General features: G+C 54.6%; 50 protein-coding genes and 1 pseudogene (1 of these 51 running past the window's edge). 34 read left to right on the top strand and 17 right to left on the bottom strand.

All coding sequences use genetic code 11. The features are described 5' to 3' along the window. Nucleotides 1-82: 82 nt before the first annotated feature. The gene (locus A6U95_RS16350; protein ID WP_065685219.1) at nt 83-586 is read right to left on the bottom strand and encodes a CS1 type fimbrial major subunit; all 504 of its coding nucleotides are present in this window, start codon (nt 584-586) and stop codon (nt 83-85) included. A gap of 349 nt (nt 587-935) precedes the next feature. Here A6U95_RS16350 and A6U95_RS29850 point away from each other — a divergent pair. The 11 genes and pseudogenes from A6U95_RS29850 to A6U95_RS16310 all read left to right on the top strand — a co-directional run. Then, nucleotides 936-1,151: pseudogene (locus tag A6U95_RS29850) on the top strand (IS1-like element transposase); the annotation flags it as partial. Between the two features lie 82 nt (nt 1,152-1,233). Next, the gene (locus A6U95_RS31520) at nt 1,234-1,503 is read left to right on the top strand and encodes a hypothetical protein (protein ID WP_241810673.1); all 270 of its coding nucleotides are present in this window, start codon (nt 1,234-1,236) and stop codon (nt 1,501-1,503) included. Continuing rightward, nucleotides 1,448-2,026: a fimbria/pilus outer membrane usher protein gene (locus A6U95_RS31515; RefSeq protein WP_241810672.1), complete on the top strand. Its 579-nt coding sequence runs from the start codon at nt 1,448-1,450 to the stop codon at nt 2,024-2,026. The genes A6U95_RS31520 and A6U95_RS31515 overlap by 56 nt, the downstream gene beginning before the upstream one ends. After that, the gene (locus A6U95_RS31510) at nt 1,986-2,627 is read left to right on the top strand and encodes a fimbria/pilus outer membrane usher protein (protein ID WP_343227209.1); all 642 of its coding nucleotides are present in this window, start codon (nt 1,986-1,988) and stop codon (nt 2,625-2,627) included. The genes A6U95_RS31515 and A6U95_RS31510 overlap by 41 nt, the downstream gene beginning before the upstream one ends. Nucleotides 2,628-2,820: 193 nt before the next feature. Beyond that, on the top strand, nt 2,821-3,696 hold the full coding sequence (gene ppk2 / locus A6U95_RS16340) for a polyphosphate kinase 2 (RefSeq protein ID WP_083196389.1): 876 nt from the start codon (nt 2,821-2,823) through the stop codon (nt 3,694-3,696). A gap of 551 nt (nt 3,697-4,247) precedes the next feature. After that, a complete protein-coding gene (locus A6U95_RS16335; RefSeq protein WP_065685218.1) occupies nt 4,248-5,492 on the top strand; it encodes an amino acid permease in 1,245 nt (414 codons plus the stop codon). An 88-nt stretch (nt 5,493-5,580) separates the two neighbouring features. Further along, nucleotides 5,581-6,159 (top strand): ATP-dependent Clp protease proteolytic subunit, encoded by a 579-nt coding sequence (locus A6U95_RS16330; protein ID WP_065685217.1) that lies wholly within the window; start codon nt 5,581-5,583, stop codon nt 6,157-6,159. 364 nt (nt 6,160-6,523) lie between these two features. Further along, nucleotides 6,524-7,486 carry an ABC transporter substrate-binding protein gene (locus tag A6U95_RS16325; protein ID WP_065685216.1) on the top strand — a complete coding sequence of 321 codons (963 nt, stop codon included), beginning with the start codon at nt 6,524-6,526 and terminating at the stop codon, nt 7,484-7,486. Between the two features lie 80 nt (nt 7,487-7,566). Next, on the top strand, nt 7,567-8,469 hold the full coding sequence (locus tag A6U95_RS16320; RefSeq protein WP_065685215.1) for an ABC transporter permease: 903 nt from the start codon (nt 7,567-7,569) through the stop codon (nt 8,467-8,469). Beyond that, on the top strand, nt 8,466-9,260 hold the full coding sequence (locus A6U95_RS16315) for an ABC transporter ATP-binding protein (RefSeq protein ID WP_024485284.1): 795 nt from the start codon (nt 8,466-8,468) through the stop codon (nt 9,258-9,260). Before A6U95_RS16320 ends, A6U95_RS16315 begins: the two co-directional genes overlap by 4 nt. Nucleotides 9,261-9,423: 163 nt before the next feature. Further along, entirely contained in the window at nt 9,424-11,022 is a 1,599-nt protein-coding gene (locus A6U95_RS16310; protein WP_065685214.1) for an ABC transporter substrate-binding protein, read from the top strand. Nucleotides 11,023-11,087: 65 nt separating this feature from the next. Here the strand turns inward: A6U95_RS16310 and A6U95_RS16305 are convergent, their stop codons facing one another. The 15 genes from A6U95_RS16305 to hydN form a co-directional block, all read right to left on the bottom strand. Next, a complete protein-coding gene (locus A6U95_RS16305; RefSeq protein WP_065685213.1) occupies nt 11,088-12,302 on the bottom strand; it encodes an O-antigen ligase family protein in 1,215 nt (404 codons plus the stop codon). Between the two features lie 19 nt (nt 12,303-12,321). Next, entirely contained in the window at nt 12,322-13,491 is a 1,170-nt protein-coding gene (gene rfaQ, locus A6U95_RS16300; RefSeq protein ID WP_065685212.1) for a putative lipopolysaccharide heptosyltransferase III, read from the bottom strand. Nucleotides 13,492-13,896: 405 nt separating this feature from the next. Continuing rightward, a complete protein-coding gene (fdhF, locus tag A6U95_RS16295; RefSeq protein ID WP_083196388.1) occupies nt 13,897-16,041 on the bottom strand; it encodes a formate dehydrogenase subunit alpha in 2,145 nt (714 codons plus the stop codon). A 202-nt stretch (nt 16,042-16,243) separates the two neighbouring features. Next, nucleotides 16,244-16,696, bottom strand: a complete 453-nt coding sequence (gene hycI / locus A6U95_RS16285) for a hydrogenase maturation peptidase HycI (RefSeq protein ID WP_065685210.1) — start codon at nt 16,694-16,696, stop codon at nt 16,244-16,246. Further along, nucleotides 16,693-17,109, bottom strand: coding sequence for a formate hydrogenlyase maturation HycH family protein (locus tag A6U95_RS16280; RefSeq protein WP_024529681.1), 417 nt, complete (start codon nt 17,107-17,109; stop codon nt 16,693-16,695). Before A6U95_RS16280 ends, hycI begins: the two co-directional genes overlap by 4 nt. Beyond that, nucleotides 17,099-17,884, bottom strand: a complete 786-nt coding sequence (locus tag A6U95_RS16275; RefSeq protein WP_065685209.1) for an NADH-quinone oxidoreductase subunit B family protein — start codon at nt 17,882-17,884, stop codon at nt 17,099-17,101. The genes A6U95_RS16280 and A6U95_RS16275 overlap by 11 nt, the downstream gene beginning before the upstream one ends. Nucleotide 17,885: 1 nt before the next feature. Then, on the bottom strand, nt 17,886-18,431 hold the full coding sequence (gene hyfH / locus A6U95_RS16270; RefSeq protein ID WP_065685208.1) for a hydrogenase 4 subunit H: 546 nt from the start codon (nt 18,429-18,431) through the stop codon (nt 17,886-17,888). A gap of 10 nt (nt 18,432-18,441) precedes the next feature. Further along, entirely contained in the window at nt 18,442-20,178 is a 1,737-nt protein-coding gene (locus A6U95_RS16265; RefSeq protein ID WP_065685207.1) for a hydrogenase large subunit, read from the bottom strand. Continuing rightward, nucleotides 20,175-21,758 (bottom strand): hydrogenase 4 subunit F, encoded by a 1,584-nt coding sequence (locus A6U95_RS16260; protein ID WP_065685415.1) that lies wholly within the window; start codon nt 21,756-21,758, stop codon nt 20,175-20,177. The genes A6U95_RS16265 and A6U95_RS16260 overlap by 4 nt, the downstream gene beginning before the upstream one ends. Before the next feature lie 4 nt (nt 21,759-21,762). Then, a complete protein-coding gene (gene hyfE, locus A6U95_RS16255; RefSeq protein ID WP_065685206.1) occupies nt 21,763-22,413 on the bottom strand; it encodes a hydrogenase 4 membrane subunit in 651 nt (216 codons plus the stop codon). A gap of 11 nt (nt 22,414-22,424) precedes the next feature. Then, nucleotides 22,425-23,882, bottom strand: a complete 1,458-nt coding sequence (locus tag A6U95_RS16250) for a hydrogenase 4 subunit D (protein ID WP_065685205.1) — start codon at nt 23,880-23,882, stop codon at nt 22,425-22,427. Nucleotides 23,883-23,899: 17 nt separating this feature from the next. Further along, on the bottom strand, nt 23,900-24,850 hold the full coding sequence (locus A6U95_RS16245) for a respiratory chain complex I subunit 1 family protein (RefSeq protein WP_065685204.1): 951 nt from the start codon (nt 24,848-24,850) through the stop codon (nt 23,900-23,902). An 11-nt stretch (nt 24,851-24,861) separates the two neighbouring features. Continuing rightward, nucleotides 24,862-26,877, bottom strand: coding sequence for a hydrogenase 4 subunit B (gene hyfB, locus A6U95_RS16240; protein WP_065685203.1), 2,016 nt, complete (start codon nt 26,875-26,877; stop codon nt 24,862-24,864). A gap of 2 nt (nt 26,878-26,879) precedes the next feature. Beyond that, a complete protein-coding gene (locus tag A6U95_RS16235; protein WP_065685202.1) occupies nt 26,880-27,500 on the bottom strand; it encodes a 4Fe-4S dicluster domain-containing protein in 621 nt (206 codons plus the stop codon). A 31-nt stretch (nt 27,501-27,531) separates the two neighbouring features. Further along, nucleotides 27,532-28,074: an electron transport protein HydN gene (gene hydN / locus A6U95_RS16230; RefSeq protein ID WP_065685201.1), complete on the bottom strand. Its 543-nt coding sequence runs from the start codon at nt 28,072-28,074 to the stop codon at nt 27,532-27,534. 524 nt (nt 28,075-28,598) lie between these two features. Here hydN and hypA point away from each other — a divergent pair. The 9 genes from hypA (at nt 28,599) to A6U95_RS16185 (ending at nt 39,076) form a co-directional block, all read left to right on the top strand. After that, the gene (hypA, locus tag A6U95_RS16225; protein WP_065685200.1) at nt 28,599-28,943 is read left to right on the top strand and encodes a hydrogenase maturation nickel metallochaperone HypA; all 345 of its coding nucleotides are present in this window, start codon (nt 28,599-28,601) and stop codon (nt 28,941-28,943) included. Between the two features lie 15 nt (nt 28,944-28,958). Continuing rightward, nucleotides 28,959-29,252, top strand: a complete 294-nt coding sequence (gene hybG / locus A6U95_RS16220; protein ID WP_065685199.1) for a hydrogenase maturation factor HybG — start codon at nt 28,959-28,961, stop codon at nt 29,250-29,252. A 139-nt stretch (nt 29,253-29,391) separates the two neighbouring features. Further along, nucleotides 29,392-31,458, top strand: a complete 2,067-nt coding sequence (gene flhA / locus A6U95_RS16215; RefSeq protein ID WP_065685198.1) for a formate hydrogenlyase transcriptional activator FlhA — start codon at nt 29,392-29,394, stop codon at nt 31,456-31,458. Nucleotides 31,459-32,315: 857 nt separating this feature from the next. Beyond that, nucleotides 32,316-32,936, top strand: coding sequence for a helix-turn-helix transcriptional regulator (locus tag A6U95_RS16210; RefSeq protein WP_158006217.1), 621 nt, complete (start codon nt 32,316-32,318; stop codon nt 32,934-32,936). Nucleotides 32,937-32,948: 12 nt separating this feature from the next. Further along, nucleotides 32,949-33,443 (top strand): winged helix-turn-helix domain-containing protein, encoded by a 495-nt coding sequence (locus A6U95_RS16205; RefSeq protein WP_065685196.1) that lies wholly within the window; start codon nt 32,949-32,951, stop codon nt 33,441-33,443. Nucleotides 33,444-33,532: 89 nt separating this feature from the next. Next, nucleotides 33,533-36,793: a hybrid sensor histidine kinase/response regulator gene (locus A6U95_RS16200; RefSeq protein WP_065685195.1), complete on the top strand. Its 3,261-nt coding sequence runs from the start codon at nt 33,533-33,535 to the stop codon at nt 36,791-36,793. 17 nt (nt 36,794-36,810) lie between these two features. Further along, nucleotides 36,811-37,461 (top strand): response regulator transcription factor, encoded by a 651-nt coding sequence (locus A6U95_RS16195; protein WP_065685194.1) that lies wholly within the window; start codon nt 36,811-36,813, stop codon nt 37,459-37,461. Between the two features lie 377 nt (nt 37,462-37,838). Then, a complete protein-coding gene (locus A6U95_RS16190; protein WP_065685193.1) occupies nt 37,839-38,588 on the top strand; it encodes a helix-turn-helix domain-containing protein in 750 nt (249 codons plus the stop codon). Further along, entirely contained in the window at nt 38,588-39,076 is a 489-nt protein-coding gene (locus A6U95_RS16185) for a hypothetical protein (protein ID WP_065685192.1), read from the top strand. The genes A6U95_RS16190 and A6U95_RS16185 overlap by 1 nt, the downstream gene beginning before the upstream one ends. Before the next feature lie 50 nt (nt 39,077-39,126). Here A6U95_RS16185 and A6U95_RS16180 read toward each other — a convergent pair whose 3' ends face one another. Then, nucleotides 39,127-39,645, bottom strand: coding sequence for an Hcp family type VI secretion system effector (locus tag A6U95_RS16180; RefSeq protein ID WP_021178406.1), 519 nt, complete (start codon nt 39,643-39,645; stop codon nt 39,127-39,129). A gap of 760 nt (nt 39,646-40,405) precedes the next feature. Between A6U95_RS16180 and tssB the strand changes: the two genes are divergently transcribed. The 14 genes in view from tssB to tssM are tightly spaced (at most 31 nt apart) and all read left to right on the top strand, a layout consistent with a single transcriptional unit that may run on beyond the window. Next, the gene (tssB, locus tag A6U95_RS16175) at nt 40,406-40,903 is read left to right on the top strand and encodes a type VI secretion system contractile sheath small subunit (RefSeq protein ID WP_024529701.1); all 498 of its coding nucleotides are present in this window, start codon (nt 40,406-40,408) and stop codon (nt 40,901-40,903) included. Between the two features lie 27 nt (nt 40,904-40,930). After that, entirely contained in the window at nt 40,931-42,412 is a 1,482-nt protein-coding gene (gene tssC / locus A6U95_RS16170; protein WP_021804827.1) for a type VI secretion system contractile sheath large subunit, read from the top strand. Between the two features lie 6 nt (nt 42,413-42,418). Beyond that, on the top strand, nt 42,419-42,859 hold the full coding sequence (gene tssE, locus A6U95_RS16165; RefSeq protein WP_065685191.1) for a type VI secretion system baseplate subunit TssE: 441 nt from the start codon (nt 42,419-42,421) through the stop codon (nt 42,857-42,859). Next, a complete protein-coding gene (tssF, locus tag A6U95_RS16160; RefSeq protein WP_024529703.1) occupies nt 42,859-44,673 on the top strand; it encodes a type VI secretion system baseplate subunit TssF in 1,815 nt (604 codons plus the stop codon). The genes tssE and tssF overlap by 1 nt, the downstream gene beginning before the upstream one ends. Beyond that, entirely contained in the window at nt 44,637-45,689 is a 1,053-nt protein-coding gene (gene tssG, locus A6U95_RS16155; protein ID WP_024529704.1) for a type VI secretion system baseplate subunit TssG, read from the top strand. Before tssF ends, tssG begins: the two co-directional genes overlap by 37 nt. A gap of 25 nt (nt 45,690-45,714) precedes the next feature. Further along, entirely contained in the window at nt 45,715-47,019 is a 1,305-nt protein-coding gene (tagH, locus tag A6U95_RS16150) for a type VI secretion system-associated FHA domain protein TagH (protein ID WP_065685190.1), read from the top strand. Beyond that, nucleotides 47,016-47,522 (top strand): type VI secretion system lipoprotein TssJ, encoded by a 507-nt coding sequence (gene tssJ / locus A6U95_RS16145; RefSeq protein WP_065685189.1) that lies wholly within the window; start codon nt 47,016-47,018, stop codon nt 47,520-47,522. Before tagH ends, tssJ begins: the two co-directional genes overlap by 4 nt. Before the next feature lie 2 nt (nt 47,523-47,524). Beyond that, nucleotides 47,525-48,871: a type VI secretion system baseplate subunit TssK gene (tssK, locus tag A6U95_RS16140; RefSeq protein WP_024529707.1), complete on the top strand. Its 1,347-nt coding sequence runs from the start codon at nt 47,525-47,527 to the stop codon at nt 48,869-48,871. A 5-nt stretch (nt 48,872-48,876) separates the two neighbouring features. Then, nucleotides 48,877-49,638: a type IVB secretion system protein IcmH/DotU gene (gene icmH, locus A6U95_RS16135; RefSeq protein ID WP_161629438.1), complete on the top strand. Its 762-nt coding sequence runs from the start codon at nt 48,877-48,879 to the stop codon at nt 49,636-49,638. 9 nt (nt 49,639-49,647) lie between these two features. Continuing rightward, the gene (tssH, locus tag A6U95_RS16130) at nt 49,648-52,251 is read left to right on the top strand and encodes a type VI secretion system ATPase TssH (protein WP_065685188.1); all 2,604 of its coding nucleotides are present in this window, start codon (nt 49,648-49,650) and stop codon (nt 52,249-52,251) included. Continuing rightward, a complete protein-coding gene (locus A6U95_RS16125) occupies nt 52,248-53,030 on the top strand; it encodes a helix-turn-helix domain-containing protein (RefSeq protein ID WP_065685187.1) in 783 nt (260 codons plus the stop codon). Before tssH ends, A6U95_RS16125 begins: the two co-directional genes overlap by 4 nt. A gap of 2 nt (nt 53,031-53,032) precedes the next feature. Continuing rightward, nucleotides 53,033-53,698 (top strand): type VI secretion system-associated protein VasI, encoded by a 666-nt coding sequence (vasI, locus tag A6U95_RS16120; protein ID WP_065685186.1) that lies wholly within the window; start codon nt 53,033-53,035, stop codon nt 53,696-53,698. 5 nt (nt 53,699-53,703) lie between these two features. Then, entirely contained in the window at nt 53,704-55,098 is a 1,395-nt protein-coding gene (gene tssA, locus A6U95_RS16115) for a type VI secretion system protein TssA (RefSeq protein WP_024529710.1), read from the top strand. Between the two features lie 31 nt (nt 55,099-55,129). Beyond that, nucleotides 55,130-57,671, top strand: partial view of a type VI secretion system membrane subunit TssM gene (gene tssM, locus A6U95_RS16110; RefSeq protein ID WP_065685185.1) — the 5' portion only. The gene runs 992 nt beyond the window's last position; 2,542 of the gene's 3,534 nt are visible here — the first part of the coding sequence; it begins with the start codon at nt 55,130-55,132; the stop codon falls past the right edge of the window.

Raw genomic sequence — 57,671 nt, 5'->3', positions numbered from 1 at the left:
CTTCTGTATTATTGGTCTAATCCTCATCCAATTACGGGATAACTATCAGGCCAAATATAATCAGCTTTCCAGCAATTAAATCTTATGGCATTGGTTCGAACAGCATCACCAAATCGCCCTGATAGTCACCGTTGGTGCTAATGCCAGTAGCAACGTTGGTTGGTGCATCTGCAGTGATCTTCAGGGTATAGGTGTTATCAAAACCACCGGTTACCGGGGTGGTCTGAGTGAGTTCTGCAGCAGTTGCAGTGCTCAATTCTTTGCCGCCAAGAGTGACTTTTACGCCATCTAACTGCGCGCTATCTGCACGGGACACGGTTAAAGGTTGAACCATGGTCACATCCACTTTGTCAGTGGTACTGTAAATACGCACTGGCAGATCGTTAGAAGCGAAGGTCGTCTGGTAGCGATCGCTGGCGAACAGTTCTTCTGTGTCGTACCAGGTGCTACCATCCGGTTTGGAAACAAAGATCGCATCGTTAATGGTGGCAACGATTGAGATTTTTTTGTTGATACCAGGAGCGGCGTTAGCCATGCTGGATGCCAAAATGGCAGCAGCGACTACAGACAGAAGGATCTTTTTCATGTTTTTCCCTTATTAAATGATTTTGACGTCCTTATCATTAAGAAACGTCTCCTGCGTTTATTACTGAGCTTTATACAAATAACCCTTTAAAAAGGTTATTTGCAATGAGTTCAATCCATGATCAAAACATTCAGTAAGCATCAAAAAGATAAAGAATGAAAATTAAATTGATGACCAAGATATGTCTGTATTATCAATGTGTGGCACTATAAGATCATTCTGTTTTTTATGGAAGATAATATTTATTTATAGGCGATGCAGATTAGTTATACTTCCGTTCCAGTCAGGAATAATTTGGGGTCGTGACTCCGATTTAGTGCTGTTATATTCTTTTTCTTTTGGATGACTGATGGCAAAGATTGATGTGGTTTGTCCCCGTTGCTCTGAAACTCAGGGGGTTATCCGGAACGGCCATTCCAGCTCAGGAGCGCAGCTCTATCGCTGTAAGCAGTGCCTGAAAACCTTTCAGCTCCAGTATCGCTACAACGGTGCTAAACCGGATACCCATCAAACCATTGTTGATATGGCGATGAATGGCTCCGGATGCCGCGATACGGCAAGGGTATCAGGAGCTGCCTCAAGGCTGACGCCTGACGCAGCTGAGCCTGACACCTGAATCGGGTCGGGAAGAGGCTCTCCACCCGCTCATGACCTATGAGTACGATGAGCGGGGGCAACTGAGTGCCGCTATCAATGCGGCCGGGGAAGCCGAGCGCTATCAGTATCGTGATGATTATGTATTCAGCCTGCGGCAGTTGGCTGGCGGGGCTGAGTTTTACTGGGAGTGGCAAGGGGAAGGCAAACAAGCCCGTGCGATGCGCCACTGGAGCAACCTGCCGAACCTTGACCACGTTTTGTGGGATGAACAACCCGGGGCCGTCACCCACGTCAAGCGCCAAACTACAAGGGCAGGATGAACGCCAGCAGGGATCGTCATACCGGGTGCGCTATGCCAAGAGTCTGCTTGAGACCGGCACTTCTGTTGACCTGACTGCCTACCGTTACTCGACACGCAACTACAACAGTTTTGCGGATTTCAACAATATAGGTCACCGATTGCGTGACGGCCAGGTGCCGTGGGCGCTGGAGCGCCAGCGTTCGGCGTTCCAGATGCGTATCAGCCAGCAGTTGGAGCGATGGGGAGCGTTGTACTTGTCGGCATCACGTAATGATTACTGGAGCACAGACAAGGTCATAAATACGGTATCTGCGGGTTACAACGGCAGCTATCAAGGGGTGAGCGTCGGGCTGGCGTACAGCATTGACCGAGTCAAGGGAGACGGGGGCGAGTGGCCGGAGAACAGGCAGGTCGCCTTGAATATCCAGGTGCCGCTGAGTCTGTTCGGCCCACAATCCATGTTAAACCGTGCCTATGCCAGCTACCAGATGACTCACGACAATCAGGGGGCGGGTAAGTCAACAGACAGGCATCAATGGTAATGCGCTGGATGACCGCCTGTCCTACAGCGTGATGCAGGGCTGGTCGAATGGCGAAGACAGCAGTACCAGCACACTGAATGCGGGTTACCAGGGCAGCCGGGGGATGGTGAACGGTGGCTACAGCTACAGCAGCAGCAACCGATCGCTGAACCTGGGGGGCAATGGTGCCGTCCTTGTTCATCCGGAGGGCGTGACTCTGGGCCAGATGCTGGGGAGTTCGGTGGCGGTGGTGAGTGCACCAGGCGCGGCAGGGACTCAGGTGATGAACGGAGGCAACGTGCGAACGGACAGTCGAGGGTATGCGGTGGTGCCGTACCTGTCGAATTACCAGACCAACAATATCAGCCTGAACCCGTCGACACTGCCGGACGATGTGGACATGACGCAGTCAAGCCTGAATGTATACCCGACCAAGGGGGCCGTCGTGTTGGCAAACTTTGCAACACGGGTGGGATATCATGCGCTGGTGACGTTGCCTACACCACGCTGGATGAGAAACAGCTGGATTTCAGCATCAGCTGTTATGCACCGGCCAAGGTGGCCATCAAGGCAACTTCTCAACGCGGTGACAGCGCAGTTAGTCAGGTTGATGGGAAGCTAAGCACTTTCAGCAGCACAGGCGAAGAGGGTTCGCAGCATGAAGAAATAACAGCTAGGATATTGTATGGGATGAGACCACGTGTTTGCTCATCGACTCCTGACTCCTTATTCGCCCCGCATAGGCAGCCCCAAGCGCTGTGATGGGGGGCAACCGTCAGGCTAGCGTCATATAGATTATATTGTGGGGTAACCTCATGACTAACGAAAAGAAAAACAAAATCGTACCCGCAGCCAGTCTTTCAAAAGAAAAGAACCCCAAGCGCATATCAGGCAACAGTGTGCCACAAAGAAAAGGCACGGCAAAAATACCGGAAAAAAAATATCAGCAAGAGCTCAGGTTATTACACGAAGAACTTGTCCATTTACAAAGTTGGGTGATAGCCAAGGGGCTGAAAGTATGCATCGTGTTTGAGGGGCGCGATGGGGCTGGCAAGGGCGGCACGATAAAAGCACTGACCGAAAGGGTCAGTCCGCGAGTGTTCCGTGTTGTTGCCCTTCCTGCCCCAACCGAACGTGAAAAAACCCAAATGTACCTGCAACGCTACATGCCATACATGCCAGCAGCAGGAGAGGTCGTTATCTTCGATCGTAGTTGGTATAACCGAGCTGGCGTCGAGCGAGTTATGGGTTTTTGTACGCAAGAGCAGACGCATCAGTTTTTGGAGACGGTTCCGATGGTGGAACGATTAATGGTGGAGTCTGGCATCATTCTCATCAAATACTGGCTGGATGTAAGCCCAAAGGAACAAGAACGTCGATTGCGTGCACGTATTGATGATGGCCGCAAGACATGGAAACTTTCAGAGATAGATATCCGTTCTTTCGAACTCTGGGACGACTATTCCCGAGCCAGGGACGACATGTTCGCCGCCACAGACAGCCTTTGGGCTCCTTGGTTTGTGGCTAATTCAGAAGACAAAAAGCGGGTTAGACTAAATGTTATCCACCATTTTTTGCAGCATATTCCCTACAAGCGGTTGCCGAAAAAGAAGATTAAATTGCCTAAACGCAAAATCGGAAAATATCATTCACCAGACTATCCTTTGAAACATATTCCTGAGATTTTTTGAACAAAGGCGTCATTCTAATTCATGGTGATTTGCTGTTTAAAAACTCATGGCGTTTTTATCCATTGGGTAGCAAAAACTGACGGCGAAAACGATGAGCCTGTAAAATCAGAGGGCTGACGGGTAGTGATGGAATATGGCTGATATAATGGGGATTGTTATGAAATGATGCTGGTTATCCTACCCTCGGCAGGCGAACCATTCGCGACTTTCCCACACTTTTTTATGCCCTCTGATCACATCCTGCAAAAATCCTCGTACACACCATCCAGACAATAATCGTCCGAAGCACAAAGGTTGCTGGTGCGGATCGCGTCATCAAGCCGCAGATGCCGCTTGCCATCAGGCTGTTCGCTGGATCGCTGCAATAATAATCCCCCCTTAAAGAACGCAATTGGATCCCTCAAGTAATCGTGATTGGCACTCGTTTATAGGGCCGTACACTGTATAACCAAGTGATGTTGTTTCATATTTGTGAACAAAAAGTAACAACTAACCCTCTAGACGCTAACTTTTCCTGGTCATTAACGCTACCGGGTATCAAAGGATGATATATGTCTTGCGAAAACATTGGCATTTCCCCGGCATTAGCCGCAGGGGAACGGACTCTTGCACCCGTCAAATCACTGACTTTTCTTGAAGGGGTAGCAATGATAGTCGGCACTAATATCGGTGCAGGCGTGCTTTCTATCGCGTACGCTTCCAGTAAAGCGGGTTATTTACCTTTGCTATTCTGGCTGGTACTGGTTGGCTGTGTCACCACCATCTCTATGCTGTATGTCGCTGAATCCACCCTTCGTACCCGAGAACATCTGCAACTAAGCGGTTTGGCCCGGCGGTATGTCGGTGGTTTTGCTTCATGGGTCATGTTCGCTTCAGTATGTGTCAATAGTATCGGCGCGCTTACCGCTTACATGTCTGGTAGCGGCAAATTATTGCAATCCCTGCTCGGCATTTCACCTGCGCTCGGCAGCCTGCTGTTTTTTATCCCGGCGGCGTTGGTGCTGTATCTTGGCTTGAAGGCGATAGGCCGTGGCGAAAAGTTTATCAGTATTGGCATGGTTGCCATGCTGAGCGCTTTGGTTATCGCGACGCTATTGAAAGAGACCACCCAGATGCGCAACCTGCTTGACGGTGATTGGCTCTTCATGGTGCCCGTGTTCAGTGTGGTGGTGTTCTGTTTCTCTGCCCAATATATTGTGCCTGAGATGGCGCGTGGTTTTGCGGATAAGCCAGCACAGCTTCCCAAGGCTATTATTGTCGGGATGGTAACGACTTTTGTGCTGTTGGCGGTGGTGCCGATGTCGGTGATCGCGCTCAGTGGGTTGGGTAATATTTCTGACGTGGCGACGATCTCGTGGGGGCAGGCGCTTGGCCAATGGGCTTTCTTCTCGGCCAATATCTTTGCGCTATGTGCCATGCTGACATCCTACTGGGGGCTGGGTGGCAGCTTCGTGAGCAATATTTTCGATAAGTTCAGGTTAGGGGACGATGAACGGCCGTTGCGACGCTTCGGTGTGTTGATGGTGGTCGTTTTGCCACCGTTCGCGCTGGCCTACAGTGGTCTGGTTTCATTCGTCAATGCGTTGTATTTCGCCGGTGTATTCAGTGGAGTGATCTTGTCCATCATGCCGATACTGATTTTGCGCGGTGCCCGCAAGCATGGCGACCAGGTACCGCTTTGGCAGTGTAACTGGATCACGCATCCGCTGTTGCAGGTGAGTATTATACTGCTGTATCTGGGAAGTGCGGTCTATGCGATTGCGTCACTGTTTGGTTATTTGCCAGCTGGCTGGTGATTGTTGCAAGGCTAGTTGCGACGATTGCTGCTATGGTTATCTTTGCCATGTTCGGCCAGGATGAGAGATAAAACAGTCGAGGTACAAGATGGAAGAAAAATCGGAAATAAGCGCTCCTCAGCGTGATGCCTTTTTGGATGAGAGAACCTTCAAGTCGCGAACTATCCTGCTGTTTGGGCAGATCAACGACACGGTGGCCTACAATGTCGTCAAGCAATTGGTGGTGCTGTCCGACGAGTCCTCTGCGCCGATTAATTTCCTGATTTGTTCACCTGGTGGTCATGTAGAGTCGGGTGATGTGATCCACGATGTGATCCGCTTTATTAGCGCGCCGGTGAATATGATCGGCAGCGGTTGGGTAGGGAGCGCCGCGGTTAATGTGTTCTTATCGGTGCCCAAGGAGCGTCGCTTCTGCCTGACCAATACCCGTTTTCTGATCCACCAGCCAAACGGTGGTATCGGTGGTCAGGCTACCGATGTGGCGCTTCAGGCGAGAGAAATTATCCGCATCCGGGAAAGAATCGCCACCTTGATCGCCAAGGAAACCGGGCAGAAACTGGAAAAGGTCTTGAACGACATTGACCGCGATTTTTGGATGCCGGTGGCAGAAGCGATCGACTATGGCCTGGTATCAAAAGCCATTGTCAGCGAAAAAGAAATAGCCTGAGCATAGCGCAATAATTCACCGAATCACCCAATCCCCAAATAACCCCAGCAGGCCATTTTGTTCAGTTCCATAACCCACAAGCTGTACGGGTTATGGACGCTGTAAACGGCCTGCGTATTATCAAGCCCCAATAGCCCACTCGCGAGGGATGTCACCAAGGCCGTGAACCGAACAACGAGAGGCTAAAAGTGGCGGTTTGTGACCCGAATCACTGCCCCGTGTAAGCGCACCGAGTGTTTTCTTCTCATTCTGCATGTTAACCACATGATAACAAAACGTTATCCGATAGATGGCGGTAAAACACTGTGCTAGGATGATTAATCACCACCTCTGGCACCAACGCCAACTTGAAAAGGATATGACCATGCCTTTGAATAATAAAAATATTTTTGTAGCTCTCGCCGCTGCCTTATTTGCAGTCAGCAGTTACGCGGCTGCGCCGAAATCCGTGGCGATCCTCTCTATCGTTGACCATCCGGCATTGGATGCTACCCGTGATGGGGTGATTGATGAGCTAAAGGCTGCGGGGTATGACAAGGATAAGGTCAAGATCCAGTTCCAAAGTGCGCAGGGAAATACGGCCACCGCAGGGCAGATTGCGCGTAAATTTATCGGGGACAAGCCCGATGCGATAGTGGCGATTTCAACGCCTGCGGCCCAGTCCGTGGTGGCGGCTACCAAGACCATACCGGTGGTGTTTACTACAGTAACCGATCCGGTGGCGGCCAAGCTGGTGAGTAGCTGGCAGCCGAGTGGTACCAACGTTACCGGCGTTTCAGACAGCGTAGCCATCGGCCCGCAGGTCGATCTGATCTTGCAGGTTAAACCCGATGCCAAGCGAGTCGGCATGGTCTACAGCCCAGGGGAAGTCAACTCGACGGTGGTGGTCAAAGAGCTGAAAGAGGAATTAACCAAACGCGGGATGACGCTGGTTGAGGTTCCTGCTGCACGTACTATCGACGTAGCCCCTGCGGCCAAAAGCCTGGTAGGCAAAGTCGACGTGATCTACACCAATACCGATAACAACGTTATCTCCACCTACGAGTCGCTGGTTGGCATTGCCAATCAGGCAAAAATCCCGTTGATCGCCGGTGACAATAGCGTTGCCAAACGTGGTGCGGCTGCGGCGTTGGGGATGAGTTATTACGATCTGGGCCGCCAGACCGGTAAAATCGTTGTCCGTCTGTTAGAGGGTGAGAAGCCAGGCGCAATAGCTCCTGAGGTGGGTAACAAGCTCAGCCTGAGTGTCAACCCTGCTGCTGCCCAGAAGCAGGGGGTCACTCTGCCAGCTGAACTGGTGCAATCAGCACAAGAAGTCATCAAATAACGATCTGCGTTGAATGATGGTTTACATCGGGTGTAAATGGCCTGCCGCAGGTGGCAGGCCAAGATGTTTATGAGGTACGCATGTCGTTAATTTCCCTGATGGGCGCTTTGGAGATCGGCCTGATCTTTGCGCTGGTCGCGTTGGGCGTATTGATCTCCTTTCGCTTACTCAATTTTCCCGATCTGACGGCCGATGGCAGCTTCCCTCTAGGGGGCGCAGTAGCCGCGGTGATGATTGTCAGCGGTTATAACCCTTGGCTGGCGTGTTTGCTGGCGGCTATCGCGGGTGCCGGTGCTGGCTGTTTGACGGCCTGGCTGCACGTGCGGCTCGGTATTTTGCAACTGCTAGCCAGCATTTTGGTGATGATTGCCCTGTATTCCATCAACCTGCGCATTATGGGGGCACCAAACCTGGCCCTGATCGGCTTACCTAGCGTTTTCACTCCTTTCATCAGTCAGGTTGAAGACAACGCCTGGCTGATCCAACCAATATTGCTGCTGGTGGTGGTTGTCGTTGTCAAACTGGCACTCGACGCGTTCCTGACCTCTGAGGTCGGCCTTGCGCTGCGGGCTACCGGAGCGAATCCACGCATGGCACGCGCTCAGGGGATTGCGACCAGTCGGCTAACGGTGATCGGCATGGCGGTGTCCAATGCGCTGATAGCGCTGGCGGGGGCACTGTATGTACAGACTCAGGGGGGCGCCGATATCTCCATGGGGATCGGCACCATCGTCGTCGGGCTGGCGGCGGTGATCATCGGTGAAACGCTGTTGCCTGCCCGTAGCCTGTTCCTGATCACTATGGCGACCCTGTTAGGGGCATTGCTGTACCGCCTGATGATCGCTCTGGCCCTGAATGCAGACTTTATCGGCTTGCAGGCGCAGGATCTGAATCTGATCACTGCGCTGCTGGTTACGTTGGCGCTGGTCCTGCCTAAGCTGAAACAAAAATTGAAAAGCAAGCGGGGGAGGCAGCCATCATGATGCGCGCCGAGCAGCTGTTTAAAACCTTTAACCCTGGAACCCCGCTGGAGAACCCGGTATTACGTGGCCTGTCGTTGAACATCGAGGCCGGGCAGTTTGTGACGGTCATTGGCAGTAATGGGGCAGGGAAGTCTACCTTGCTCAATGCGGTCAGCGGTGATATTACCCCCGATCGCGGCCAAGTGTTTATTGGCGAACAGGACGTTACCCTGATGCCCGCCTGGCGCCGTGCTGGTATGGTCGCCCGTGTGTTCCAGGATCCGCTGGCGGGAACCTGTGAGGGGCTGAGCATTGAGGAGAATCTGGCACTGGCACTGCAGCGCGGCCAAACCCGAGGATTTCAGCGTGCCGTCAAGAGCAAACAGCGGCAGCTGTTCCGTGACAAGCTGGCCACGTTGGAACTGGGGCTGGAGAATCGTTTAGGGGATCACATGGGCCTGCTGTCTGGCGGGCAGCGTCAGGCTGTCAGCCTGCTGATGGCGTCGCTACAGCCTTCTCGTCTGCTCTTGCTGGATGAACATACCGCCGCGCTCGATCCTAAAACGGCGGCCTTTGTGCTGGCATTGACCGACCGTATTGTCGCCGAGCAGCAATTAACCGTACTGATGGTGACACACTCCATGCGCCAGGCGCTGGATCATGGCCATCGGACCGTGATGTTGCACCAGGGACGGGTGGTGCTGGATGTTGTCGGTGAGCAACGGGCCAACATGCAGGTCACCGATCTGCTGGCGATGTTTGAGAAAACACGTGGTGAAAAGCTGGATGATGATGGGCTACTGCTGAGCTGAGGTTGCTCACTTTGTTGGGGCGCGGCATGCTGCGCCCACGCAGCTGAATAAAACAGCAAAAACAACGGTTTTGGCATAACCTGAGAGCAATTGGTTATTTGCCTGGGTTCCCTGTCCGTGCTGAGATTGTCGCCTGATAAAAAAGTCAAACAAGGCGATGACCATGTCTACAGGGAAAACGCTGCTCGCGCTGGCGCTGAGCACACTCTTACCGGCAAGCGCTGCCATCGCGGCAGCTAACGATACGCTGATTTATTGCTCCGAGGCGTCACCGGAGTCGTTCAACCCGCAGATTGCCAGTTCTGGCCCAACGTTTGTTGCCAGCTCGCAGGTGCTGTATAACCGCTTAATCAATTTCGATCCGGTTAACAACACGCCAACGCCTTCATTGGCAACCGAATGGAAGATTTCTCCGGATGGTAAAACCTACACCTTTACCCTGCGCCAAGGGGTGAAATTCAACAGCAACAAAAACTTCAAGCCGACCCGCGATTTTAATGCTGATGATGTGGTGTTTTCGGTGTTACGCCAGAAAGATCCAAATCACCCCTACCACAAGGTATCGCAGGGTAATTACGAATATTTTCACGACGTAGGTCTGGATACGCTGATTAAGGAAGTGAAAAAGCTGGACGATTATCACGTTCAGTTCGTTCTGAGCGAGCCGAACGCCGCGTTTCTGGCCGACTGGGGGATGGACTTTGCGTCGATCCTTTCCGCCGAATACGCCGATGCGATGCTGAAAAAAGGCACGCCAGAATATGTGGATACCTGGCCAATCGGCACCGGCCCTTACGTCTTGCAGCAGTATAAAGTCGATTCACTGATCCGCTATGCTGCCAACCCTGATTACTGGGATGGTGAGGTGCCGACCAAGCATCTGATCTTCTCCATAACGCCGAACGTACAGACGCGCCTGGCGAAACTCCAGACCAACGAGTGCCAGATTATCCCCGCACCGGCTCCGGTACAGTTTGATGAAATCAATAAAAACCAAGATCTGACCCTGCATAAGGTAGATGCGCTGAACGTCGGTTACCTGGCGTTTAACACCGAGAAAAAACCGTTGGATAACGTGCTGGTGCGCCAAGCCCTAAACTATGCCACTGACAAAAAGGCGATAGTTAACGCGGTGTTTTTAGGTTCGGCCACGGTGGCGAAATCGCCGCTGCCGCCAAATATGCTGGGTTTTGATAAAGACCTGCAGGATTACGGCTACGATCCACAAAAAGCCAAGGCGTTGCTGAAACAGGCCGGGGTGGAAAAAGGCTTTGAGATCACGTTGTGGTCGATGCCGGTTCAGCGCCCGTATAACCCGAACTCCAAGCGTATTGCAGAGATGCTGCAAAGCGATTGGGAAAAGGTCGGCGTGAAGGCGAAGATCGTCTCTTACGAGTGGGGGGAATATCTTGCCGGGATGCGTAAGGGCGAGCATGACACCGCGCTGTTTGGCTGGATGTCCGATAATGGCGATCCGGATAACTTTGCCGAGGTATTGCTGGGCTGCAACAGTATCAAAACCGGCTCGAATGCCGCGCGCTGGTGCGATAAAACCTATGATGGACTGGTACAGCAGGCCAGGTTGACTAGCGTCCCTGCCGAACGTGCGAAACTCTATGGCCAGGCGCAGGAAATCTTTTACCAGCAGGCTCCGTGGATTGCGCTGGCGAATGGTAAAACCTTCTATGCCACGCGCAGCAACGTCAGTGGTTATAGCGTCAGCTTGATGGGCAGTGATTTCTCCAAAGCCAAACTGAATTAACCGCAGGCCAGATTGAAAACGGGGGGCTGCAACGGCGCCCCCAGAACACAATGAGACGGTTGAGGTTATTTAGGCTGCCGAACAACTCTGGAGCCAGCAAGTACGGCGGCCAACACCATAAACAGATGCCCTTCGGCGGAATCCAGCAGGAACGAGTTGAACAGGTGGCAGGCCAGATAACTGCCGAGCACGGCAACCAGCAGGTTGCGGCAGGCTGTTGGTTGCTGCCAGGCCGCTCGGAAGCAGCACCACATCCAGCCCAAAAACAGCGCCAACCCCAGCAAGCCATTTTGTACCGTTTCCAGAAGATACTCATTGTGCGGGTTATGCACGCCGTAACCGGTCTGCGCGTTGCCATACCAGAAGCTCCCGGCCCCGTTCCCCAGCAGCGGGGCCTGTTTTATCAGGCGTAGTGATTCGCGGGCAAAGGCGGTGCGTTGCCCCATCGAGTTGTCGCAAGCTTGATAGGCCTGGTCTGCCGGGGCCAGCACGCAATTGCGCACCTCAGCAAGGCCGAGCGTCAGGCGCTCCGTCGCTCTATTGGGGATAAAAATCAGCATAATGGCCAGCAGCAAGCCACAGGCTAATACCCCCAACCGCTGCCAGCGGGGCAGCGTCAGCAGCAACCAAAGCCCCACGCCGACCAATAGCGCCACATAGCCGGTGCGCCCCTGTACCATCAGCAGCACGTTCGCCGTTGCCAGTAGAACCCATGCCCCATAACACCAGCGCAGCACGCCTGATTGTCCAAAAGCACGGGTTAGCCATATCAACGCAGCAAACGCCATAAACACGTTCTGGGTTATCTGCAGTTTAAACACCGTTGGATTCTGCGGATCGAGGCCACCCAGCGTCACATGCCCGACCCCCGAAGCCAGGCTGATCGCCAGTATCACGGCATTGGCGAGCAGAAAGCCGCTGATAAAGCGGGTGATAAGCCTGGAGTCGCTGAGAAAGAACAACGCCAAGGGCAATACATACAGCAGCTTTTGATACTTGCCGACCATCTTCGGGCCGTATTCGTGGTGCTGGGTCAATAACGAGGCGGCCAGCAGTGCGAACATCAATGCGGGCAGCCACACCAGCGGTTGTTTGAGCAAAGGTATCAACTGGCGAAAGTCGCGCTGCCACAGCAGACATATCGCCGCCAACACCAGCGAAGCATTCATCAGCGCATTGGACGTCGGTAGGGACGCGCCGAGCAAAAACGCCGTAAAGCCAAACAGCCGAAGGCGGGTTGGGGAGAGTAACGATACAGAACACGGTTCGGTGGATGACATGAAGTGGCTCAAATCAGGGTTAATTAAACACGGTGTCATTCACCGTGCGGGAAGTTGGGATTTCCAGGCAGGTAAGTTGGCGGTTTATGGCTCGGATAACCTCATTGACGGGAATAGCCTCCAGATAACGTTCCGGGGTAGCGGTGTCCACCTCGTCGGGTTGCGGTAATGAGCGGTAGTTGCCTGCCCATAACAGGATGTGCTGAGCCTGCCAGGGTGACCACTGTTGCAGATTGCTGGGACCGAACAGCACGACGGAAGGCGTCTGCAAGGAGGCGGCCATATGCATTGCTACCGAATCCACACCGATAAACAGCTTCGCCCGATCGATCAAGACGGCAAGTTCCGGCAGGTCCAGGCGACCGGCCAGATTGACCACCCGTTGTGGCATGGAACAGTGGGCCAGAATGGCGGCTATCATGGCGATCTCATCGGCAGAACGCCCGCAGGTCAGCACCACGGTTTCTCCGCTGGCGGTGAGATAGTCGATAACCCGTGCGAATCCCGCCACTGACCAGGTTTTGAACGCCCAGCGCGCGGTAGGCTGGATCAGCACGAAATCCGTCAGGTGATGATGTTGGCTGAGGCGGTCGATCTCATCGACATCGCGCTGCCGGTAAGCCTGGGTGACCTTGGACACCAAGGTCGGTAATGCCAGTGGGGCCAGAATAGCGAGGTTATTGAGCACGGTGTGCCGTTGGTCATGCCCGTCCACCGGCACCAACAACGAATGGCAAGCTCGCCACAGCCGATTATTACGCTTGGGGTAAGCAAACCCCAGGCTGAACGTCGGTTTGAGAAAGCGGCAATACAACGCAGCCCGCCACTGGTCGGACAGATTAATCACCAGGTCGTAGTGGCCAGTGTTGAGGCTGTTCCACAGGGCTTGCTCACCGCGATACTGTGCCTTGCAGCCCTGCCGTTTTAGGCTTCGATCGACGGTATAGGTCAGATAGACATCTCGATTACCTGCCAGCATCGCCTCGGTGCCGTCATACACCAGCACGTCAATCAGGGCGCTGGGGTAATTGGCGCGTAGCGTACTGAGCAACGGTGTAGTTAGCAGGACGTCACCAAAGTGACGCAGCTTGATAACCAGGATGCGCTGTACCCGTTCGCGGTGCAGTAATCGGTTGGGCAAGCGGCGATCGGGTAACCCGGCTTTGCCAGCACTCGTCACGAACGTCATATTTTGCTGATGTATCCCAGAGATCGATAATCTGCCGTGCGGACCTTTTCATCTGTCATCTTCACTTTTCCTGTTTATTGAAAGCCCGTTATTTCGACGCTTGCGGCCGACGTGTTATGCATGGGTTTCAAGATGCACCAAGCCCCACGACACCCAAGGCGATCTTATAGGTGGCGGAAAGACAAAGATAATTGGTTGTACAGATCAATAAGATCAGACCGATCGTTGAAAACGATCAATCCTTGACAAAGTAAGGGGGTATTGTGCGGGCTTGTCAGTCACGGGATAATATGTCTATTAGGAATTTTAGTATGGCAGCCATTGGCAGAAGTGTGAGGATGAATAGCGGGTGGTGAGAGATGCGTGGAAAGCCGAACCTCGTCCCTGAGGTTCGGCTTTTACAGATTAGCCCGCAGCGGCCTCGCGTAGGCGCTGTTTAATCTTGCTGTACTCCTGCTGAACGTAATGTTCTGCCTGCCCTTGATCCTTAATCGGCTCAATCTGCACGGCGCAGTATTTGTATTCCGGCGTTTTGGTTATCGGGCTGAGGTTTTCCGCCACCAGCTCGTTACAGGCACCGATCCACCATTGGTAGGTCATGTAGATCGCACCCCGGTTAGGGCGTTCGCTGACGTTGGCACGGGTAATGACCTTGCCCTGACGTGAACGCACCCACACCAATGCCTGATCCTCAATCCCCAACCGTGCAGCGTCTTCCGAGTTGACTTGCACATAGCCCGGTTCATCGGCCAACGCGACCAGTGCCTTACAATTGCCGGTCATCGAACGGCAGGAGTAATGGCCCACTTCGCGTACCGTCGACAGCACGAACGGGAACTCATCGCTGAGCTGATCGATCGGCGGAGCCCACTCACAGGTAAAGAACTCCGCTTTGCCACCGGGCCGAGAGAATTCCCCGCCTTCGTACAGATAAGGCGTACCCGGGTGATCCAACGTTGGGCAAGGCCACTGAATGTAGGCCAGGTCCGCCATTTTCTCGTAGGTAGCGCCGTAATAGATCGGGCACAGCTCGCGCAGTTCGTCCCAGATTTCCTGCGTATTGTTGTAGTGCATCGGATAACCCATGGCCGTCGACATCAGGCTGATGATTTGCCAGTCCGTCTTCACATCGCCCACCGGCTCCACTGCTTTATAGAAGCGTTGGAAGCCGCGGTCTGCCGCGGTATACACCCCTTCATGCTCGCCCCAGGAGGTTGCCGGGAAAATAACGTCGGCAATCGCGGCGGTTTTGGTCATGAAGATATCCTGCACGATCAGCAAATCCAGCTTCTCAAAGGTTCTGCGGATGGTGGCTAAATCCGGCTCCGTTTGCAGCGGATCTTCCCCCATGATGTAGTGCGCCTTGAGTTTGCCATGGTCGATATTGTGCGGTACTTCGCTTAACGCATAGCCGATCTCGGCGGGCATTGCGTCGATCCCCCAAGCGTTGGCAAACCTTTCCCGCGCCTCGGCATCCGTTACCTGGAAATAGCCGGGCAGGGTGTTAGGCAACGCGCCCATATCACAGGCACCCTGAACGTTGTTCTGGCCGCGTACCGGGTTGACCCCGACGTTCGGCTTGCCCAGGTTACCGGTCAGCATCGCCAGGCTGGTCAGCGCACGCACGGTTTCCACGCCCTGATAGAACTGGGTGACGCCCATGCCCCACAGGATGGTGGCCGTTGGCGCGCTGGCATACATGCGTGCCGTTTCACGGATCTGCTGGGCATTGAGACCCGTGGTTTTTTCAACCGACTCCGGTGGGTAGCCCGCCACGATGGCGCGATACTCATCGAACTGCTCGGTATGCTGTTCAACAAACGCCTGATCGTACAGGTTCTCCTCAATCATCACATGAGCGAGTGCGTTGATCAGGGCGATGTTGGAACCGTTTTTCAACGGCAAATGGATATCCGCAATACGCGCCGTTTCGATGTAGCGTGGATCGCAAACAATGACCTTGGCTCCTTTCTCCTTCGCCTTGAGAATGCGGCGGGCGACAATAGGATGCGAGTCCGCAGCGTTATAGCCGAAGACAAAAATACACTGGGTATCCTCAATCTCGCAGATGGAGTTACTCATGGCGCCGTTACCGACCGATCGCTGCAGACCTGCAACCGAGGGGCCGTGTCAGACGCGTGCGCAACAGTCGATATTGTTGGTACCGACGGTGGCGCGAGCAAATTTCTGCATCACATAGTTGGCTTCGTTACCGGGCCCGCGCGAGGAACCGGTCGTCATAATCGCATTCGGGCCGTATTTTTCTTTAACGGCCAGCAGGCGCGAACTGGCGAACTCAATGGCCTCTTCCCAAGACACCGATTCCAGTTTGCCACCCCGTTCCCGGCGGATCATCGGCGTTTTCAGCCGTGGCGTCAGGATCTTGGTATCGTGAACGAAATCCCAGCCGTAATACCCTTTCAGGCATAGCTCGCCCTGATTGGTCACGCCGTTAGCGCCTTCGGCCTTAACGATCCTGCCGTTGTCGACTATCAGGTTGATTTTGCAACCTGAAGCGCAATAAGGGCAGACCGTGATGACTGTTTTCATCTCCTGCACTCCTTGTTAAACCTGTTCGACATTGCTCAACACGCCACTGGACCAGCAAATCTCCCCGGTGACGAAAAATGTGTCTCACTTATTTGAAGCATAAATTGTGCCACGCTGACTTGATGTGGATTAATGACTGGCATTTATTGTCATCATTCACCCCCGCCCCAAGCTTTCGTGTTACGGTATTAGGCGCTGCTATTCAGAGCCGCTCAAAGCTTTCCCCCGTATCCCATATTGATAACCGTTGATAAATCACCCGTACCGCCTGCGTCACTTTCTCCGTCATCGGGAAATAAAACATCACCACGTCCGGCTGAACGCCGAGAAATATCACTTCCTCAATATCCTCACGTAGCTGGTCGATCAGGAAATTGAGCGGCATATTGTGGGTACTCATAAAGAACATCTCGGCAATATCGTCAGGATTGACGATGCGGATCTCGCCGGGTGCCAATTCCATATCGGTGGCATCGACAATCACCAGCCGGTTGGGCTTAAGATCGCGGATCTGATGGGTCACGTTTTCCGGTGTGGAGCCGCCGTTAACGGCGATCCAACCCTCGATCGGCGTTTCGGCCATCATCTCGGCCAGCAAGGGCCCGGCACCGTCGTCCCCCATCATGCTATTGCCTACGGTAAGTACGACATTCATGGGTTCGTCACCTTCTTCACAATCAGATAGATAGCAGGCTCCCGCTCAATCTCGGCGAGCAAGCCGAGCAGCTTGCTACTCCATTCGCTAAAGGGCGCCGGTTGGCTATCGATCAACGGGGCCAGGGCATTGGCCAGCAGACTGGTGTGGGTGGAGTCGATGGTGATTTCGCCGAAGGTCAGCAGGCCACGCATCTTGCGTTGGGCCTCACCCTCCGGGAACTGCTCAACCCAGGTTTGATATTGCGGCAATGGGCAGCTCAGCTCGGTATTCAGGCAGTCAATCACCCCTACGTGGTGGCCAATCGCCAGCGAGTAATACATCACCTGCTGCGCCTGGGCAGGCATGTCGTCATCGCTATCAAGGAACTTCTGGCGTAATGACCAGAACACCGCCTTACCTTCATTTTGCATGGGTAAGCTCCTGTTGCAGGCAGTCAACCAGGCAAGCGACAATCTCGCGCAGGCGAGGATCGCTTTCCTGTTGCAACCATTCCTCCAGGCGCAACGTGGCCGCATCTATGCTGGCACCGGCCAACAGGGAGAGGAAACGGTCGCTGATGATGCGGCCTTGGTAGTAGCCCGCCAGACGGCGTGCCTCGCGTTCAATCAGGACGCGGGTATGCAGTGGGATGCCTGGCAGCAACAATGCAGCCTTTTCGTCTACCTGCTCAAGGTGGTTTTCTCCCTTCAGCTTTTGCTCCAGTAGGCCCAGGGCCACGGCAAAGCCGTAGATGGTAGCGGCAGGCGTCGGTGGGCAGCCGGGGATCCACACGTCAATCGGCACGATTGACTCGCTGCCGCCCCAGACGCAGTACAGATCGTGGAAAATCCCGCCGCCGCAGCCGCAGGCCCCGTAAGAGATACAGATTTTTGGATCGGGGGCTGATTCGTAAGCTCTGAGCGCGGGCACGCGCATGGCCCGGGTGACCGCGCCGGTAAACAGCAGAATATCGGCATGGCGCGGTGAGGGGACTACCTTGATACCAAAGCGCTCGGCATCAAATACCGGCGTGATGGCGGAGAAGATCTCGATCTCACAGCCGTTACAGCCGCCGCAGTCCACGCGATACACATAGGCCGAGCGTTTGATATCCTTCAGCAGCTTGCTCTTGAGTTTGGCGGTCTGTTCATCAACGGTGATCGGCGTGCTGCGGTGATGATTAACCTTGATATCGGGCATCGTCATATTATTTCGCTCCCGCCGGTTGGCTTAGTTTCATCGGCCGATGCTGGCTCAAAGTCTGTTTACGCTTGCAGGCGGGGCAGGTTTCGAACTGGGGCCGTAAGGCCTCAATGCTGTCTGCCCCCATGCCCGCGTGGGCCAGCAACGCCAGGGCGTAATTCACCGATTTGGTTGGCGTAAAGGGCTGTTGGCAACTGCGGCAGTTGAGCAGGGTAAAGGTGGCGCGGATATACAGATCGGGCTTGTGCATCACCGCCATTTCAAACTCTTCCGACAGCCTGATTGCCCGCGTCGGGCAAACCTCTTCACAGCGTGCGCAGAAGATGCAACGGCCAATGAATAACTGCCAGACGCGCTCGCCGCTGGCTTCATGGGTTTCCATGGTTAACGCATTCGCCGGGCAGGCCACGGTGCAGGCGCCGCAGGCGATACACTGCTCAGGATCGTACTCTGGCTTGCCACGAAAACCCGGGCACACCTCTAGCGGCTTAAACGGGTATTTCACCGTGACTTCACCGGCCTTTAGGATGGTTTTAAACAGTTTCAGCATGATCCCTCCCTCACTTGCACGGTGAATTGGTGCGTTCGATCCCGTAGCGTTCAATCTCCTTGTACGGCACGGTCTTCGCCTTACGCTTGTTGATATCGATCAGCGTGACGCGGTCGGTACAGGAGTAGCAGGGATCGAGGCTGCCGATAATCAGCGGGGCATCGGAAACCGTATTGCCGCGCAGCATATAACGCAGCACCGGCCAGTTGGCGTAGGTGGCCGCCCGGCAGCGCCAGCGGAACAGCTTTTGGTTATCCCCCAGCATGCTCCAGTGGATATCTTCACCGCGCGGGGCTTCGGCATAGCCCAAGGCAAACTTGTGCGGCTGATAGCGGAAACCTTCGGTGAGCAGCGGGCCGCCCGGCAGGTTATCCAGGCCGTATTCGATCATCGCCAGCGAATCCAGCACTTCCTGCACGCGCACCATCACGCGCGAATACACGTCGCAGCCGTCGAAGGTGAACAGCGTTTTCGGCAATGAACCGTAGTTGGCATAAGGGTGGTCAAAACGCATATCGCGCTTGAAGCCGCTGGCGCGGATCATCGGCCCCACCGGGCTGTAGTCGCGGGCAATCTGCCGATCCAACAGGCCAATGCCTTTGGTGCGCTGCTCTATATTTGGCGTGCCGAGCAGCATCTCTACCAGTTGCGTCACGTCGGCGCGCATCTCATGGATCAGCTTGATGGTTTTCACCCGCTGTTCTTTCAGGATGTCGCGGCGCACGCCACCGATCAGGTTGAGCCCATAGGTTTTACGCGATCCGGTTAACAGCTCCGCCATGGTCATCGACTTTTCACGCACACGGAAGAACTGCATAAAGCCGGTATCAAAGCCGACAAAGTGGCTCGATAACCCAATGTTCAGCAGGTGGCTGTGCAGCCGTTCGACCTCCAGCAGAATACTGCGGATAGCATGGGCGCGGGGAGGCACATAGATCCCCAACGCATTTTCCACCGAGGTGGTGTACGCCACGCTGTGGGTGAAGCCGCAGATCCCGCAGACCCGGTCGGACAGGAAAGTGACCTCTTGATAGCCCATACGAGTTTCGGCCAGCTTCTCCATGCCACGATGCACGTAGAACAGCCGGTAGTCGGCATCGACAATGCGCTCGCCGTCAACAAACAGGCGAAAATGCCCTGGCTCATCGGAGGTAATGTGCATCGGCCCGATCGGCACCACGCGCGATTCACCGGTGGCCGCATTTTCAAACGGGTAGGTTTCCACGTTAGTGGTTGGCTCGGGGCGCTGGCGGTAATCCATGGTGTCTTTACGCAGCGGGTAAAGATCGTCTGGCCAGTCGTCCGGCAATACCAGGCGGCGTTCGTCCGGTAGCCCCACCGGGATTAAACCGTACATATCACGGATTTCACGCTCGCCCCACACGGCGGCGGGAACGCGAGGGGTAACCGACGGGAACTCCAGCGTGATGGCGCTAACCTGAGCCTTGACGGTGATAAAACACTTTTCCCCTTCCTCCATCGACAGCACGTAGTAGACGGCGAAATCCCCGGTCAAAGTACGCTCGTCATTGCCAAACAGCACCGGCAGCCAACCGCCTAACTGGTAATAGAGGTATTCCACGATCTCGGGTAACGAATTCAGCTTGACCGTGATGGTGACCTGGTTGGCGGTTTGCCACTCGGCATCCAGCAATGCGGAGGGGAACTTCTCGCGCACTTTGGCCAGGTAGCCTTTGCCGAGTTTTTCGTCGTTGTTGAGGGTCAATACGTGGGTTTCGTAGCTCACTTTACTTCTCCTGCCTGAGGTTCGGCCGCAGAGGAATGATTCTGAACGGCCCATGGCCAGCTCAATGGCTGGGCATGAGTGCCAGGCTTGTTGTTCATCACGATGTGGACCGCGTTTTCCAGCAGTCGGCTGACCGGTTGCGGGATATGGGTGCCCATCACCAGCATCAATACCAGCAGGATCACCATCGGTAAGGTCGTCAGTATTCCCAGTTCGCCTTTGTTGACTTCTTCTGGTTTGGCGCCGAACAGCACGCTGGCCACCATGCGGACCAACCCGGCCAATACCACCGTCAGCAGCAGCAACAAGACGATGGTCAACGTAATATGGCCAGCCGCCAGCCCGGCGGTGACCGTCATAAACTCACTGAGGAAAATGTTGAACGGCGGCATACCGCCCAGCGCCAGGGCTCCCCCTGCCAGCAACACGGCGCTGAACGGCATGCATTTCAGCATCCCTTTCGCCACGGTAATATCGCGGGTGCCATACTTCAGCAGCACGTTGCCAGAGCCGCAGAACAGCAGGGTTTTTGCCAGGCTGTGGTTCAGGGTATGCAGCAGAGCCGCCAGAATACCCAACGGGCCACCGATGCCGATCGCCACGGCGATCAGCCCCATGTTCTCCACGCTGGAGTAGGCCAGCAGCCGCTTGATATCGCGCTGCACCAGAATAAAGAAGGCCGCCACTGCGACAGAAAGGAAGCCAAATACCATCAACAGAGTGCCGGTAAAGTCATGGCCCAGGGTGGTGCTGATAATGATGTAGTACCGGATGATGATCAGCAGCGCGCAGTTGAGCAGTACGGCAGAGAGCAGGGCGCTGGTGGGGCTTGGTGCCTCACTGTGGGCGTCCGGCAGCCAGGCGTGCATCGGGAACAGCCCGGTTTTGGTGCCAAAACCAATCAGGATAAACACGAACGCCAGATGCATCAGCATCGGATCCAACTGCGTGGCGTGCTTGAGCACTTCCGTCCAGAAGATGGCGTCGTTGGGATCGGGCATAAAGCTGGCCGCGTTGGCGTACACCAGAATGGTGCCGAACAGCCCGAAGGCCACCCCTACGGTGCAGATAATGATGTACTTCCAGGCCGCCTCCAGCGAGGAGCTCTGCCCGTACAACCCCACCAGAAACGCCGAACTGAGCGTGGTGGCTTCGATGGCCGCCCACATCAGGATCAGGTTATTGCTGGTGATCACCAACAGCATGGTGAACAGGAACAGGTGGAAGAAGCCGTAGTAGTGACACAGCGTCGCTACCGAAATCTCGCCTTCATCAACCTCATGGCGCATATAGCCAATGGAGTAAAGTCCGGTAAGGCAGCCGATGATACCGAGGATCGCCAGGAATAGGGCGCTTAAGCTATCCAGATGCAGCCAGCGTCCGGCAGCCAGAATATCGCCTTGCTGGTACACCTGCATCACCACCCATAGGGAAATCGCCAGCAGCAGCATGATACCGACAAAGTGCAACAGCGTGACGCAGATCCGCGCAGCATTTCCCAGCAATCGACAGGCAAAGGTCAGCAGCGAGAAGGCCAGCGGCGTCAGCAGTAATAGAAACAGCATGGTGGTATTACTCATCATCTCACCCCTTCAACGCCGTCAGTTGTTCAACATTCAGCGTGTTGAGCGTGCGATAGATTTTGCGCGCCAGCACGGCCATCACGATCACCGCAAAAATGGCATCGGTGGCGATACCAATCTCCACCAGCTCCGGCGCACGATTCGCCAGCAGCGCCAGCGTCAGGTGCGAACCGTTTTCCATCAGGCAGTAGCCAAACACCTGCTTGAGGATGTTGCGCTGGGTGACGATACACAGCAGACCGAGCATGAAATGCCCCAGCGATACCGCCAGCGCCGGTTTCAGCGAGGCCAGCAGCGGCACCTGCACCGGCTCCACCACAAACCAGCACAGCAGTACAATCACCGCCGCGGCCAGCATCAGCATCACCGGGCCGATCAGGCTGCCGTTCGCCGAGGGATCGTCCATTTTGCGAAAGGCATAGGCCATGATCACCGGCACCAGCACCACCTTGGTGATAAAGGCGCTGATCGCCCACAGCGTGAGCTGGTGGGCGCCCAGGGTTTGCCCCAGCGTAAAGAAAACCAGCACCAATAGCAGCGACTGCAAGGCATAGAGCCAGCACGAGGCCACGGGCCGTTTGGCGCCAATTACCAGCAGCGAGGTGACCATCATCAGCCCCGCGAGGTTATTGACGATAAGTGAACCAGTCATAATCAACTCCCTTATCCAAGCCAGGCGACGGCAATCACGCTGGAACCTACCGACATCGCGATCAGAATCACTAGCACCACGCTCATCACCAGCGGCAGCGGAGCGGCCTGTGCCACCTCATCACTGGGTTTGCCGGGAATAACGCGCCCAAACCAATAGATAAACCAGGCAAAGCTGGCGACCGATTCGATCAGCACCAGCACCATCAGCGGCGTCATCAGCCAGAACTCGTGCGACAGTTCAAAACCGGCGGCAAAAATCGGGAACTTGCTGAAGAAGCCGTTAAACGGCGGCACCCCGGTGATCGCCAACGCGGCTACACAGAACCCCACGCCCAGCAGCGGCATCTTGTTCATCACGCCCTGCAAGCGCGGCAACATCCGGGTGCCGCAGCTATAGCTCAGCGCCCCGGCCACCAGGAAGAACAGGCTCTTGGCAAACGCGTGGTTAAAGATGTAGGCCACGCCACCGATAAAGGCGGTTTTGGAGCCGAAGATGGAGATGGATAACGCCAGGAAGATATAGGAGAGCTGGGTGATGGTGGACCACGCCAGCAGACGCTTCATATCCTTTTGCGGTAGGTACATCAGGAAACCGTAAATCAGGGTGATAGTCGCCATGACGATGCCGACCCAGCCGATAATATGCGGCACCGTATCCGCAGACAGGATGGCGCGGGCATAGATGTAGACGCCCACCTTCACCATCGAAGCCGCGTGCAGATAGGCGCTCACCGGGGTAGGGGCTTCCATGGCATCGGGTAGCCAGGCCTGCAACGGAAGCTGGGCCGATTTCCCCCAGGCTGCAAACAGGATGCCGCCAAACACGACCAGACTGGCCGTACCGTTGAGCTGCGCAATCGCGCTCAGGGCGAAGGTGCCGGTATTGAGGAACAGCGTCGCTGCCGCCAGGTATAAGCCGATCGAGGCAATATGGGTGATCAGCAGGGCTTTCATGGCCGAGCGCTGTGCCTTCGGCGTCTGGTAGTAGCTAATCAGCCCCCAGGAACAGCCGCCGGTGATCTCGAAGAACAGCAATTGCCCCAGGATGGTGGAGGACATCACCAGCCCGGCCATCGCCCCGATAAAGATCAGCAGGAAAGCGTAATAGCGGTTGCTGCCCTCATGGGGATGTTCGCGGTTGGCCGTGGTGAGGTAACCGGTGGAATACAGGCTGACCAGCAGGCCAAGAAACACCACCGCGAAGACAATCAGCGTGCTGATGCGGTCGATGATAAAACCGAACAGTGCCACGTTGCCGTATTGCAGCAGGGTGATGGTGGTATCCGCCTTGCCATGGGCCAGGAATAACCAACCGATGATCACCGTACCCAGCGTGGCCAGCAGCGCAAACAGGGTACAGATCCACTTGGCCATCCGTTGCGGCACGCAGGCCGTCAGCAGCGCACCGATAAACGGCAGCAGCAGCGTGGCGAGGGCGGTATATTGCAAACAGAGCGTATTTTCCATAATGGGTTTCCTGGCGGCTACAGACCGGTTAGGTAAAAGACAAAGGCCAGCGCCGCTACGCCAAAACCGAGCCAGGTAACGTGATGCGTCAACAAGAACCGCCCACGCGCCAAGGTATTTTCAAAAATGGAGGCGAGGACAAACACCGCCAGCAGCTTGGCCAGCATGATGACTGCCGCCAACGCCAGCGCGGGCACCGTCAGTTCCGCCGCCTTGCCAAAGGGAATAAACACCGCCAGGAACAGCTCAGCTACCACCACCTGCTTGAGACCGATCCCCCATTTCACCAACGCCAGGCCAGAGCCGGAGTATTCGGTCAGCGGCCCTTCCTGAAGTTCCTGTTCCGCCTCCGCTACATCGAAGGGGATTTTGCCCATTTCGATAAACGCGGCGAAACCGCAGGCCAGCATGGCCAGCAGGGTAGCCGTCGGGGAACTCCAACCTTCGGTCAGGGTGGCGCTGATGGTGCCAATATTGGTGGACCCGGCAATCAGAGCCACCACCAGCAACGCCAGGATCAGCGTAGGTTCCACCAATACGCCCAGCGTCAGTTCGCGGCTGGCCCCGATCCCGGCAAACGGGCTACCGGTATCCAGACCAGACAGCGAGAAGAAGAAGCGGAACAGTGCGAACAGATAGAGCAGGGTGATCAAGTCCCCCGCACCGGCAAACGGCGACGTCCGCGTGAAGATGGGCAGCGTCATCGCCACCAGCAACATGCTGCTCAGCAACACATAAGGCATCACGCGGAATATGGCGCCCGACTGTGCCGGAGCCACCTCCTGGCGTTTGAACAGCTTGCCCATATCGCGGTAGTCCTGCCAAATGCCGGGGCCACGGCGCGAGTGCATCCGGGCGCGGATTTGGCGGGAGATCCCGGTGAACAGCGGCGCGAGCGCCAGCATTATCAGCGCCTGCATCAGCGCGAAGAGTCCCATCATTAACGACGGTGTTTCCTGCATCGACATGCTATTTCCCCTTAAACCGCGACAAGCAACAGCAGGATCACCAAGGCGATCACCACATACAGGCAATAGAAGCGGAAGTCGCCGCTCTGCATGCCCTGCAACCGCACACCCAGACGCTGAGAGGCCTTGACTAGCGGATTGATGATCCAGTCATCCCAGAACGGTTCGGCACGGGTTGCCCCTGCGGTGGTCTGTTCCAGTGCCCGCGACAATGCAGGCGTTGGATCGAGCTGCTTGCGCAGACGGTACAGCGAGGCAAACATGGCACGCAGTGGCTGGGTAAAGCCCCCTGCGGACACCGCCATCGCCTGCTCCCAGTTATAGCCACAGGCCCAAGGGTCGCCACGGCGGCGGAAGCTGGACTGATTGCTTTTCAGCAGCAGATACACCGCCAATGGGATCAGCGGCAGAGCGAGCAACAGGATAAAGGTCAACGCCGGCGACAGCATGGCCTGGCTGGCCAGTTGCGGCACCAGCATTGAACCTTGCACGACGGTAACGTCATGAGTGCCAACCAGCGTCATGGCAACCTGCGCCAGAATGGGTGCGACTACGCTGGCCCCCACGCCGAGCAGTACGCACAGCAGGGCCAGCAACAGCATGGAGACTGTCATCTGCCACGGCACTTCGCGAGCCTGCGCCGCTTTTTCACTGCGCGGCCCGCCGCAGAAGCTGACGCCGTAGACCTTGACGAAGCACATCGCCGCCAGCGCCCCGGTGATCGCCAGCATCACCATGGCAATCGGGCCGCTGAGGCGCATCACAAAGTTACCGTCGTGGCTCATGGAGAATAGCGATTGGTAGGTGTACCACTCGCTGATAAAACCGTTCAGCGGCGGCAGGGCGGAAATCGACATACAGCCGATCAGGAACGCCAGCCCGGTCAGCGGCATCAGCTTCGCCAGACCCCCCATCTGTTCCATATCGCGGGTATGCACGCGCCAAATCACGGCACCGGCCCCTAGGAACAGCAAGCCTTTAAACACCGCATGGTTGAGCAGGTGATACAGCGCGCCGAGCAGGCCCAGCGCAGCCATTATCGGATGTCCGCTAGCCATGCCGACCATCGCCACGCCAACGCCCATTAAAATGATGCCGATGTTCTCTACCGTGTGCCAGGCCAGCAGGCGTTTGATATCGTGCTCGGCCAACGCATACAGCACACCCAACACCGCAGACACCGCGCCGAAGGCCAGCACCACGATGCCCCACCACATTTCGGTGGCACCCAGCAGATCGATCCCGACCTTGATGATGCCGAAGATGCCGATCTTCACCATCACGCCAGACATCAGCGCAGAAGCATGAGAAGGGGCTGCTGGGTGGGCTCGCGGAAGCCAGCTGTGCAGCGGCAGCATCCCCGCCTTGGCCCCAAAGCCAAAGAAAGCCAGCAGGAAAACGACCGATGCCATCCAAGGGGAAAGCGACAGCGAACGGAAGGAGTCAAAGTCCAGGCTGCCGCTCTGCCGCCACATCAGGAAGAAGGCGATCATGATCAGCACCGATCCGGCATGGGCGATAAAGAAGTACAGCAAACCGGCGCTGATGGATTCGTCATCCTGATCGGCGATCACCAGGAACCAGGAGGCCAGCGACATCATTTCGAACAGAATGATGAAGTAGAAGGCGTTATCCATCACCACCAGCCCGACCATCGAGGCGATAAACAGGTTCATAAAGAACCCCATGCTCGCGGCGCCTTTACCGCGATATTCCTGCACATAGGCGATGGAATACAACGCGCAAACGGTGACCAGCAGCGAAATCACCACCAGCATAAAGGCCGCCAGCGAGTCCATGCGCACCACAAAAGCGGCAAACGAGAACAGGCCAGGGGTGGAGAAGGAGAGGGTATGCCCGCTTAACAGGACGGGAACGGCGCTGCATAGTCCTAACAGGCCACCGAGCATTGCGCTGATCCCCGCCAGCAAAATGGCAAGGCGCTCCCGGCGAAACAGCAGCAGCGACAGCACGCCACCGGCGACATAAATCACCAAAGCCCAAAGCAGTAGAGTGAGAGAGTCCATGTTTATTTCTGCCCCCTGACGAGAGAAGGAGAGGATGGCCAGCCGATCGCGACCTGGCCGGCTCGCGCCAAACGCCGGGCCTGCGCTTCCTGCTCAAGCTGCTGTTCATCGACGATATGCAAGGCATTGGTTGGGCAGATGCGTACGCATTCAGGCCCATCGGCGAGGAACGCGCAGAGATCGCACTTCACCGCCACCGTTTTAATCCCGGCATTCCAGGACAGATAGGGCGATTGGCTTGCGGGACTGGTTGGCACGTCGGGCAACAGTTCTGCCGGGACGTACTGTTCAAACATCGACGGGATATTGACCGGCCCACTGCCCGCAGGCGTGATTGCACCGAACGGGCAGGCCAGGCCACACAGCTTGCAGCCAATGCACAGGGTCTCGTTCAGCTCGATGGCGTGCTCGCCGTGCGTGATGGCATTGACCGGGCAAACGCGCGCGCAAGGGGCGTCTTCACATTGGCGGCAAAGCATCGGTGCCGTTTGCTCTCCGACGCGCGTCACCGTCAGTCTGGGATGCGACTGTAGCCCTTCAGCCTTATGCACCTCGGTGCAGGCGGCCATGCAGGTGTTGCAGCCGATACAGTGCTGAGGCTCCGCAATAACAAAGCGGTTCATGGCCGTTCCTCCAACAGAAAGCGATTCACGCTCACATTGCCAACGACAGTGGGGTGAGTGCGGCGCGGCGGCGTTTTTCCGCATTCATTTTTTGCAGCAGCTGTTGGTCTACGCAGTGCAGCGCATCGGTGGGGCAAAACTCCATACAGGCCGGGCCGTTGGCTCGCCCGGAGCAGAGATCGCACTTGTGCGCTTCTGCTTTCTCGGCGGCGGGGAACATCAAGGCATTGCCATGGTGGGGTACCGGGCGGGTGATCACTTCCATCACTCCATATGGGCAAGCCATGACGCAGGCTTTACAGCCGATGCAGCGTTCCTGCGTGACCTTGACCATGCCGTCGCTCTGGCTGATGGCCCCGTTGGGGCAAACGCTGGCGCAGGGGGCATCATCACACTGACGACACAGCACCACGGTGCTGACATTGCCGCCTTTCAGCAGATGCAGGCGAGGCGTGAAGTTGGCGGCATCCAGCGCCGAGACATCCTGGTTTTGGCTATGTGCCACTACGCAGGCGATCTCACAAGTGCGGCAGCCGATGCATTTTTGCGGATCGGCCATGATAAACCTGTTCATCAGTCACTCCTGGTTACCTTCCATCGTTAAACCCCAGGCGGCGAGCCTTTGAGTCTGTGCTGCCGTTAGCTATACATAAAACGTGCCAAACGTAATAAACACATACGAAACAAATGGTTGGGTTTTCATTGGCCGCATATGAACGGCTGATTGGCATAAACGACGACGCGGGAGGGGATATTCGTCACATTCAGCCCGGATTGGCGTCGTCACTTCGTCATTTTTGACGAAATCGGTAGCAAAAATGACGGTTTGGCCCTCACCCCAGCCCTCTCCCACAGGGAGAGGGAGCTGATAGCCCCTACTCTGTTGGGAGAAGGGCTGTCATATCAGCAACCTCGATCGCTCCCTTTAGCAAAGGTGAGTCAGCCGGTGTTTATGACGGATCACTATACTTTCAGCCCAACTCGATCGGTCCCCTCTCCTTGGGGAGAGGGTTAGGGTGAGGGGCCAAGACATCACCTTGGCACCGTAATTGCACTAACTGAAGCTTCGGCCATTCATCACCGAACAACGGAGGACAGATGCATGAAATAACCCTGTGCCATCATGCGATGGAAATCATGCAGCAACACGCCCGGCAAAATCATGCCCGGCGCATTACCGCCGTCTGGTTTGAGATTGGCGCATTTTCCTGCGTGGAAGCGGAGTCCCTACGGTTCTGCTTCGATATGGTTTGCCGTGGCACCTTGGCCGAAGGCTGTGAGTTACATCTGCTCGAACAACAAGCCCAGTGCTGGTGTCACGACTGCCGGGCGGATATGCAACTGCTGGTTCCCCAGGTCTTGGTCTGCCCGCAATGCGGCGGGCGCAACCTGCGGGTGCAGGCGGATGACGGCTTGCAACTCAAGCGCCTGGAAATTGAATAACCAAGAGGAAAAAGCATGTGTATAGGCATTCCCGGTAAGATTGTGGCGCTGGACGAAAACCAACCCCAGCACGCCTGGGTCGACGTCTGCGGTGTGCAACGAGAAGTGAATATTGCCCTGGTGTGCCAGGACGATGAACCGCCAGAAGCGCTAATCGGTAGCTGGGTGCTGATCCATGTAGGCTTTGCCATGAGCCGCCTGGATGAGCACGAAGCACAGGAAACCTTGTCGGCGCTGCAAGCTATGGGGGAAGTGGAGCAGGACGTCGCGCTGTTCCTGGCAGGCGAAGGTGGCCAGGAACGGCGATAAATTGTGCTATCCCCGGCAAATGACATTCCTGTTGCGGTGTTTTGTTGATCCGGTCGGGAGAAATTACCATTAACAAACCTTACTCTTTGTGAGGATGTTCGCTGGCAATAATCTTCGTGACTCAGACAAGTGATAAACCATGTCGACTGTACGCTTAGAACAACAAGACCTGCTCGAAATTACCCGCATGCTGCTCGGGCAGCATAATTTCATCGATCTGCTACTGCAATTGCGTCAGGTGTTGCGGCGCCTGCAACTGGCCGACAGCGTCGCGTTGGTGCTATTTGATCCCCATAGCGAACGGGTGAGTTTTCACGGGCTGGATCACGCGCAGCAGCCGGTAAACTATCAGGACGAAACGCTGCTGGCGAATGGCCCGGTGAGCCGCTTTCAACACAGCTCGTTACCCCAACGCTGGCAGGCCGATGAGCTGCACGATCGCTATCCGCAAATCCGCGCCCTGAAGTTGCATCCTCCCTTCAACCAATACTGTTTGATGCCGCTACATGCGGGGGGGCGGCCGCTCGGTGGCTGTGAATTACTGCGTAGCGGAAACGAGCCGTTCAGCGATGCCAGCCTGGTGCAGTTGCAAACGCTGATGGAGCTGGTGGCACTGGCCACGCAGCAGATTGTTTTGCTGGAAAACGCGCAAGGGCTACAGCACCAACTGCGTCATGAGCTGGATGACTATCGCATCTTGGTGGATGTCACCAATGCGGTGCTGTCAAAGCTGGATCTGGATGACGTAATGGGGGAGATCTCGGAGAAAATTCACCACTTTTTCAACAGTGACGCCATCAGCATCGTGTTACGCAGTGAGCACGCCGAGCAGCTCACCATCTACTCTACCCACTATCTGAACAATAACGCCGCCGAACGCCAGCAGTACAACGTGGCGCTGGCAGGCACCTTAACCGAACGGGTGATGAGCAGCGGCGAAATGCTGCTGTTGAACCTGAAAAATGCCGAGCAGCTTTCCGGCTATGAACGTCGGCTGTTTGATATATCACAGGGCAGGATCGAGGCATTGTGCGTATTGCCACTGATATTCGGCCAAAAGAAGCTGGGCGTGCTGAAGCTGGCGCAATGCCAGGCGGATGGCTTCAACGCGGCCAACTTGCGGGTGCTGCAACAGATTGCAGAACGTATTGCTATCGCGGTGGATAACGCGCTGGCCTGCCAGGAGATCAACCGGCTTAAAGAGAGCCTGGTGCATGAGAACCTGTATCTGACCGAGCAGATCAACGTCAATCATCCCGATCTGAGCGAGATTGTTGGGCGCAGCGCGGGGATGTCTTCGGTACTCAAACAGGTCGAAATTGTGGCTAAAAGCGACTGTTCGGTGCTGATCCTCGGGGAAACGGGCACCGGCAAGGAGCTGATAGCACGAGCGATCCATAATCTGAGCGAACGGCGTGACCAGCGCATGGTGAAAATGAACTGTGCGGTAATGCCTGCGGGTTTGTTGGAAAGCGACCTGTTTGGCCATGAAAAAGGCTCGTTTACCGGGGCTTCCACGCAACGCATGGGCCGCTTTGAGCTGGCGGAGAAGGGGACACTGTTCCTGGATGAAGTGGGGGAGATCCCCATTGAGCTGCAACCCAAGCTGCTGCGGGTGTTACAGGAGCGGGAGTTTGAGCGAGTCGGTGGCAACAAACCGATCTCTGTTGATATCCGTCTGATCGCCGCCACCAACCGGGATTTGCAACAGATGGTGGCCGATCGTGAGTTTCGCAGCGATCTGTTCTATCGCCTGAACGTGTTTCCTATCGTCATTCCACCGCTGCGCGAACGGCCTGAGGATATCCCCCAGTTGGTGAAGTTCCTGACCCATAAAATCGCTCGCCGCATGAAACGCACCATCGACAGTATCCCGGCGCAAACGCTGCGGTTATTAAGCCAGATGCCATGGCCGGGCAACGTGCGTGAACTGGAGAACGTGATTGAGCGGGCGGTATTGCTGACGCGTGGCTCGGTGCTCGAGCTGCCGCTACCTGAATTGCCGTATTCGCAACCCGCAGTGGTGCCCTCGGCGCCAGCCATGGAAACGGTATCGCCGGAGGAGGATGAGCGCCAACGGGTGCTACGTGTGCTGAGAGAAACCAACGGCGTAGTCGCCGGACCACGCGGGGCAGCACAGCGCCTTGGGCTAAAACGGACAACGCTGCTATCGCGGATGAAAAAGTGGGGGATTTCGGTGAATTGACCAGAACGCAAACCGTAATGCCCCTCCCCCCCAACCGACCGGAAGGTTGGGGGGACACATCTGTACCACTAGGTACGGCTATTTAACCAAAGGCCCAGCCGAAAAGGCCCGGAATTTCATGCTTTCAGGCCTCTGTCCCTATTCTGATATCCTTATTTTAAGCTAGCTTTAAGGTTATTATTTCATAATGAGATCTCTCTTGGGGAGATAAAACCTATCATTAAAGCTATTTTCTTGTCATTTTTAATTAAATAAATGGTTTTTTGTGTATTTATTGGTTGCATTAACTATTTAAATATATCTTATTGGATTTTAAATCTACTTATATTTTCCATGGTGGTTTTTATATCTACTTTTTATGTGGTTTTGTGATAAATAACCAAAAAAGGCATTTATCACTGTTCTGTAGAACCCTTGATTGATGAAATATCGATTAAAATCAAATGATTGAATTTAATTTCCGCGGTTTTATTACGGGCATTGACAGCTGAGCGACATTAATTAATATTAGCGGGGAGGAATTTACGATCAGAAAATTCTTGTAAGATGGAACTCGAATTGGCCTCACCCGCACAATGGGTATTTTGGTATGAATACCAGAGTTAATAGGCTGTAATAGTTTGCAAAGGAATGGCGTGTCAGATAATTAAGCTTTATCTTTCCCCTTCTACTTATTGTTCATTTAAACATCAACATGCGTGTTTTAAGGTTTTCCTTATATCGCTCGGTTGATATATTTGGATAATGTTCTCTTGTTGGTGACGTTTAACTCGCCTGTTTTTATTCCATTTGACTGATGGATTTCCTTACGGCAGGCGTTTCGTGGCGTCCCCTGATTAAACGCTGGGTAGATGACAATGAATATTAACGTGCTTATATCGAACGATAACAAGTTCTTTACGCAGGGCCTGACGTATCTTTTGCGCCAGTACTTTAATGAGAAAGACATCTTGGTTGACGTTGATGAGACACTTGATGCCAATGTTCATTACTATTTGGCCTTTATTGGCGTCAATAATCTGTCGCAATATCTCTACGCCAGGAAAATGGTCATTTCCGAGGCGATTTTTATTATTCAACCTGAGGTTGAGCTGATTTCAAATCGTTCAGGGAGGACAATGAAAATGTTGCAAAGCAAGCAATCTATCAGCTCGTTCTTGCAGCAAATTGACGAGGTTTATCTCACACCGCAGAGGTTGTCGCAGATTAGTTTACCTTTGTCATTGACTCTGCGAGAAAAGGCTGTTTTACATTATTATTCTATTGGTTATACCAACATCGAGATTGGTAAGGTGTTGGGCATCAATCAGAAAACGGTCAGTGGACACAAAATCAAAGCGATGAACAAGCTTAACTTCAAACACAAAGGTGAGTTTAGGCGTTGGCTCATTGGGGCGGATTTGCCCTTAGATGCGTTGAGCAGAAAATCTGAGGTGAAACGCTTATCAGATGATCATTTATCTGCAGTTAAATTATAAAGTTAGCATAATATGAAGTATATAATTGATACCGGACTGGTATTTGATAGCGATGAAAGAACGCTATTCTTGCAAGAGTCACCAGGTGAATCACTCGAGATCGGGGCGATCACCGCCCGTTTATTTGTTGAGATGCTAGAAAATGTAGCGGGGGTTGAGCGTGACTATTTGCTGGATGCCGTGTGGTCCAATCATGGCTTGAAGCCGTCAAATAATAATCTCAATAACCACATCAGTTTGTTACGCAAGAATATTGCCAGCATTGCAGCGGTGGATGATCTGATCATTACCTTGCCCAAAAAAGGCTTTGTGGTGAACAAGAAGTACGCTGTGAACGTGCTTGAGGTTCCTGAACAACCTGAAGCAGAAGCCAAATTGGCAAAAAAAACGACTGCGATGGACTATCCGGCGACCCTGTGGTTTCTCTCAATCACCATCGTCATTTTGCTGGTGCTGCTTGGCCTGGTGATTACCAATGATTACCACGCTATGTTTGGGGTGTGTTGAGTTAAGTCTGGTTAGAGTGGGTGGGCATTCTGATTTACTAATCTTATAATCAGTTCAAGCCCCCATGATGCATTGCAGGTTGCCATCTTATGCCACAAACGCCGTTTAGCCGGATCACCCATACGTTACGTAGACAAAACAAGGCGCTGTCTGGTCTGGTTGTGCTGGCAATGGTTTTGGTCGCAGGACTGTATTGGGGTTCACAACGCATTATCGATCAGGAGCGCGGCCGCTTCACGTTAGATTTCCTGACGCTGGTGGGGTATGCCCACGAACAGGAAACCTTCCTGCACCAATTACGCCATCAGAGCGGGCAACTGTCAGAACTGCCCGTTACGCGCGTTGGCAGCTTTCATGAGATTGCTACCTTGCCTGCCTGGGGAGCCCGGTTTTTTGAAGGGCGTGAATCCGTGGTGGATATGCCATTCTCCTTAATGTGCGAAAAAGATTGCCCCAGCGCACCAGCGTCGCTGTTCCCGCTAGGCAGCTATCTCGCCGATTTTTACGCTTCGTTTTGGGCCTCATCCTATTACCCTGCCTCCCACGTTTTCTTCGTTAATCAAGTAGACGATATCAGCGTCAGCGTACCCGCCGTTAACGTCAGTGCCGGGTATGAGCCAATCAACTTTGAGACCTACCGCGCAGTGGTCGATGCCGTGCGGGAGAAGCTAAGGCGTCGCACAGCAACCGATATTTGCCAGTGGCATGCCGGGGACAAGCCAATAGATGATGAGACTATCTGGTTTCGTAACGCGGCCCTACCAAATCGACTGATCGGACTGATCCCTGCCGGGTTATCGCCCAGTATCTGGCGCGACTTTGGTCAAAGCGCTTCCAGTTGCATCTACGCGGTAACCCTGCTGAGTCGTACGCAGGTGGGGGTACTGGAGCGAGCCGTCAACCCGGCACCACGTCATATATTCTGGCTGCAACGGTATAATTATATGTGGCTGAGCCATAAAGAGTTCGGCTTGCTGATGGGAGAAGGCCAGCCTCCGAGTGTCGACATGCCAGGTTTGCACTACACCCTGAACGGTCTGGTGTTCAAGGTTGTCGACCCAAGCGGCGATTGGACGGGGTATTATTCCGTAAGCTATACGAGCTTTTTCCAGGACAACCTGTGGTTGCCAGTTAGCGTGCTATTGGTGGTGCTGGCCGGCAGCATGAGCGGCTTGGTTTATCTGCGTTGGTATAACCGGCGGGTGATCTTGCCAGCTCAGGAGGCCCAACATGAAATACTGGAAAGCGATGCCTTTAATCGTACCTTGATACAGACGGCCCCGGTTGCGTTGTGTCTGATCGATCGTGCCGATAGTCATCTGGTGTTTGGCAATGCGCTGGCTTTGGACTGGTTAGGGGCAACTGTCGGCGAACGGTTACCAGAATCTGCCACCACCACCAGGCTGCTGGATCAGGTGTTTTCCGCACAGACGGCCGGGGCTATCGAACAACTGGATATGGCTGGGGGAAGGATACTTTACGTTGCCTATGCGCCAACCCGCTATATGCAGCGTGACGTTATCCTATGCGCCTTTGCGGACGTCAGCGCACGGGCGGAAATAGAACGCCAACTGGCACGAGCCAAGGCGGCTGCGGATGACGCCAGCGCGGCAAAGTCTACCTTCCTGGCCACCATGAGCCATGAGATCCGCACGCCGTTGTATGGCGCATTAGGCACTTTGGAGCTGTTGGCTACCACGCGGTTGGATCGCCAGCAACGTCAATATGTCGAACGCATCGACGATGCTTCACAAATGCTGCTGCAATTGATCAGCGATATCCTGGATGTCAGCAAGATTGAGGCCGGGCAGTTGCGGTTGGAAAAGAGGCCGTTTCAGCCGCGCGAGCTGGTACAAAACTGCACCGGGACTTATGCGGCAATGGCCCACCGTAAGGGCTTGCTGTTGTTCTCTGTGGTCGATCCCGAAGTGCCGCCGGTGGTGATTGGAGATGCGGTGCGCATCAGGCAGATCCTGAGTAATCTCATCAGCAATGCGATCAAGTTTACCGAGTTTGGCCACGTCATCGTTCGGCTCAGTCAGGTCGATGCTGGCCGCGAGCAAACCCGGCTGCACCTGGAGGTCTGTGACAGTGGGGTCGGCATCTCTAAAGCGCATCAGGCGAAACTGTTCACTCCCTTCTATTTGGTTGGCGAGGGTCAGAGCAGCTTGGGTGGCGCGGGGCTAGGCCTTTCCATCTGTGAACGCCTTGCCGAGTTGATGGGGACGGAAATCACGCTGGAAAGTGAACCCCGGCTAGGTAGCAAGTTTGCGGTGACGTTGGATCTTGCCGTTGGTGAAACGTCCGATGTGCGGGAGCCGCAATTGGAAGGAGCCACCGTGCTGGTACGCTCGCCGCATCCGGAACTGACCGACAATATCTGTACTTGGCTTCGGTATTGGGGGGCTCAAGCGGAACCGGCGATAGATCGCCTGTTGCCGGTGAATGACGAGGCTATTTTGCTGGATATGCAGCGGAGCTCGCCGGGTGAAGCGCTTGAGTGGCATGGGTCGATTTTAACCGTCTATTTATCCGGTGAAGTTGTTAATGGTGCTGAGGTTGATGCGTACAGCCTCAGCAGCATAGGTTATGGCATTAGCCAACTGCTCAACGGTGACCCTCCAAGCGAACAGCACGAAATGGCTCTGCCGCAATTCCACTTTCGCGTATTGGTGGCAGAAGACCATCCTCTTAACCAGGTCACACTACAGGGGCAACTCGAACTGTTGGGTTGTGAGGTCCAACTGGCGGGCGATGGTGAAGAAGCGCTGGCACAGTGGGATATCACTCCCTATGACCTGGTGCTGACCGACGTCAACATGCCTTACCTGAATGGTTACGATCTGGCGCGTAAGCTGCGCGCGGAGGGGGCAACGGTGCCGATTATCGGGGTAACGGCCAACGCGATGCTGGATGAGGAACGCCGCTGTGTTGAAGCGGGCATGGATGCCTGGCTGGTCAAGCCGATTGAGTTACGTACGTTGGTAGAAATCTTGCGCAAATTTTCCCACAACGACCATAATCAATTCGAGGGTAACGACGATAGGGATTTCAAACACGTAGAACCCAACGTGCTCAACAAACACCGCGACATTTTTCTCAGCACCATGGCGGAAGATATGCGTCAGCTAGAGCAGGGAATGGCAGACAACGATGCTGATCGGGTTGCCACGGCCTTACACCGAATGCGGGCTGCGCTGGCATTGGCACAGCATCGGGCGCTGGCGGCGCAAATGGAAGCGCTTGAGCTGCATATGCAAACGCAGGGTCTGGATGAGCAAGGGCAGGCCAGAATGCCCGCGATCGTCGCTGAGATACGTCAGGTTTTGAACAGCATCGCATCAATCTGATAACAAGAAGATGGCCGATGAAAACATTACGCGTAGTCCTTGTGGATGACCACCAGGTGGTATTGGCTGGACTGAAAGACTTTCTGGATCAACTGCTCCATATCGAGGTCGTGGCCACCTTCGCCTCCACTGAGGAGTTGGTTCGCTATCTCAAAACCACCCCACCCGATGTTGTTATCACCGATTACAATATGCCTAACGATGAGGTACATAAAGACGGTTTACGCTACGTCGATTTTCTGGTCAGAAATTTCCCGCAGATCAAAATATTGGTATTGACCATGATCTCCAATCCGATGATCGTGTCTGCGCTTTATGACGCAGGGGTAGCGGGCGTAGTATTCAAACAGGATCCGCTGTCAGAGGTGCAATCAGCGTTACGAGCCGTAAGGGTGAACGCCAGATATTATCCCGCTTCGTTCCAGAGCGATGGCCGTGGTGATGAGCGCGAGGTATTTATACAGCAACGCATCAATAGCCTGTCCCCACGTGAGTTTGAAGTTTTGCGCTATTTTGTCGAGGGTGACTCCATTGCGCATATCGCTGAACGGCTTAATCGGAGTGCCAAGACGGTCAGCCTGCAGAAGAACTCCGCCATGCGTAAGTTGAACGTTGAGAGTAATCAGGAACTGATCCGCTTTTGCATGGGAAACCATATTTTTGACTGATAGCACGGCGGTTAAGTGGTGCTTAAGCACACTAAGGTAACTTGGTGTTTTTATCTGATTAGATAATATTATATAGATTTAAATTCTGGTAAATATGTTTTATTAGAGGTGATTATCTGTAATGCGGGTGACTTGCGCTATGATGCATCTTTTGATTATATTTAATTAATAATAAGTAGTTATTTTATGTTTTTTTCCTGTTTTTTATTTAAGCATAAATAATCTTACTGCCGCATAATACTTGATTAAAAAAGCTGGCTGGTGAATGATATTGCCGTGGCACAGCGTAGCTTTGCTGAGTAAAATTAAGAACTCCCTTCTCCAGTCCCATTGGACGCAGCTATTTGGTTATATTATGCAAAGTAGCAGGTGATTAAGTGAACTATATTATCAACGGCAGTTTATTCTTTGATACCGAAGAGCATTTACTCTCCAATGAGCAGAATAATAAAACGTTAACGTTAAGTGCTATTTCATCTCGGCTTTTCTGTGAGCTTTTGAAAAACCCTGCGGGTGTGACTCGAGAGCATTTGCTGAATGTCGTCTGGTCAGAGCATGGGCTCACGGCATCAAATAATAACCTCAATAATCATATTAGTATATTGAGGAAGCATTTGGAGGAGTTGGCTGACCTGCACGATCTGATTAAAACCGTGCCCAAAAAAGGCTTTGCCTTGAACCGCAATCACATGATTGTCCTGGTTGATGGGGAAGGGCAGCCAGCGAGGGCGGTTCAGGGAGCAACGGTGAAGGAAAAACCCTCTTCCAGGTCAATGTATATGAGCCTTGCCCTTTGTATCCTGGTTTTGGTGGCGCTGTTTACTTCGCTGTATGGCAATAAAATTCACTCGATGTTTGCAAATACTCAGCCTAAAACCTTCTATAAGTATAAAGGGTGCGTATTGAAAACGCTGAGGGAGATCCCTGAAAAAAAACGGGAGGCGTCCATCGCTCTCGTCATGGAGATGATAAAAAAGAATGACGTGGATTGTGAGTACGATCGCTATGACGTATTTTTCTATCTCAGTGGCGAAGAACAGAGCGCCAACCAATTCAGAATGCTGTCTTTGTGCCGCAATGAGAATGGCGGGAATTATGAACATTGTTACAGTATAAAAGTGGTTTGATGGCGATGAACAGGAAAAAGTTGGCGTATGCGTTTATCATCATTCTGCTGTTAGGGGCATCAACCCTGGCGTTCCTGATGTCTTCGGAGAGCAAAGGACAATACTTCAAGTGTGATACGGAGGTCTATTTCGAAAATGTAGCCAGCCACAGCAAGATTGAAGGTGATGTCTCTCTCATGCTGGTAAGCGACAATATAGGCATGCTTTATGTGAGGGGAGTGCTCAACAAGGAAGGGGTGAATTATAATGTCAACCGCAAGATTTACTTTAACTACGGCAATAAACCCTACGGCACCTACTATCATCTTAAGAAAATCGGTGATGAAAATTACTCTACCGCCAATAGTGCGCCGGATGCGTTGTTCAATGAGCTGATCTTTGAGAATAAACAAGAATTGTATATCTCGATTACCCCCATCGGCAATGGCGGCTATGAACTACGCGAGATGATCTTCCCGATAGCCATATGTGCGAGCAAGCGGATGTAAAAGAGCAGCCAATCTCTCGATTGGCTGCTTGGGCGAAGCTAAGGCTGGCCTTAGGCTTCGATTGGGGCACGCCAGTCGTCAGAACCCGAAGTCCCGGCAGTGGTGTGTTCCCAAGTGATTTTACGGTATGCCAGTGAAACGCGAACCAACTGAGTGAACTCAGCCTTGGTTGGATCCTGGCAGTGTGGCATTTTGCAGTCGATATCGATGATGGTGGCATCTTCCAGTTTGGTGGTAAAGAAGTGCTCTTGTTTACCTTCGATCGAGGTGCGGTACCATTTCAATTCAACCGTTGGCAGCATTTCGCCAGAGGCCAATGCGTTATACAGCAATGGAACAGCTTTGTTATAAGCCACGGTGAAGCGGAATGGCTTATGTGCACGCTGCCCTGACGGCTGGCCTGACTGCGGGTCGGTTGGTACGGTAACGATATGTTCAAATTCCTGAACCAGCATCTGGTCTTCGTGGCCTTGAACAAAGATGTTACCGACAGATTCAGCGGTAAATGCGCTGGCGGTGATATTACCCTGGGTTTTCCCTGTGATAGAGATATAAGCTGGAGTTGGCATCTTAAAGATCCTTGTTAGATAAGCTTAGTAATAACTCAATGCTAGTCACACCCCTCGCCGATAATAATCGACCTCGAATGTGACTTGCCCCACTTCTCACTTCGGCCATCACTATAATCGGGTCTTTCTCTAGTGCCAAGCCACTCACAAATTTGCAAGGTTTATTGGTCTTGTTAATGGTATAAATGATTATAATATTTGCATTATTGGTGTTTTATGCTGGTTTAAATATTGATGGTGGTTATGATTTGTTGGTTAAACATAATTATAATAATTGCATGATTTCGTAACACTATGTTTTTACTGAATTAATTAATTTTTATAAAATTATTTTTTATGATCATAAGCCGAAAGTTGTTCTCGCCAGGTGATAAATTATTAGGAGGCTTAGTAAAGAAAAATTTATGGACTTTTACCGGTCAGATCGGGGACGATACATTCAGTGAAGCTATGCTAATGCAGGAACTGTCCAGTTTTGCCGTGGTCCGTAATCTCATTTCTCGGGGTTTTGTTATTATTTAGGATGATTCTCAGGATTCCGTAAAATATAGGAGGATTCCCAACTTTGCGCGTAAAGACGGATTATTCGCAGACTTCGGCACGGCATAGGAGGAAGGTATTTAGGTTTACGGTGATAGATTTACTATCTGAATAGATGGCGATGACTCTATTAGCATGGATGATATCTGAATGTCATTTTCCGGTGCTCATTCAACAAACATTAGCTGGTATTCCCTTATTGTGACTAAAAGGACGAGTGATGAGTAAGAATAATCAAAGCAGTGTTGCCCCCAAGGAAAGGATCAACATCAAGTATGTTCCTAACACGGGCGATCAAACCACTGAAATCGAACTGCCACTGAACCTGATGGTTGTTGGCGATCTCAAGGGGGTTCGTGAAGATACTCCGATTGAAGAACGTCAGGTCGTTTCCGTCAGCAAGAACAACTTCAACGCGGTGATGAACGAAGCCAATATCAACCTTTCGTTCACTGTACCCAATCACCTGGAAGGCGAAGGGAAAGAAGAGATGCCGGTAACTTTGGCGATCAATTCCCTCGACGATTTTTCACCGGATAACGTGGCGAAAAACGTCCCTGAACTGAAAAAAATTCTGGAACTGCGGGAAGCGCTGGTCGCCCTGAAAGGGCCTCTGGGCAACATTCCTGCCTTCCGTTCTCGTCTGCAAGATCTCCTAGGCAATGAAGAAATGCGTGAGCAGTTGCTAAAGGAACTGGACATTCTTAATCAGAAATAATTGAGACGGAAAGAGGGAATTTTACGTATGTCTTTACATGAAGAAAATGCGGTTTTAGCTGCCGAACCTACCAGTACCACTTTCCTGCTTGACGAAATCATGTCTCAGACCCGCATGATGCCGGGCAATGATGGCTATGACGTCGCCAAACAGGGCGTTGCTGCATTTATCAGCAGCATTCTGGACACTGGCACCAACGAAGAACCGATCAACAAGCTGTTGGTCGACAGAATGATCATTGAGCTGGATAAAAAGCTCAGTGCCCAGATGGACGAAATTCTGCATGCCAAAGAATTCCGCGAAATCGAATCTTCCTGGCGTTCACTGAAGCTGTTGGTGGATCGCACCGATTTCCGTGAAAACATCAAAATCAACATCATGCACGCGACGAAAGAAGAGCTGCTGGAAGATTTTGAGTTCTCGCCGGAAATTATCCAGTCTGGTTTCTACAAGCACGTGTACTCATCCGGTTACGGCCAGTTTGGCGGCGAACCTACCGCAGCCATCATCGGTAACTATGCGTTCAGCAACAGCACCCCGGATATGAAGCTGCTGCAATACGTCAGCGCCGTTGGGGCCATGGCACATGCGCCGTTCCTTTCCAGCGTTGCGCCGGACTTCTTTGGTATCAACAGCTTTACCGAGCTGCCAGCCATCAAAGACATGAAGTCGGTGTTCGAAGGACCAGCACACACCAAATGGCGTGCGCTGCGCGAGTCGGAAGACTCCCGCTATCTGGGCCTGACCACGCCACGTTTCCTGCTGCGTTTGCCGTATTCCACCGTTGAAAACCCGATCAAGAATTTCAACTACTACGAAGACGTCAGCAAGGATCACGAACACTTCCTGTGGGGCAACACCGCATTCCTGCTGGCAGCCTGCCTGACAGACAGCTTCGCCAAGTATCGCTGGTGTCCGAACATCATTGGGCCACAAAGCGGTGGTGCGGTGCACAACCTGCCGGTTCACCTCTATGAGGCGATGGGCCAGGTACAGGCGAAGATCCCGACCGAAGTGCTGATCACCGATCGTCGTGAATTTGAGTTGGCGGAAGAGGGCTTTATTACCCTGACCATGCGCAAAGGAACCGACAACGCGGCCTTCTTCTCGGCCAACTCGGTCCAAAAGCCGAAGGTATTCCCGAATACCCATGAAGGGCGGATGGCGGAAACCAACTACAAGTTGGGTACCCAACTGCCGTACATGTTCATCATCAACCGTCTGGCTCACTACATCAAAGTGCTACAGCGTGAGCAGATTGGTTCGTGGAAAGAGCGTCAGGATCTGGAGCGTGAGCTGAACATCTGGCTCAAGCAATACATTGCCGATCAGGAAAACCCACCGACCGATGTCCGCAGCCGCCGTCCTCTGCGCTCTGCTCAGATCCAGGTGCTGGATGTCGAAGGGGATCCGGGCTGGTACCAGGTGGCGATGCAGGTGCGTCCACACTTCAAATACATGGGAGCCAGTTTCGAGCTCTCGCTGGTTGGTCGTTTGGATAAGGAATAACAGGCAATGGCTGCGCTTCTTAATTGGGAGCGAGGAAGTTCTGCCAGCTTGTTTGAGCGTATCCAGGGGAAGGGCTTTGGCCCTTCCTCACATAGCCGTGTTCAAGAGCTATTAATCTCAATCAAGCAGCATTTGAACGAAGTCCTCAATTCGCGCCCCGGAGCCTGCCAAAGTGCTGCAGGCCTGGGGGTTATTGATCTCAATGATGCCACGGCAACCACGTCTGATTTCCGTAAGAGTATTGAGCAGGCCATCAAGGAGTGTATTGAGCGCTACGAGCCAAGAATTTCCGAGGTTGCCGTTCAATCCCTGGTGGATCAGGGGGACCCACTGTTATTGAGTTTCCATATCAGTGCTCACGTTGATTTCGACAATATCGGCGATATGGTTGAGTTCAATATCCAATTGGACAGCAACCGCCGTTACTGCCTAAACCAGGAAGCATAATGTCGTTCGAAAAGTACTTCAGGGATGAGCTGGATTATCTCCGGCAGTTAGGGCGTGATGCCGCAATCGAACGGCCGCACCTTGCTGCCTTTTTATCCGAACAGGGTTCCGATCCGGACGTTGAGCGCCTGTTGGAAGGCTTCGCCTTTCTGACCGGCAACCTGCGCGAAAAGATCGACGACCAGTTCCCGGAGTTGACACACGGCCTGCTGAATATGCTGTGGCCGAACTATTTGCGGCCAGTGCCCAGCATGACCATCGTCGAATACACGCCGAACAGCAGTGCACTCACTGAAGCGACGTTGATCGAGCGCGGTAGCCAGATCGAGAGCGTCCCAATTGCGCAAAGGGCGGAACGTGGTGCGTTGCAAAACGACAGCGAAACACACGGGCCCCAGTGCAGCTTCACCCTCTGTCGGGATGTCTGGCTGTTTCCGATGGGCATCCAGGATATCGCCGTCAACAACAGCAACGAACAGGGGATATTGAGCATTCACTTTGGCGCCAAGGCAGAGTTGAACGTGCAAGAAATGCGGCTCGATAAACTGCGTTTCTATCTGGGTGAGGACGGTTACACCAGCACCCAGCTCTATTTCTGGATCAGTCACTATTTCGAACGGGCCGATCTGGTGGTCAATGGCATCACCATTCCGATGCCGGACTTCGATTTCAACCCGGTGGGCTTTGAGCGTGAAGATGCGCTGTTGCCTTATCCGAAAAACGCCTATGTCGGCTACCGTATCCTGCAGGAGTATTTCTGTTTCCCGGAAGGCTTCCTGTTCTTTGACGTGGCTGGCGTGGTGGATTTCCCCGCGCATCTGAAAGCCAGCGAATTCACCCTCAATTTGCATTTCTCCCAGCCATTGCCGCCTGAGGTCAAGATACGGCCAACCACCCTGCGCCTGAACTGCACCCCGGCGGTGAACCTGTTCAAACGCGACAGCGAGGCGATAGCCCTGGATGGCACACAAACCGAATATCCGCTGTGTGCCAGCTACCATCATCCTGAGCGCTACGAGATTTTCTCGGTCGATCGCGTGGAGAGCTGGTTAAGCAAAGATCCCAAGGGCAGCGGGCGTGGGCAGGCCAGAAGCTATCCGGCGTTTGAAAGTTTCCATCATCAGGTGGAACCTGCGCAGGAGCGCAACATGCTCTATTACCGCCTGCGGGTGAGAAACTCGCTGTTCCGTAAGGGCTTTGAGCATTACATCTCCTTTGTGCGCAGTGATGAGACGCAGGTGGCGCTGTCTCAAGAAAACGTGTCGGTCAGCATGACCTGTACCAACCGCGAATTACCGCTGGCGCTACGCGTGGGTGATATTTGCCAACGGACGCAAGCAGGCCCGTCATTTGCCACCTTCCGTAATATTACCCGGCCTTCGGTACCGCTGTATCCGGTGTTGGATGGCAGCCTGCAATGGTCTTTGTTGTCCAATATGTCATTGAACTACATGTCATTACTGGACAAGGATTCGTTAAAACAGATCCTGCAGACCTATGATTTTCCCAGCGTACATAACCGGCAATCCGCTCGGTCGTCGCAAAAAAAACTGGACGCGATTTCGCGTATCGAAACCCAGCCGATCGACAGGTTGTTCCGTGGTTTACCGGTCAGAGGTCTGCAAACCACCCTCTGGCTGGAGCAAAGCGCTTTTGGTTCTGAAGGTGAGCTTTACCTGTTTGGTACGGTGTTGGCACGCTTCTTCTCCCTGTATGCCAGCGTCAACTCGTTCCACCTTTTGAAAGTCATCAATCTTGATAATCAGGAATGTTACCAATGGCCGGTACAGACGGGTCAACATGCATTGATGTAAGCGCGGGTGAAGGCGTACCGCCGGAGCCAGTGCTGGATGTGTCACGTTATAACTTTTACCAATTGGTCGAGCTGCTCAACCAAATGGCGGTAGCGTGGCAAAAATCCCCGGGTTCAGCCAGGCCAGCCGATGAGGCCATCCGCTTTAAATCGACCGCCAGCCTGGCTTTTCCAACCCGTGACGTGATCGCGTTGGAGACTTCCGCTCGCGGCCAGTTTGAGCTGGAAGTCTCTTTCCTTGGGTTGCATGGCAGCCAGTCGCCGTTACCCGGTTACTACCTGGATTCGTTGGCCTGGGAAGATGCCCAGAATGAAAACCGCCTGACGGATTTTCTCAACGTGTTCAACCACCGGCTGTTAACGCTGCTGCATCAGATTTGGCGCAAATACCGCTACTACATCTGCTTTGACGAGGGTGGTAACGATGATGTCTCGCAGCGCATGTTTGCGCTAGTGGGATTAAGTAACGAGGCGATCCGCAAAAAACTGCGCATCCACCACGGCAAAATGCTGGCCTATGCCGGCTTGCTGGCCAGCCCTGGGCGTGCCCCGGAAGTAATTTGCAGCCTGGTGGCGCACTGTTTCAACCTGGCGGATGTGACGCTGCAAAGTTGGCAACTGCGCAAGGTCAAAATTGCCCCGGAGCAGCAGAATCGCCTGGGCGGCAGGGTGAAGGTGAGCGGCCAGAAATACCAGGGGAAATCGGTGCTGGGCGTCAATTTCTCACTGGGATCGCAGGTAGCGGATCGCAGTGGCAAATATCAGTTGTGCCTCAACCAACTGACGCGTGAACAGTTCTTGTCATTTTTACCTAACGGGGAGAATTACGAGCCGTTAGAGATGTTTGTGGCTTTCATTATGCGTGACCAGTTTTCGTGGGATTTACGCCTGGGTCTGGCAGAGCAGCAGGTGGGCGGCATGATCCTGGGGACAGAACAAAACAACCTGCTGGGCTGGACCAGCTTCCTCGGGGAACCCGAGCAACAGCCCCACGTAACCATCAGCGTTATGGAATGACAATCAAGATTCAGGAAGAGAGATCATGGATAAACAGCAACCGACGCTATCATTGCGAGTCGTCAATAGCGACAGATTGGAAAGTGGCAAACCGGCCAGCAGCCTGTTTAATGCACAGGGTGGGGTGGTTGGCAGTGACGGCAGCCATCATTGGTCTATTCAAGATCAGGGCGGCAATATCAGCCCTTCACAGTTTGCCATTGAATGGCGTGATGGGTCCTTTTGCCTGCGGGTGCTCAACGGTGCTGTGAGTATTAACCAGTCGATGCTGACGGCAAACTCCGGTTTGGTGCGCATCCAGCAAGGTGATGAAATCAGCGTGGGCAATCTGGCCATCAAGAGCCATATCAGCCGCTCGAGCGCCGATATGATCGATCCGCTGATGGTTTCGCCAGAATCGCTGGTCTCCAGCTACAGCAACCCGCTGGAAGCGATGATGGAAGGGAGCAATACACAGGTTTCCCACCATGAGCAGGACAACCGCCTCGCCGCCACGGTCGCCAACGGTTTCAGCCACGACCCGCTGCGGGTATTGGAAACCGAGAGCCTGACGATGCACGAACCTCTGAGCGCCCTCACCGGCGCCGATCAATCATTACAACAGGATCGCTACCGCGATCCGCTGTTCTCTTCTCCACTTTCTGATATCACCAAGGACAGTGCCATGGATCAGGAGTTTATCGATCTGCCGCAAATCAGCAGTTTTCTTTCCGGCCAGCAGGCACCGTCAGACAGCAAGATGGAACAGCAGCACGTGGCGATCACGCCGCTGATGCGTGGTTTTGGCGCACAACTGCCAATCCGCAACAGCCAGGAGGCCAATGACTTCCTCGAGGAAGCTGGCAAAACGCTCAGGGCCGCCATTGAAGGGCTATTGGCCTTGCAGCGCAGCCAACACGGCCTGCGGGACAAGCATTTGCGGCCAATTGAAGATAACCCGCTGCGCCTGAATATGGATTACGACACCACGCTCAGCCTGCTGTTTGCCGATCAAAAAAGCCCGGTGCACCTTTCCGCCCCGGCTGCGGTGGCCGAGAGCCTGCATAACCTGCGCCTGCACCATCAGGCCAACCAACAGGCGATTGCCCAGGCGTTGAGCACCATGCTGGAAGCTTTCTCCCCAGAGCGACTGTTGACGCGCTTTAGCCATTACATGCGCAGCAACGAGCGCCAGGAACAAGACTCCGCCTGGGCCTGGGAAATGTACAAAAACTACTACCAGGAATTGGCCTCCAGCCGCCAGCAGGGCTTCGAAAAGCTGTTTGGCGAAGTGTATGAACAGGCTTACGACCAGGCGCTGCGCCAGGGGATGAAGGACAGCGAACGATGAAAGGTGGCAGAGGATACTTTCTGACGACTGCGCTATGCCTGGTGCTGATGCTGTCAGGATGCACGATATGGAAAAACAAGAAGCCGGAGCGCGTTACCGAGCAGCCTTCTACGCTGCGCTTAACGCTGCTGGCGGACGCGAACATCAACCCCAATGAGAAAGGTGAGGCCGCGCCGACCGAGATTGCGGTGGTGTACCTGAGCGACGATTCCAAACTGTTGGCGGCCGATTACGACCAGCTCGACACGGATATATTGAAGAAAACGCTCAGTAAGAACTACATCGACCACCAGGAATACACCCTGCTGCCGAGCCAATATAAACCGTTACCCGCCATTGAGCTGGAAGAGAAGACCCACTATCTGGGGGTGATTGCCTACTATGCCGACGTTGATCGCGCTGAATGGAAAAAAATCATCAAGCTCAGCGATGTTGGTCATAACTACGGCGTGCTGATCCACGTTAAAGCGGATGAAATCGACTTAAGGAAAGAGGAAGAATAACCATGCCGACCAAGAATCGGGTGATCTGGCGCGAAGGCCTGTTCATTAAGCCACAACACTTTCAACAGCAACAAAGACATAACGATTATCAGCTGCAGCGCCGCATCACCGCGCTGACCAATTACACCTATGGCTTCCACTCGCTGCAGATCAATCAGGAACTGCTCAAGCTGGGGCGTATCGGCTTGACCAACGCCAGCGGTAGCATGGCCGATGGCACGGTGTTTGATATTCCTTATCAGGATTGCTCGCCCAAGCCGCTGGATGTACTGAACTGCAACGATGCCGCCAGCCGCGATATCTATCTGGCGTTGCCGATGCTCAATGACACCATCAATGAGGTTGCCAGCCCGCACAGCCAACTGCCTGGGGCGATCCGCTACGCCGAACATACCGATGACGTGCGCGATTTGCACACCGACGGCGGCGATGTCAGCCAATTGCTGCTGGCCCAGCTTGCGCCGCGTTTGATGCAGGGATCTGAAGATCTCAGCGCCTATTCCGTGCTGCCGGTCTGCCGCATCAAAGAGAAGCACCCGGACGGCTCGCTGATCCTGGATGAAGAATTTATTCCTACCTGCACCACCCTGCACGCTTCCGTACAGTTGAAAGACTTCATGGATGAAGTGGAAGGCACCTTGGTGGAGCGCGCCCGGTTGCTGGCCAAACGTATCGGTTCGCCGGGCCAGCAGGGGATTGCCGACGTGGCCGAATTTATGATGCTGCAGGTGTTCAACCGCATGCAGCCACTATTCACCCATCTGTCCCATCAGGCAGTGCTGCACCCACAGGATTTTTATAGCCACCTGGTGCAAACCTGCGGCGAGTTGCGCACCTTTACCGACGAATCACGTCTGGCAGGCAGCTTCATCGTCTATAACCATGACAACCTGACCGACTGCTTCCAGCCGCTGTTCCTGGCGATGCGCCAAACGCTCAGCACGGTGCTGACACCGCGTGCCATCTCGGTACAGCTGCATCCGCAGCCTAACGGCATTCGTGTGGGGACGATCAACGACAGCGATCTGTTGCGCAGCGCCGACTTTGTGCTGGCCGTCCGGGCGCAGATCCCGCAGGAACAGCTGCGGCGTCAATTCGTGCAGCAAACCAAGATCACCTCGCTGGAGAAAATCCGTGAGCTGGTTAGCCTGCAACTGCCTGGTGTACCGCTGGTGGCGCTCTCTGCCGCACCGCGTCAACTGCCTTACCATTCCGGCTACACCTACTTCATGTTGGATCGACAAAGCCCGACCTGGAAAGAGGTCCTGCAAAGCAACGCGATTGCCTTCCACGTTTCGGGTGACTTCCCTGAACTGGATATGCAGTTCTGGGCGATTAGGAGCAGCTAATGAAAATGCATGCCGTCACGGATAACCCCGCGCTGCCCGAAACGGAAACCGTCACTTCGTATCGGCAATATCAGCTCCCGCTGCGCGGCGAGAGCCTGAATGCGATGGTGGATGCCGCCACGCCGTTACTCGGCATGGTGCTGCGCTTGAAGGACATGGAAAACCAGCCGCTGCCAGACCAGCTTTATCAGCAGGTGGTGACGGATATCCGCGCCATTGAGCAGTTTCTGCAAACCAAAGGTTACGAGCCAGGGGCGATCGTTTCGTTCCGCTACGTGCTTTGTACCTTTATCGATGAGACGGCGTTAGGGCACGGTTGGAATACGCAAAACGGCTGGTTGCAGCAGTCCTTGCTGGTGCATTTCCATAACGAAACCTGGGGCGGCGAGAAGGTGTACGTCCTGCTGGAGCGCCTGATGGGCGAACCCAAACGTTATCAGGATCTGCTGGAGTTCATCTACCTGTGTTTCTGCCTGGGTTATCGCGGCCGCTACAAGGTGACATTGCAAAACAGCGATGACTTTGAACGGCTGTTCCGTCGGCTGCATCACCAACTGCAACAGCTGCGCGGTGAAGCCCCCGCGACCGTCTTGCACCAGAAACAAAGCCGCACCGGCGGGCGCTATTACCTGAGTAAACGGTTGACCATCAAGCATCTGCTATGGGGTGGCTTAGGCCTGTTGACGGTGATTTACCTGTTCTATGCCATCCAGTTACATGGACAGACTCAGGATATTTTGCAGCAGCTAAACAATTTATTGAGCTAGGAAGCACAGATGATTCAAATTGACTTGCCCACGCTGGTAAACCGCCTTAATCCCATCGCCCGCCATGCCCTGGAGGCCGCGGCGGCACACTGCGTCAGCCTGCAGGAAGCGGAAGTGACGGTCTCGCAGGTATTAATGCAGATGGTCGCCAGCCCCTTAAGCGACGTCAGGGTGATCCTTAATCATGCTGGCGTGGACACTGACGCATTGCGTGAGTCGCTCGATCAACGTATTTCCGGCTATCAGTCGGTCACTCAGGCTTATCCCAGCTTCTCCCCTTTGCTGGTTGAGTGGTTGCAGGACAGTTGGTTATTGGCGTCGGCCGAAATGGATCACAGCCAGCTGCGCGGCGGGGTGATGTTGTTGACCTTACTGCTGAGCCCTATGCGTTATCTCACACCGGCGGCCAGCCGGTTGTTATCCCCGGTGAACCGCGAACTGTTGCGCCAGAACTTTGCTGACTGGACCGCCGATTCCGCAGAAGCCCCTCGGGTAGCGAAAGCGGGTGATAAAACCGCCGCTGCCGCCGCCAATGGTGAAAGCTTGCTGGCGCGCTATGCCAGCAATATGACCGAGCAGGCCCGTAAAGGTACGTTAGATCCGGTGTTGTGCCGCGATGAGGAAATCGATTTGATGATCGATATCCTGTGCCGCCGCCGCAAGAACAACCCGATCGTGGTGGGTGAGGCTGGCGTAGGAAAAAGCGCCCTGATCGAAGGCCTGGCGCTGCGCATCGTGGACGGTCAGGTGCCGGAAAAGTTGTGCAACAGCGAACTGATGACGCTGGATCTCGGCGCGTTGCAGGCCGGGGCTGCGGTAAAAGGCGAGTTCGAAAAGCGCTTCAAGGGGATCATGGCGGAAGTTGCCCAGTCGGCCACGCCGATCATCCTGTTTATTGATGAAGCCCATACGCTGATCGGCGCGGGTAATCAGCAGGGCGGCCTGGATATCTCCAACCTGTTGAAACCGGCGTTGGCGCGCGGTGAGTTGAAAACCATCGCCGCCACTACCTGGAGCGAATACAAAAAGTATTTTGAGAAAGACGCCGCGCTGTCGCGCCGCTTCCAACTGGTGAAAGTCTCTGAGCCGAGTGCTGAAGAGGCCACGGTGATCATGCGCGGCCTGCGCACTATCTATGAGAAGGCGCATGGTGTGCTGATCGACGACGAGGCACTACAGGCGTCGGCGGTGCTCAGCGATCGCTATCTCTCTGGCCGCCAACTGCCGGACAAGGCCATCGACGTGCTCGATACCGCCGCCGCGCGGGTGGCGATCAACCTGACTTCGGCACCGCGCCAGGTGTCGGCATTGAAAACGCAGTTGCATCAGCAGGCGATGGAAATCCAGATGTTGGAGCGTGAGCAGCGCCTCAACCTGAGCCAGCCGGATGAGCGTTTATCGGTGTTGCAACAGCAGCGCGCTGAGATCGAACAGCAACTGGCAGACCTGAATGCCAGTTGGCAAACCCAGCAGCAGTTGGTGCAGCAGATCATCGCCCTGCGGGCAGAGCTGCTGACGCAGGAAGAAAACGCGACGGAAGAGCAGGCTATTAATCTGGCTGCACTGGGCGCTGAGCTGGAACAACTGCAACAGCATCAAACCCTGGTGTCTCCACACGTGGATAAACATCAGATCGCGGCGGTGATCGCCGAGTGGACCGGCGTGCCGTTAAACCGCCTGTCGCAGAGTGAACTGTCGGTGGTTACCGAGCTGCCAACGTATCTTGGCGAACAGATCAAAGGCCAGGAAACCGCGATCCACTGCCTGCATCAGCATTTGCTGACCGCCAGGGCAGATTTGCGCCGTCCGGGTCGCCCAATGGGGGCTTTCCTGCTGGTGGGGCCAAGCGGCGTCGGTAAAACCGAGACCGTATTGCAGATCTCCGAACTGTTGTACGGCGGGCGCCACTATCTCACCACCATCAACATGTCCGAGTTCCAGGAGAAACACACCGTTTCGCGCCTGATCGGCTCACCGCCGGGCTATGTGGGTTATGGCGAAGGCGGCGTGTTGACTGAAGCCATTCGCCAGAAACCCTATTCGGTGGTGCTGCTCGACGAAGTCGAAAAAGCCCATCCCGACGTGCTCAACCTGTTCTATCAGGCGTTCGACAAGGGTGAACTGGCCGACGGCGAAGGCCGCATCATCGACTGCAAGAACGTGGTGTTCTTCCTGACCTCTAACCTGGGTTATCAGACCATTGTCGATCACGCCGAACAGCCGGAACTGCTGGGCGAATTGCTGTACCCCGAGCTGGCGGCCTTCTTCAAACCTGCCCTGTTGGCGCGTATGGAAGTGGTGCCGTACCTACCGCTGGGCAAAGACACGCTGCAAACCATCATCCACGGCAAGCTCAAACGCCTGGATAACCTGCTGCGTCAGCGCTTTAACGCCGAAGTGGTGATTGAGCCTGAGGTAATCGACGAGATCCTGCTGCGCGCCACCCGTGCCGAGAACGGGGCGCGCATGCTGGAGTCGATTATCGACGGGGCGTTGTTGCCACCGGTTTCTCTACTGCTGTTGCAAAAAATGGCGGCAGGTACGGCAATCAGCCATATCCGCATTGCCACGGAGGGAAATGCGTTTACCGCTCAGGTCGAGGAGGCGCTATGAGGCAACGGCTGAAATGCTTACTGGCGCTGCTGGAAAACGATTCGGTCGAGCATTTGGTCCATGGCTTTTTGACGCTGGATCACCACCGTCACGGGTTTGACGGCTTGATGGTGGCGATGTTCAACGCCAGCGAGGGGCAGTTGGAATGTCTGCGCCTGTCTGATGCCAACCGTCGTGCCACGGTGAAGCTGGAAGCCGATATCGAAGACACCAATCACCCGTTGGTGCGGGTGCTGCGTAATGGCGCGCCCGAAGTCTGGTACGCGCTCAATCGCGGAGTGCGCATCGAAGATGACGGCTTTCGCGGCTTTATTGAGGCGTTGCCCAACGGTTGCAGCATGTATGGCGTACCGCTGTTTGATTTCCAGGGGCGGGCCTGCGGGGTGATAGCGGTGTTTGCCGAGGAGATCGATCGATTTGTGGACAGCCGCGGCATGTTCTCCATCTATTGCCAGATTTTTCAGCACCGCCTCAACAAGCTGCAAGAGGTGGAGCATCTGCGATCGCAACTGGTCCAGCTGCGTTCGATGTTCAAGGTGCGTGAAAAACAGCTGGATGAGCTGATGGTCTCGCTGAGTACCTCCGACGTTTCCACCTCGCCAGAACTATCACGCGATTACAGCAAGATAGATGACCTGTCTAGTGCGGTGGAGGCGTTTGAAGCCGCGGTACTGACGCAGCGCCAGCGTCTGTACGGCAATGACAAAAACCGCATCGCCGACAGCCTGGGGATCACGCCGCGCACCCTGGGTTACAAGTTGGCGAAATACAGGTGTTAGCTATGAATACGTGGTTATTGATCGGTTCGTTACTGCTTTCCGGCAGCAATTCAGCCACCGAGTGGCTAAGCGGCCTTTCGCTGGCGCAGCCCGAAGGCGATGCGCATCAGTTGGCGTTGCTGATGAACTGCCGCAGTGAAAGCTCGCCGCTGGTGCGTCTGGACTGCTACGACAACGCGTTGTCAGCGGCCAGCGGCGACAACCCAGGTCAGGTACAGGCCGGGCCAGCCTGGCAGCGAGCTATGGCGCAGGAAAAAGGCCGCCGCGATCACTCGACGGCATTCCTGATAAGCGAAGGGCAGGGCAACAACCCGCAGGTGGTGCTGACCACGCCCGCGATTGGTGTGCCGCCACCTCGGCCAGTGCTGATGCTGAGCTGCATCGACAACATTACCCGTTTGCAGATCGCCTTGGTCGGCCCGCAAAAAGACGGTGCGGTGACGCTAACGGCGGATAGCGACAGGTTTAACGTGCAGTGGTTCCTGCGTGAAAACGGCTATTTGCTGGAATCCAGCCGGGGCCTGGCCGGTATTGATGAGATCAAGCGGTTGATGTCGGCGCAGACGCTGACGATCGACGGTACCAACGGCGGGTTACCTCGTCTGACATTTAATATTTCGCAGTTAACGCCAGCGCTGAAACCGCTGCGTAACGCCTGCCACTGGTGAGGACTATGGATAGCACGTCACAACATCCCTGGCATGCATTATTGCTGACACCGCTGACGCCCGAGCAGACTGCCAAGGCGTTGGCCGATGACGATCCGCAATGGGAGCATATCGACAGCCAGATGGTCAAAGTGGGTTCGCTGACCCACAGCTCGCTGAATATCGATGATCTTCAGCAGCAGGCGATGGCTCTGCTGTCGCAAAAAAGCAAAGACTTCCGTTTGGTGGTGCACCTGCTGCGTACCTTGCAGCACGGCGGTGAACCGGGCGACCTGATGCTGGCGATCTCCTTGCTGACCGCTTACGTGCAGAACTTCTGGACCAGTGCCTGGCCGTTGAACCCGCTGCATAAGCGCCGCTTTGCCCAGCAGATCCTCAAGCGTTTTGACAGCGCCAGCGGCAGCTTTAGCCAACGGGCGACGGACGCCCAACGCCAGGATGTGCAAGGTTTGCTGGCACATCTGGCCCAGGTTTGGCACAGCGAGGAACCGGCCCTGGCGAAAGAGGTGGATAGCCTGCGAGCCAGCTACGCGCGGTTGCCTACTCGCACCGTTGAACCGGTGGTTGAGGAGGAAGAACGCCCTCAGTCTGGTTCGGCATCGACATCAGCCTCTGCCGGCAGAACGATCAGCCCCAGCCTGAGCATTGATAACTCCAGCGATAAAGCCTGGCGGCAAACGCTGCTGAAAATGGCGGATTTGCTGTGTGAACTGCACCCCGAGGCCGCCATTGGTTTTCGCCTGCGTCGCCATGCCCTGTGGGGCAGCTTGACCGCGCCACCGATAGCGCAGGCCGACGGGCGCACGCCGCTGGCTGCCGTTTCTGTCGATCGCATGGCCGATTATCTGGGGCGCGTGGCCACTGCGGATCTGGCCCTGTGGCAACAGGTAGAACAGAGCCTGGCTCTGGCACCTTACTGGCTGGATGGCCACGCGCTTTCGGCGCAGATCGCTATTCGGCTGGGATATACAGGGGTTGCGCAGGCCATACGTGATGAACTGAGCGCCTTTATCGAGCGGATGCCGGCGTTAACCACCCTTTATTTTACCGATATGACGCCATTCCTCTCCCCTGAATCTGCCAGCTGGTTACAGCAGGAAACGGGTGCCAAAGGGGGAGGTAACACTATTGAACAGGATGAAATTTGGCAATGCTATCAACAGCAAGGACTGGAAGCCGCGTTACAGATGATCGATCGGCAATCGCAGCAATCCGAACCCAGGGACCGTTTTTACCTGCAATTGCTCAGCGCCCAGTTACTGGAAAAAGCGGGGATGACGGCGCTGGCACAGCAGCACTACCACAACCTGTTGCAGGTGGGGCAGCAAGTGCAGCTAAGCGAATGGGAACCGGCGTTGATCGCCTTGCTGACAGACAAGCAGCGGCAGCTCAAGCCGTGATGGCCAGGGAAGGGAACAGGAGCGTTAACGCATGAAATTGCCCTCATTTATTCATTTTGCCAGACCGGCCATTCCACGCATCAAAGCCTCGGTGCCGGTGGTGCTGGCGCTGTTGGCCTGTATCGGCTTGATTTGGGTCTGGATTTACGGGCCGGAATGGAAGCTGAAGGATTACCAACCGTTCGAACCTTTGCTGAGCCGCTGGTTGGTGACGGCATTGGTGGTGCTGCTGGCGGTGTGCTGGCTCACCTTCAAAATGGTGCGGCGTTTACAGCAGTTGGAAAAGCTGCAACTGCAGGCCAAAACGCAGGTCGACGATCCGATCCTGGCCGATATCGAACAGCAGGACCAGTATCTGGGCGTCTGGAAGCAGCAGTTGCAACGGCGGCTGAATACCCCGGCTTATCTCTATCGTCTGCCTTGGTACATGGTGATTGGCACCCGCAACAGCGGCAAAAGCACCCTGATCAAAGAAGGCTACAAGCTGACCGAAATCGCCAGCCCGGAACTGACCAGCGTGGAAGACGCCGGTGAGCTGCGCGTACGCTGCTGGCTGGGTGAACAGGCGGTGCTGATCGATCCGGCAGGTGAACTGATCGAGCAGCCAACGCTGTCCATAGTGGGCAAAGCGGCGCTCAATAGCCGCTTGTGGCAAAGCCTGCTCAACTGGCTGGTTGAACACCGTAAACGCCAGCCGCTGAACGGCCTGATCCTCACCGTCGATCTGCATCAATTGCTGACGGCGAACAAGGCTCAGCGCGAAAACATGGTTGCCAGCCTCCATCAGCGTTTGCAGGATGTGCGCCAGGCGCTGCATAGCCAGCTGCCGCTGTACGTGGTGTTTACCAAACTGGACCTGCTGTACGGGTTTGAAGCGATGTACCAGACGCTGGATAAGGCCCAGCGCGAAGCGGTGCTGGGGGTGACATTCAGCCTGAACGCCGCCGAGCCGGAGGTGTGGCGCAAAGAGTTGCAGCAGTTCTGGCAGCAATGGATCGCCCAGTTGAACGGCGCAATGCCAGACATGATGCTCAACGGCGTCGATGCAGGACAACGTAGCCAGCTGTTCAGCTTTACCCGCCAGATGCAGGGCCTGCAAGAGTATGTGGTGCAACTGCTGGAGGGGATCCTCTACAGCGGCGATCATCAACAGCCGCTGTTACGCGGCATCTACCTGACATCTGCCCAACAGCGCGGACAGATGGATGACGTGTTTACCCAGTCTGCCGCCGTGCAGTATCACCTGTCACCGCAGGCCTTCCCAACCTGGCCGGTTGCCGAAACGACCCCGTACTTCACCAAAGAGCTGTTTAATCAGGTGTTGCTGGCGGAACCGAATCTGGCGGGCGAAAACGGCCTGTGGCTGCGTAACTCCAGAAAACGCCTGATGGTGTTCTCCTGCGTGGGGGCCGTGGTGGCGTTGACGCTGTGGGGTTGCTGGCAATACTACTACCAAAGCAACTACCGTGCCGGACAAGAGGTCCTTGCCCAGGCCAAAACCTTCCTCTCGATCCCGACGCCGAAGGGTGACGATCGCTATGGCAATCTGCAGCTGCCGTTGCTGAACCCGATCCGTGACGCCACGCTGGCTTACGGCAACTACCATGAGCGCAACAGCCTGTTGGCGGACATGGGCCTGTATCAAGGCAACAACATCGGCCCTTATGTGGAAAGCACCTATCTGCAACTGTTGCAGCAGCGCTTTGTTCCGGCGTTGATGAGTGGCCTGTTGGAGCAGTTGAATGCGGCACCTCCAGGCAGCGAAGAGAAACTCGAAATCCTGCGTGTGATGCGCATGCTGGAAGACGGCAGCGGCCGCAACGTGGCGCTGGTGGAACAGTTTATGGGCGATCGCTGGAGCCAGCAGTTTAACGGCCAGCGCGAACTGCAACAGCAGTTGATGGGCCATCTGGACTATGCGCTCAAGCACACCGATTGGCGTGCCGCGCGGGAAAGTGGCGATCAGATTGCCATCAAGAACTTTATCCCTTATCGCCAGCCGATCCAGCTGGCACAGCGTGAGTTGAGCAAGCTGTCGATTTATCAGCGGGTGTACCAGAACCTGCGCATCAAGGCACAGGAAGCGCTGCCTCCGGCCCTGAACTTGCGCGATCAGATCGGTGCCAGCTTTGACGACATCTTTATCTCCAACAACGATCGCCTGCTGGTGGTGCCACAGTTCCTGACGCGCAACGGTTTGCAGAACTACTTCACCAAGCAGAATGACCAACTGGTCGATCTGACGGTGATGGACAGCTGGGTGCTGAATCTCAGCAAAAACGTCGAGTATAGCGAGGCGGATCGCAAAGAGATCCAGCGGCAGGTGACCGAGCAGTATATCGGTGACTATACCGCTACCTGGCGTGCGGCGATGAATAACCTGTCGGTCGGTGAGTTTGAAGATCTGCCGCAGGCGATCAGCGCCATCGAGCAGGTGATCAGCGGCGAGCAGCCTTTCCGCCGTGCCTTGCAGACGCTGAGTGATAACACCCGCTTGCCTGCGGTGCCTGAAGCGTTGCAGGGTAAAGAACGCCAGGAACTGATGCAAAAATCCGATTATCAACTGCTGGGCC

This window comes from Serratia sp. 14-2641 (assembly GCF_001692375.1).
Classification (GTDB): Bacteria; Pseudomonadota; Gammaproteobacteria; order Enterobacterales; family Enterobacteriaceae; genus Chania; species Chania fonticola_C.
This window is presented reverse-complemented; position numbering and strand designations above follow the sequence as displayed.

Coding starts and splice junctions, on each gene's coding strand:
- A6U95_RS16350 (WP_065685219.1), bottom strand. CDS start 586: ATGAAAAAGATCCTTCTGTCTGTAGTCGCTGCTGCCATTTTGGCATCC.
- A6U95_RS31520 (WP_241810673.1), top strand. CDS start 1,234: ATGACCTATGAGTACGATGAGCGGGGGCAACTGAGTGCCGCTATCAAT.
- A6U95_RS31515 (WP_241810672.1), top strand. CDS start 1,448: ATGAACAACCCGGGGCCGTCACCCACGTCAAGCGCCAAACTACAAGGG.
- ppk2 (WP_083196389.1), top strand. CDS start 2,821: ATGACTAACGAAAAGAAAAACAAAATCGTACCCGCAGCCAGTCTTTCA.
- A6U95_RS16335 (WP_065685218.1), top strand. CDS start 4,248: ATGTCTTGCGAAAACATTGGCATTTCCCCGGCATTAGCCGCAGGGGAA.
- A6U95_RS16330 (WP_065685217.1), top strand. CDS start 5,581: ATGGAAGAAAAATCGGAAATAAGCGCTCCTCAGCGTGATGCCTTTTTG.
- A6U95_RS16325 (WP_065685216.1), top strand. CDS start 6,524: ATGCCTTTGAATAATAAAAATATTTTTGTAGCTCTCGCCGCTGCCTTA.
- A6U95_RS16320 (WP_065685215.1), top strand. CDS start 7,567: ATGTCGTTAATTTCCCTGATGGGCGCTTTGGAGATCGGCCTGATCTTT.
- A6U95_RS16315 (WP_024485284.1), top strand. CDS start 8,466: ATGATGCGCGCCGAGCAGCTGTTTAAAACCTTTAACCCTGGAACCCCG.
- A6U95_RS16310 (WP_065685214.1), top strand. CDS start 9,424: ATGTCTACAGGGAAAACGCTGCTCGCGCTGGCGCTGAGCACACTCTTA.
- A6U95_RS16305 (WP_065685213.1), bottom strand. CDS start 12,302: ATGTCATCCACCGAACCGTGTTCTGTATCGTTACTCTCCCCAACCCGC.
- rfaQ (WP_065685212.1), bottom strand. CDS start 13,491: ATGACGTTCGTGACGAGTGCTGGCAAAGCCGGGTTACCCGATCGCCGC.
- hycI (WP_065685210.1), bottom strand. CDS start 16,696: ATGAATGTCGTACTTACCGTAGGCAATAGCATGATGGGGGACGACGGT.
- A6U95_RS16280 (WP_024529681.1), bottom strand. CDS start 17,109: ATGCAAAATGAAGGTAAGGCGGTGTTCTGGTCATTACGCCAGAAGTTC.
- A6U95_RS16275 (WP_065685209.1), bottom strand. CDS start 17,884: ATGACGATGCCCGATATCAAGGTTAATCATCACCGCAGCACGCCGATC.
- hyfH (WP_065685208.1), bottom strand. CDS start 18,431: ATGCTGAAACTGTTTAAAACCATCCTAAAGGCCGGTGAAGTCACGGTG.
- A6U95_RS16260 (WP_065685415.1), bottom strand. CDS start 21,758: ATGAGTAATACCACCATGCTGTTTCTATTACTGCTGACGCCGCTGGCC.
- hyfE (WP_065685206.1), bottom strand. CDS start 22,413: ATGACTGGTTCACTTATCGTCAATAACCTCGCGGGGCTGATGATGGTC.
- A6U95_RS16250 (WP_065685205.1), bottom strand. CDS start 23,882: ATGGAAAATACGCTCTGTTTGCAATATACCGCCCTCGCCACGCTGCTG.
- A6U95_RS16245 (WP_065685204.1), bottom strand. CDS start 24,850: ATGTCGATGCAGGAAACACCGTCGTTAATGATGGGACTCTTCGCGCTG.
- hyfB (WP_065685203.1), bottom strand. CDS start 26,877: ATGGACTCTCTCACTCTACTGCTTTGGGCTTTGGTGATTTATGTCGCC.
- A6U95_RS16235 (WP_065685202.1), bottom strand. CDS start 27,500: ATGAACCGCTTTGTTATTGCGGAGCCTCAGCACTGTATCGGCTGCAAC.
- hydN (WP_065685201.1), bottom strand. CDS start 28,074: ATGAACAGGTTTATCATGGCCGATCCGCAAAAATGCATCGGCTGCCGC.
- hypA (WP_065685200.1), top strand. CDS start 28,599: ATGCATGAAATAACCCTGTGCCATCATGCGATGGAAATCATGCAGCAA.
- hybG (WP_065685199.1), top strand. CDS start 28,959: ATGTGTATAGGCATTCCCGGTAAGATTGTGGCGCTGGACGAAAACCAA.
- flhA (WP_065685198.1), top strand. CDS start 29,392: ATGTCGACTGTACGCTTAGAACAACAAGACCTGCTCGAAATTACCCGC.
- A6U95_RS16210 (WP_158006217.1), top strand. CDS start 32,316: ATGAATATTAACGTGCTTATATCGAACGATAACAAGTTCTTTACGCAG.
- A6U95_RS16205 (WP_065685196.1), top strand. CDS start 32,949: ATGAAGTATATAATTGATACCGGACTGGTATTTGATAGCGATGAAAGA.
- A6U95_RS16200 (WP_065685195.1), top strand. CDS start 33,533: ATGCCACAAACGCCGTTTAGCCGGATCACCCATACGTTACGTAGACAA.
- A6U95_RS16195 (WP_065685194.1), top strand. CDS start 36,811: ATGAAAACATTACGCGTAGTCCTTGTGGATGACCACCAGGTGGTATTG.
- A6U95_RS16185 (WP_065685192.1), top strand. CDS start 38,588: ATGGCGATGAACAGGAAAAAGTTGGCGTATGCGTTTATCATCATTCTG.
- A6U95_RS16180 (WP_021178406.1), bottom strand. CDS start 39,645: ATGCCAACTCCAGCTTATATCTCTATCACAGGGAAAACCCAGGGTAAT.
- tssB (WP_024529701.1), top strand. CDS start 40,406: ATGAGTAAGAATAATCAAAGCAGTGTTGCCCCCAAGGAAAGGATCAAC.
- tssC (WP_021804827.1), top strand. CDS start 40,931: ATGTCTTTACATGAAGAAAATGCGGTTTTAGCTGCCGAACCTACCAGT.
- tssE (WP_065685191.1), top strand. CDS start 42,419: ATGGCTGCGCTTCTTAATTGGGAGCGAGGAAGTTCTGCCAGCTTGTTT.
- tssF (WP_024529703.1), top strand. CDS start 42,859: ATGTCGTTCGAAAAGTACTTCAGGGATGAGCTGGATTATCTCCGGCAG.
- tssG (WP_024529704.1), top strand. CDS start 44,637: ATGGCCGGTACAGACGGGTCAACATGCATTGATGTAAGCGCGGGTGAA.
- tagH (WP_065685190.1), top strand. CDS start 45,715: ATGGATAAACAGCAACCGACGCTATCATTGCGAGTCGTCAATAGCGAC.
- tssJ (WP_065685189.1), top strand. CDS start 47,016: ATGAAAGGTGGCAGAGGATACTTTCTGACGACTGCGCTATGCCTGGTG.
- tssK (WP_024529707.1), top strand. CDS start 47,525: ATGCCGACCAAGAATCGGGTGATCTGGCGCGAAGGCCTGTTCATTAAG.
- icmH (WP_161629438.1), top strand. CDS start 48,877: ATGCATGCCGTCACGGATAACCCCGCGCTGCCCGAAACGGAAACCGTC.
- tssH (WP_065685188.1), top strand. CDS start 49,648: ATGATTCAAATTGACTTGCCCACGCTGGTAAACCGCCTTAATCCCATC.
- A6U95_RS16125 (WP_065685187.1), top strand. CDS start 52,248: ATGAGGCAACGGCTGAAATGCTTACTGGCGCTGCTGGAAAACGATTCG.
- vasI (WP_065685186.1), top strand. CDS start 53,033: ATGAATACGTGGTTATTGATCGGTTCGTTACTGCTTTCCGGCAGCAAT.
- tssA (WP_024529710.1), top strand. CDS start 53,704: ATGGATAGCACGTCACAACATCCCTGGCATGCATTATTGCTGACACCG.